36 protein-coding genes (1 of these 36 running past the window's edge) are annotated in these 57,671 nt (G+C 43.7%); 16 read left to right on the top strand and 20 right to left on the bottom strand.

The features are described from left to right. Nucleotides 1–245 carry the 3' end of a bifunctional 3-hydroxydecanoyl-ACP dehydratase/trans-2-decenoyl-ACP isomerase gene (gene fabA, locus AB6E85_RS07490; protein WP_017059675.1) on the top strand. Its footprint begins 271 nt before the window's first position, so the window shows 245 of its 516 coding nt (coding positions 272–516); its start codon lies beyond the left edge, outside the window; it ends in the stop codon at nt 243–245. A 254-nt stretch (nt 246–499) separates the two neighbouring features. Here fabA and rmf read toward each other — a convergent pair whose 3' ends face one another. The 14 genes from rmf to AB6E85_RS07420 all read right to left on the bottom strand — a co-directional run bounded on the left by rmf (nt 500) and on the right by AB6E85_RS07420 (nt 21,953). Beyond that, a complete protein-coding gene (rmf, locus tag AB6E85_RS07485; RefSeq protein WP_017059676.1) occupies nt 500–673 on the bottom strand; it encodes a ribosome modulation factor in 174 nt (57 codons plus the stop codon). Nucleotides 674–834: 161 nt separating this feature from the next. Continuing rightward, nucleotides 835–2,553, bottom strand: a complete 1,719-nt coding sequence (locus AB6E85_RS07480; RefSeq protein WP_372142080.1) for a DUF3466 family protein — start codon at nt 2,551–2,553, stop codon at nt 835–837. A gap of 9 nt (nt 2,554–2,562) precedes the next feature. Continuing rightward, entirely contained in the window at nt 2,563–4,479 is a 1,917-nt protein-coding gene (locus tag AB6E85_RS07475) for an ABC transporter ATP-binding protein (RefSeq protein ID WP_372142079.1), read from the bottom strand. Further along, entirely contained in the window at nt 4,457–4,717 is a 261-nt protein-coding gene (locus AB6E85_RS07470) for a glutaredoxin family protein (protein WP_019823251.1), read from the bottom strand. The genes AB6E85_RS07475 and AB6E85_RS07470 overlap by 23 nt, the downstream gene beginning before the upstream one ends. Nucleotides 4,718–4,742: 25 nt before the next feature. Continuing rightward, nucleotides 4,743–6,863, bottom strand: a complete 2,121-nt coding sequence (gene rlmKL / locus AB6E85_RS07465; protein WP_372142078.1) for a bifunctional 23S rRNA (guanine(2069)-N(7))-methyltransferase RlmK/23S rRNA (guanine(2445)-N(2))-methyltransferase RlmL — start codon at nt 6,861–6,863, stop codon at nt 4,743–4,745. Between the two features lie 508 nt (nt 6,864–7,371). Continuing rightward, on the bottom strand, nt 7,372–7,920 hold the full coding sequence (locus AB6E85_RS07460) for a cell division protein ZapC (protein ID WP_017059680.1): 549 nt from the start codon (nt 7,918–7,920) through the stop codon (nt 7,372–7,374). A gap of 205 nt (nt 7,921–8,125) precedes the next feature. After that, the gene (gene pyrD / locus AB6E85_RS07455) at nt 8,126–9,136 is read right to left on the bottom strand and encodes a quinone-dependent dihydroorotate dehydrogenase (RefSeq protein WP_017063847.1); all 1,011 of its coding nucleotides are present in this window, start codon (nt 9,134–9,136) and stop codon (nt 8,126–8,128) included. Nucleotides 9,137–9,468: 332 nt separating this feature from the next. Continuing rightward, nucleotides 9,469–14,310 carry an NAD-glutamate dehydrogenase gene (locus AB6E85_RS07450; protein ID WP_372142076.1) on the bottom strand — a complete coding sequence of 1,614 codons (4,842 nt, stop codon included), beginning with the start codon at nt 14,308–14,310 and terminating at the stop codon, nt 9,469–9,471. 228 nt (nt 14,311–14,538) lie between these two features. After that, nucleotides 14,539–14,757 carry a DUF2835 domain-containing protein gene (locus tag AB6E85_RS07445; protein WP_004733645.1) on the bottom strand — a complete coding sequence of 73 codons (219 nt, stop codon included), beginning with the start codon at nt 14,755–14,757 and terminating at the stop codon, nt 14,539–14,541. 189 nt (nt 14,758–14,946) lie between these two features. Further along, nucleotides 14,947–17,553: an aminopeptidase N gene (pepN, locus tag AB6E85_RS07440; protein ID WP_372142075.1), complete on the bottom strand. Its 2,607-nt coding sequence runs from the start codon at nt 17,551–17,553 to the stop codon at nt 14,947–14,949. A 217-nt stretch (nt 17,554–17,770) separates the two neighbouring features. Next, entirely contained in the window at nt 17,771–18,454 is a 684-nt protein-coding gene (locus AB6E85_RS07435; RefSeq protein ID WP_372142074.1) for a hypothetical protein, read from the bottom strand. 274 nt (nt 18,455–18,728) lie between these two features. Continuing rightward, on the bottom strand, nt 18,729–20,723 hold the full coding sequence (gene prc / locus AB6E85_RS07430; RefSeq protein ID WP_372142073.1) for a carboxy terminal-processing peptidase: 1,995 nt from the start codon (nt 20,721–20,723) through the stop codon (nt 18,729–18,731). A gap of 17 nt (nt 20,724–20,740) precedes the next feature. Beyond that, the gene (gene proQ / locus AB6E85_RS07425) at nt 20,741–21,364 is read right to left on the bottom strand and encodes an RNA chaperone ProQ (protein ID WP_372142071.1); all 624 of its coding nucleotides are present in this window, start codon (nt 21,362–21,364) and stop codon (nt 20,741–20,743) included. Nucleotides 21,365–21,461: 97 nt separating this feature from the next. After that, nucleotides 21,462–21,953: a GAF domain-containing protein gene (locus AB6E85_RS07420; protein WP_017630025.1), complete on the bottom strand. Its 492-nt coding sequence runs from the start codon at nt 21,951–21,953 to the stop codon at nt 21,462–21,464. Between the two features lie 89 nt (nt 21,954–22,042). Between AB6E85_RS07420 and AB6E85_RS07415 the strand changes: the two genes are divergently transcribed. From AB6E85_RS07415 to rsmF, 4 genes are all read left to right on the top strand, one after another. Continuing rightward, nucleotides 22,043–23,839, top strand: coding sequence for an ABC transporter ATP-binding protein (locus tag AB6E85_RS07415; protein WP_017059690.1), 1,797 nt, complete (start codon nt 22,043–22,045; stop codon nt 23,837–23,839). Nucleotides 23,840–23,893: 54 nt separating this feature from the next. Next, on the top strand, nt 23,894–25,177 hold the full coding sequence (locus tag AB6E85_RS07410) for a PqiA/YebS family transporter subunit (protein ID WP_372142069.1): 1,284 nt from the start codon (nt 23,894–23,896) through the stop codon (nt 25,175–25,177). Further along, on the top strand, nt 25,164–27,821 hold the full coding sequence (locus tag AB6E85_RS07405; protein ID WP_372142068.1) for an MlaD family protein: 2,658 nt from the start codon (nt 25,164–25,166) through the stop codon (nt 27,819–27,821). The genes AB6E85_RS07410 and AB6E85_RS07405 overlap by 14 nt, the downstream gene beginning before the upstream one ends. A gap of 149 nt (nt 27,822–27,970) precedes the next feature. After that, nucleotides 27,971–29,392, top strand: coding sequence for a 16S rRNA (cytosine(1407)-C(5))-methyltransferase RsmF (gene rsmF, locus AB6E85_RS07400; protein ID WP_061038972.1), 1,422 nt, complete (start codon nt 27,971–27,973; stop codon nt 29,390–29,392). A gap of 299 nt (nt 29,393–29,691) precedes the next feature. On the opposite strand, the gene AB6E85_RS07395 is transcribed toward rsmF, so the two are convergent. Next, nucleotides 29,692–30,600: a S1 RNA-binding domain-containing protein gene (locus AB6E85_RS07395; protein ID WP_174214340.1), complete on the bottom strand. Its 909-nt coding sequence runs from the start codon at nt 30,598–30,600 to the stop codon at nt 29,692–29,694. Between the two features lie 28 nt (nt 30,601–30,628). On the opposite strand from AB6E85_RS07395, the gene AB6E85_RS07390 reads away from it, so the two are divergent. Next, the gene (locus tag AB6E85_RS07390; protein WP_048660779.1) at nt 30,629–31,984 is read left to right on the top strand and encodes a hypothetical protein; all 1,356 of its coding nucleotides are present in this window, start codon (nt 30,629–30,631) and stop codon (nt 31,982–31,984) included. An 85-nt stretch (nt 31,985–32,069) separates the two neighbouring features. Here the strand turns inward: AB6E85_RS07390 and AB6E85_RS07385 are convergent, their stop codons facing one another. Next, nucleotides 32,070–32,555 (bottom strand): PaaI family thioesterase, encoded by a 486-nt coding sequence (locus AB6E85_RS07385; protein WP_048612140.1) that lies wholly within the window; start codon nt 32,553–32,555, stop codon nt 32,070–32,072. A 176-nt stretch (nt 32,556–32,731) separates the two neighbouring features. Further along, on the bottom strand, nt 32,732–33,619 hold the full coding sequence (locus AB6E85_RS07380; protein ID WP_372142067.1) for a putative PEP-binding protein: 888 nt from the start codon (nt 33,617–33,619) through the stop codon (nt 32,732–32,734). A 207-nt stretch (nt 33,620–33,826) separates the two neighbouring features. On the opposite strand from AB6E85_RS07380, the gene AB6E85_RS07375 reads away from it, so the two are divergent. Next, on the top strand, nt 33,827–34,885 hold the full coding sequence (locus tag AB6E85_RS07375; RefSeq protein ID WP_048615990.1) for a 3-deoxy-7-phosphoheptulonate synthase: 1,059 nt from the start codon (nt 33,827–33,829) through the stop codon (nt 34,883–34,885). Between the two features lie 12 nt (nt 34,886–34,897). Then, on the top strand, nt 34,898–35,380 hold the full coding sequence (locus tag AB6E85_RS07370; protein WP_004733632.1) for a YajQ family cyclic di-GMP-binding protein: 483 nt from the start codon (nt 34,898–34,900) through the stop codon (nt 35,378–35,380). Nucleotides 35,381–35,571: 191 nt separating this feature from the next. Here AB6E85_RS07370 and AB6E85_RS07365 read toward each other — a convergent pair whose 3' ends face one another. Continuing rightward, nucleotides 35,572–36,513: a bifunctional precorrin-2 dehydrogenase/sirohydrochlorin ferrochelatase gene (locus tag AB6E85_RS07365; RefSeq protein WP_052878463.1), complete on the bottom strand. Its 942-nt coding sequence runs from the start codon at nt 36,511–36,513 to the stop codon at nt 35,572–35,574. Between the two features lie 480 nt (nt 36,514–36,993). Here AB6E85_RS07365 and AB6E85_RS07360 point away from each other — a divergent pair, with 480 nt between their 5' ends. The 6 genes from AB6E85_RS07360 (at nt 36,994) to AB6E85_RS07335 (ending at nt 42,623) form a co-directional block, all read left to right on the top strand. Beyond that, nucleotides 36,994–38,022 (top strand): amino acid ABC transporter substrate-binding protein, encoded by a 1,029-nt coding sequence (locus AB6E85_RS07360; RefSeq protein ID WP_004733634.1) that lies wholly within the window; start codon nt 36,994–36,996, stop codon nt 38,020–38,022. 71 nt (nt 38,023–38,093) lie between these two features. Next, nucleotides 38,094–39,299: an amino acid ABC transporter permease gene (locus AB6E85_RS07355; RefSeq protein ID WP_061038970.1), complete on the top strand. Its 1,206-nt coding sequence runs from the start codon at nt 38,094–38,096 to the stop codon at nt 39,297–39,299. A gap of 1 nt (nt 39,300) precedes the next feature. Beyond that, a complete protein-coding gene (locus AB6E85_RS07350) occupies nt 39,301–40,398 on the top strand; it encodes an amino acid ABC transporter permease (RefSeq protein ID WP_017066317.1) in 1,098 nt (365 codons plus the stop codon). Nucleotides 40,399–40,420: 22 nt separating this feature from the next. Beyond that, on the top strand, nt 40,421–41,185 hold the full coding sequence (locus AB6E85_RS07345) for an amino acid ABC transporter ATP-binding protein (RefSeq protein WP_017059704.1): 765 nt from the start codon (nt 40,421–40,423) through the stop codon (nt 41,183–41,185). Nucleotides 41,186–41,467: 282 nt separating this feature from the next. Then, complete coding sequence (locus tag AB6E85_RS07340; RefSeq protein ID WP_017057206.1) at nt 41,468–42,133, top strand: Bax inhibitor-1/YccA family protein; 666 nt, start codon at nt 41,468–41,470, stop codon at nt 42,131–42,133. Nucleotides 42,134–42,293: 160 nt separating this feature from the next. Further along, on the top strand, nt 42,294–42,623 hold the full coding sequence (locus AB6E85_RS07335; RefSeq protein ID WP_017057205.1) for a TusE/DsrC/DsvC family sulfur relay protein: 330 nt from the start codon (nt 42,294–42,296) through the stop codon (nt 42,621–42,623). A 57-nt stretch (nt 42,624–42,680) separates the two neighbouring features. Here the strand turns inward: AB6E85_RS07335 and yccX are convergent, their stop codons facing one another. Further along, complete coding sequence (gene yccX, locus AB6E85_RS07330; protein WP_372142065.1) at nt 42,681–42,968, bottom strand: acylphosphatase; 288 nt, start codon at nt 42,966–42,968, stop codon at nt 42,681–42,683. A gap of 88 nt (nt 42,969–43,056) precedes the next feature. Between yccX and AB6E85_RS07325 the strand changes: the two genes are divergently transcribed. Both AB6E85_RS07325 and AB6E85_RS07320 read left to right on the top strand, forming a co-directional pair. Further along, nucleotides 43,057–44,460 carry a methyl-accepting chemotaxis protein gene (locus AB6E85_RS07325; protein WP_102319806.1) on the top strand — a complete coding sequence of 468 codons (1,404 nt, stop codon included), beginning with the start codon at nt 43,057–43,059 and terminating at the stop codon, nt 44,458–44,460. Nucleotides 44,461–44,589: 129 nt separating this feature from the next. Beyond that, nucleotides 44,590–45,783: a class I SAM-dependent methyltransferase gene (locus AB6E85_RS07320; protein ID WP_059019877.1), complete on the top strand. Its 1,194-nt coding sequence runs from the start codon at nt 44,590–44,592 to the stop codon at nt 45,781–45,783. A gap of 70 nt (nt 45,784–45,853) precedes the next feature. On the opposite strand, the gene AB6E85_RS07315 is transcribed toward AB6E85_RS07320, so the two are convergent. Continuing rightward, entirely contained in the window at nt 45,854–57,640 is an 11,787-nt protein-coding gene (locus tag AB6E85_RS07315) for a tandem-95 repeat protein (RefSeq protein ID WP_372142063.1), read from the bottom strand. Nucleotides 57,641–57,671: the final 31 nt, after the last annotated feature.

Here is a 57,671-nt window from a genome sequence, read left to right as displayed (position 1 = left end):
GCTTCTACCTTGGTTGGGTTGGCGGCGAAGGTAAAGGTCGTGCTCTAGGTGTTGGCGAAGTGAAATTCACAGGTCAAATTCTACCTACAGCGAAAAAAGTAACTTACGAGATCCACATGAAGCGCGTTGTTAACCGTCGACTAGTGATGGGCCTAGCGGATGGTCGCGTACTTGTTGATGGTAAAGAGATCTATGTTGCTAAAGATCTGAAAGTTGGCCTTTTCCAAGATACGTCAGCATTCTAATCTAATAGTTAGTTTTTTAATAAAGCAGCCCATGGCTGCTTTATTTTCATTCCAACAAAATTAGTTATAGTGCGCTAGGGTATCCAAGCCCGATTGTGAAATAGGTTAAACCCACCAGCAACGCGCTCTTATGATAGCGAAATTATAATACTTTTAGCTCTGGGGATCTTGGCATTCTTCTGAAACTAACAAGGCCCCAGCCGTTGAAATCAACAGACAATGGAGCCCTGACCTTTAATTCCTTGTGCCCTATTCTACTTATAGAGACCTGATTGCTTGTCATCTTTGGCGTCACGCCATCCACCTAACCAATAAGACCGAGAATCCATTTGGCTATATGGGCAAGCTTCTTGCGACCGTCCATTTAAACCAGCCTTGTAGCCTTGAGATTGTGCTCGTTCTAGTCGATCACGCTTTTGTCTCTTCATAGTGCAGTCCTCATACGGGTGTTCCATTTACTAACATACAATGATTACAACTTTGCGGAGTTTTTGTGACTCCAACTTTAAGAATCGATCAAATTTTCAATTTTCTCAAGGCGAAAAAAAGCCCGAGTTCAGAATTGTGAACTCGGGCTCAAGAGATAAAATTATTTAAATTTTCTGCGGAACCCCAATAGACCAAGCACAGTCAAAGCTAACCAACCTAGGCTACCACCTTGGCGCTCGACTTTCTCGGTGTCGGTGCTACGAGTCTGGATATCTTCTTCAGTAGCACCGCTAATAGGAACCAACTTAACTGCGACAACCTCTTCAACTGCGTTGGAAGCAGCTCCGCCACAGTAGGAGTTATGTGCAGTTGTGTCATAAGGTTGCGCTGTACCATTTACAGTACACTTGATGGCAGTTCCCGATATAACACCAGCATCATTAATGTCTGTCGCATCGATCACACGGAAATAATTATTAGCGTTAGAATAGTCCTGACCATCAGTATTAGCACCATTAGTTAAGTCATCTAACCACCATGATTTGCTGCGAAAAACACCACTGTAACGTTCCGTCAACGTACCTGAAACATCGTCAGATTTATAGGGATAAATAAAACCACGGTGTCGACGCTCGCTACCATCAACCTCACGAGTTGTTTCTGCGTCAATCTGGCCAACAAACTCATTGAAGTTATTCACCGCTTTAGCTTCACCGCTCGAACCACCGAAGAAGATACCACCAGACAAGTACGTTGCAGTCGGAGTTGATGCATCAGTTACAACGAAAATCTTATTACCTGCGCTACCACTCTCTGGGACATAACCGTTACGCTTAGAGTAGCCGACAGCAAACAAGTTTTGGTTAATATCACTTAAAACTGAGTTACTATATCTAGCATCATCACTTGACGAACCTGACTTAACTTCTGCGCCGGACACAACTCTCGTTTCCCAAGTTGCGGTCATAAGATCTAAACCGCTACTAACAAATACACTAGCGTTCATATCTTGTAAATCACCACTCCCATTAGCAGTGTTAAAACCAACGCCATAGATCTCATTATTATCAATGGTCAATGACCGCATACTTCCTTGAGCTAAATATTCCCCTTCCTTAGCAGATCCACTTCTGATCCAATCGATCTCTTTTGTGGTAGTTCCATCCCAGATAGCAGCTTTGGAACTAAAAACATCACCTTCGTCATTAGTTTGGTTTGTTGAAATACTGCCAACATTATAAGTAGTTGAATTGTAGGTTAAGCTGCCCCAAGCTCGCGTTTCTGAATCGTTATCATCAGGCGCACCAACTGTTGCTATTGCTGTATTTCGTATATCTTTACCATTTGATTTAATGCCTAAAGGTCGAGCATCTAGATCTAAAGCAGTAATAACTGTATTAGTAGTAGTAAATTCGACTAAGCCCTCAACAAAAGCTTGGGCATTAAGATAACTATAATCGCCCTTCTCTTGACGCCATGTGCTCCAGCGTTGATCGGCCCAGCTTTCACAAGTTGAATATCTAAGCTCACGATAACAATAGTTTTCAAAGTCGTCGTTTTCTTGTATATATCGAAAAGAAGCGTCCATAGCAAATGGGACTTCCTCTCGATAGCTTACCGCTTCAACAGTATCACGAGTTTCACCAGCAAGCTTAAATGTACTGTCCGCACAATTGGTCGCGGCCGAATCAAAACATCCTAGTGCAAGATCATTCGTTCCGTCTGAAGCAGTACCAGGTTGAATCGCAACACCAAAGATCTCAGATGCACCCGTAATCGAAGGAGTAACTTCAACTACCTTATAAAGCGCAGCGTTCGCGTTAGTTGCAGCAAAAACTAATGCTGCAACTGTTGTTAATTTAAATTTAGTACAAGTCATTATTACTTCTTAACTTTCCTGTTGTAGTGCCTCGAGCTCTTCCCAGCGCTCAAAAGCAACTTCAAGCTCCTGCTCTGCTGCAGATAGCTTATCTAATACTGGTTGTGTCTGCTCTACAGATTTTGAAAAGAAGCTTGGATCGTTGACTTCTTCCTGAAGAGTTTCAATTTGAGTTTCCAATTCTTCTAAACGCATTGGTAGCGCTTCTAGTTCTCGTTGTAGCTTATACGATAACTTCTTAGGTTTAGCCTTAACTGGCGCAGTTTTGGGAGTTTCCTCAACTACTTTCTCAGGCTTTGATGGCTTTTCAACCTGTCGGTACTCTAATGCTTGCTTTCTTTGCTGCTGAGCATCGTGGTAGCCACCAACAAATTCTTCAATTACACCGTTACCTTCGAAGATCCAACTTGTCATAACCGTGTTATCAACAAACTGACGATCGTGGCTCACTAAAAGAAGCGTACCCTGATAGTTGGCAAGCAAATCTTCTAAAAGTTCCAAAGTTTCGATATCTAGATCGTTGGTTGGCTCATCGAGAATCAATAAGTTGTTCGACTTAAGGAAGATACGAGCTAATAACAGACGGTTTTTCTCACCACCAGATAGTGCCTTAACAGGAGTACGAGCACGTTTAGGTGAGAATAAGAAATCTTGTAAGTAGCTTAGTGCATGACGCTCACGGCCGCCTACTGTCACTTCTTGCTTACCGTCCGCTAGGTTATCAATTACAGACTTCTCAGGGTCTAGGATTTCACGGTATTGGTCGAAGTAAGCCACTTCAAGTTTAGTACCACAATGCAGACGACCTGAATCAGGCTTAAGCTGGTCAAGAAGCAGCTTAAGTACCGTACTCTTACCACAACCGTTAGGACCAATCAGAGCGATACGATCGCCACGCATAATGTTAAAGCTAAAGTCCTTAACAATTTCTTTGCCTTCAAAGCCAAAGTTAAGACTCTCAGCTTCAAATACAATCTTGCCTGAACGCTGGCCATCGTCGATTTGGATAATCGCTTTGCCCTGCACTTCACGACGGTTCAAACGTTCTTCGCGTAGCTTCTTAAGCGCACGTACGCGGCCTTCGTTACGAGTTCTACGAGCTTTAATGCCCTGACGAATCCATACTTCTTCTTGAGCAAGCTTCTTATCAAATTCAGCGTTTTGCATCTCTTCGACACGTAACGCTTCTTCTTTATCTAACAGGTAGTTTTCGTAATCACCAGGGAACGAGCTCAACTTACCACGATCAAGATCAACAATGCGTGTTGCCATCGATTTGATGAAAGCACGGTCATGCGAGATAAAGATGATTGAACCACGGAAGTCTTTCAGGAAGCCTTCTAACCATTCGATTGTCGCAACATCCAAGTGGTTAGTCGGTTCGTCGAGTAGAAGCACATCTGGGTCACATACAAGCGCACGAGCAAGCGCCGCTTTACGCTGCCAACCACCAGACAAATCGGTCAGTTTTGTTTCAGCCGTGAGTTTAAGCGCAGCCATTACGTTACTTACGCGATCTTCGAAACGCCATGCATTCGCATGATCAAGTTGCTCTTGAACGCGAGTAAGGCGATTTAAGTTCTTTTCGCTAGGGTCAGTACCAATGAGATCCAGAAGATCATGATAAATCTTCAACTGTTCACCGATTTCCGCTAGGCCACCAGCAACGTAATCATAAACGGTGCCTTCTTCATTACGCGGTGGATCTTGCTCAAGGCGAGATACAACCACATCTTGTGTGATTTGCATCTTGCCATCGTCCATGATGATGTTTCCAGACAGGATTTTCATCAATGTAGACTTACCAGCGCCATTCCGCCCTACTAAACACACACGTTCGTTTTCTTGCAGCGCAAAGTCCGCACGATCTAATAACGGGTGATCGCCAAACGCTAATTGCCCGTTATGAATTGTAAGTAATGCCATTCTTCTTTAACCAATCATTAAGTTCTAACAAGCCAAATGGCCAGTTAAGCTCTGAGCTTTGAGAAAGGTCAGAGCTTTCAAATTTGAGCACCGGAATAGTGACCCCGTAACGGGAAAAGAGCTCATCATCAAATGCAATGTCGACGACGTTGACGTGATGGCTAATGTTTAACTGTTCCGTGAGTTGGAATGCCATCTCACATAGATGGCACCCTTCTGTACTGTAGAGAGTCAGCACTATATATCCTTATACAATCTCTTAACTACTTATGAGTAATCAACCAGCTGTTATGAATGTGCTTATTGCGAGAAAAGTCCAATGGAAGCGTCTTAGCTGAGATATTCTGAGCTTTAAGACCTAAAGCTTCCAGACCTTCTAGATCCATTTTGAAGTGACGCTTGTTGTTAGAGAACACAATCGTGCCTTCTTCACGGAGAAGACGCTTAAGGTTTTCCATCAACTGAATGTGATCACGTTGAACATCGAAAGATTGATCCATACGCTTAGAGTTTGAGAACGTAGGTGGATCAATAAAGATCAGGTCATAAGAACCCTGCTCTTTAACCAACCACTGTAAGCAGTCAGCTTGCACAAATTGATGTTGACGACCAACACGGCCATTAAGCTCCATGTTCTGCTTTGCCCACTCAAGGTAGGTATTAGACATATCAACCGTTGTTGTAGAGCGTGCGCCACCGACTGCAGCATGAACAGATGCACTGCCCGTGTAAGCAAACAGGTTTAGGAAGTCTTTGCCTGCTGCCATCTCACCGATACGACGACGAGTGATCTTATGATCTAGGAACAACCCCGTATCTAAGTAATCATGAAGATTAACAGTCAGCTTAACGCCGTATTCGTTCACTTCTAGGTTAGATGAGTCTTGAGCCATCTTCTGGTATTGAGAACGGCCTTTCTGCTTCTGACGAACCTTAAGAACCACGTTGTTTGCTTCAACGCCGGTAACTTGAATAGAAGCACGGATAATATCGGTCAGACGACGTTTCGCCTTCTCTTCCGGTACATCTTTAGGCGCTGCGTATTCTTGAATCACAAGGTGACCTGGGTATACGTCAATCGCTACATTGTATTCTGGTAAGTCCGCATCGTAGATACGGTAACAATCTAGTTGCTCTTTCTTAGCCCACTTGCCAATTTTACCGATGTTCTTTTTAAGACGGTTTGCAAAGTCAGGAGCAATCAGTTGTTCTTGCTCGCCCGTTGGACGTTCTGACATCGGACGATCTGAAATTGAGTAGTTCTTTTGGTGACACGGTAACGCACCGTTGTTCAATTTGAACTGTTTGTCTGCACGCATGCGTAAGCAGCTAAGTAGTTCATCTGAACTAGAGAAAATAGACGCGTTACAACCACCAAATTCTGCTTTAAGCTGCGCGCCGAATGCCGTGTAAAGGGCAATAAGACCTGGCTCTGTACCAAGACGCTCACCATAAGGTGGGTTAGAAACAATCACACCATCAGTAAACTCGGTAGGACGGTTAAGTTTTGCAGCATCACCGACTTCGAATTCAATCAACTCTTCAACACCAGCACGACGAGCATTGTCACGCGCTGTTTTGATCATGCGTTCATCATTGTCATAGCCATAGAACTTACATTCTACTTTCTTTACGCCACGACGACCTTGAACGTTCGCTTCAGCTTTCACTTCAGCCCAAAGCTCTGGTTCGAAATCTTCTAATGATTCGAAACACCACTTCTGGCGTTTAACACCTGGAGCCATGTTTGCAGCCATCATTGCCGCTTCAATCACTAACGTACCTGAACCACACATAGGATCTAGGAAAGGCTTAGTCGCATCCCAACCACTACGAAGAAGAATCGCTGCAGCAAGTGTTTCACGCAGAGGTGCACGACCTGATTCTGGACGGTAACCACGTTGGTGAAGACCGCTGCCCACCATATCAACACCAAGAATCGCTTTATCACGGTGTAGACGAACGTGAATGCGAATGTCTGGGTTCTCTTTGCTGATAGAAGGACGAGGTAGAGACTTCTTCTCAAAGCAATCAACAACAGCATCTTTTACTTTCATCGCACCGTATTGGCTATTGCGGATTTCGTTGTTCGTACCATTGAAGTCAACAACAAAACGTTTAGAGCTATGGAATTGATTTACCCAGTTAACCGCAGTGGTTGATAGGTACAAATCCATGTCGTCCATACAAGTGAATTCAGAAAGGACACGTACAAATCGAGAAGCCAAACGGCTCCACAAACAACAACGATAAATTTGCTCATTGGTGGCTTTGAATTTAACACCTGCTTGAACAGGTTTTGCGTTTGTAATCCCTAGTTGGGTTAGTTCTTCAACTAATAAATTCTCAAGGCCATTTGAGGTAACCGCTAGATATTGATTCATAGTGTTCTTTTATTGATAAAAATGAGCTCGATTATACCTGAATTTGTTACTAGAGCATCACACTAAACTCGTCTTTTCATTGAATCTTTCTTCTAACTGGCTAGCAAACGCACAGTGTTGAAGCGATCGCTTACCCACATCCCCTTAGAACATAAGACTTATCAAACCAACACGATTCATGAGCAAATCCCCGTCAAAGTGACAATGTGAATTTATATTCACCCTAAATTTGGTATATACCAAGAGAGGATTCAGAGTGAAAGTTAGCTACAAAAGGGCAAAAACAGGGAATAAAGATGAGTGAATTACACTTCTGGCGATAAAAACAGGCAGAAATTAAGGTGAAAAAATAGTCGTAAGTTCACTATTTAAATGGTTAAGCAGTGATGTATTTATCAGGATGAGGTTTTTTAGGCACAAAAAAATCGGCTAGTGAGCCGATTTTGAGGAAGATTTGACAGGTTGATGCGTTGCGATGTGTGTGAGAAATGATGGACTAGATTGAAGGCTAACCGACCATCGCAATGTGCGTTTGATGAAGAATAGCGTTCGCGTCTATCATTCTATCGTGCATGACCTTAATTGAGTCGCCAAAGCGTAACCCTTTTGAAGGTGTAAGCAGAAACTCTTCTAGGTCGACAAATGCACATAGGCTCGCACACTCTCCCACTTCTAATACAATGAAATACCCTAAGCTATGCTCGTTATTCATTTGTACGATATCCCCTTCTTGAGGATATTCGTGGCCAGCGCCCTGTGAGTCGAAGAACCAACTCTTAGGCTGTACAGGCTTGTGGAAGCGCTTTGCTGCCACGCAATAAAGCGCGAGTTCAGCTTGACGAGGCTCAGACAGTTCTAAGCCAGAAATTTGTTCTTTGAAGGTTTGGTATGAAGATGCGTCATCAACGGTGAATTCATTATCTCTAAACGCGCAGTCCACCAGCTTATTGCGGACCAGATTCGTTTTGAAAATCATATCCTCTCCGAGGTTTAGCATTAATGAACATTGCTGCTCATCGTAATACCAACTCCATGTATCGCTAGGTTTAAGCATCATTTCGTCTCACACTGTTGAACCATTCCATTAGGTAAAACGCAAAATTACCTTCAATTACAGTAATTTTACTGAGCAATAGGCAAAAAAAAAGAGGAAATGAATTCCTCTTTCTTATCGCTTTTCTCTACAACTCAGTGAGTTACAGTGTCTCTTTTAGTAAGACGATGCCAGATTGTCGCTTTTCAAAAATAAAAGCAATTTCCGCTTATAGATTTTTAACGATGTCGCCCACTAGGCCTGGGCCTTTGTAGATGAAACCAGAGTAAACCTGTACAAGCTTCGCGCCCGCCATCATTTTCTCTTTTGCAGCAACATACGAGTCAACACCACCTACTCCAATGATCGGCAGTTTGTCACCAAGCTCTTCGTGAAGTTTGCGAACTACTTCAGTACTGCGAGATTGAACTGGACGTCCACTTAGGCCACCCGCTTCATCGCAATGTTTCATGCCTTCAACGATTGAACGATCCAATGTTGTGTTTGTTGCGATCACACCATCGATCTTATTTTTGATCAATGATTCACAAATTTGGCGAATTTCGTCGTCGCTTAGATCCGGAGCAATCTTAAGAGCAAGAGGCACATATTTACCATGCTTCTCTTCCAGTTCAGATTGTTTCGTTTTAAGTTCAGACAATAGATCGTCTAGAGCTTCGCCGTATTGTAGCGAACGAAGTCCTGGAGTGTTTGGTGAAGAGATGTTCACAGCAATGTAACCAGCGTATTGATATACCTTCTCCATACAGATCAAGTAATCTTCAGCGCCCTTTTCAATTGGTGTGTCTTTATTCTTACCAATGTTAATGCCTAAGATGCCATCGTAGTTCGACTTCTTAACATTCTCAACAAGGTTGTCGACGCCTAGGTTGTTAAAGCCCATGCGGTTGATGATACCTTCAGCTTCAACAAGACGGAATAAACGAGGTTTGTCGTTACCCGCTTGCGGACGTGGAGTCACTGTTCCTACTTCTACGAAACCAAAACCCATTGCGCCAAATGCATCGATACATTCGCCGTTTTTATCTAGGCCGGCAGCTAAGCCAACTGGGTTTTTAAAAGTAAGACCCATGCACTCTACAGGTCGGTGAGGTAATTGTTGGCGATACAAAAGATCAATAGGTGTGCCTGTGAAGCGCTTGAAATTTTGAATTGCAAGATCATGTGCCTTTTCGGCATCAAGTTGGAAAAAGCCAGTTCTGGCTAGACGGTAAAGCATTGTGCCTCCGATAGAAAAAAGCCCCGTGTAAACGGGGCGATATTATTTACTTATTTACCCAACTATTCAATCTATTACTGTCTGTAAGGGTAAGATAATCGAGTTTGCTAACGAATGAGGTTCATTATTAAGCAAACGTTATCGTTTTCTTCAGGTTATTAACCCATTTCTAATCTCAACCTTAGTACAGCCACCAGCTCACTTAACAACAAACAACGTGTGCGTCGAAATTGGTTCTTCAAAAATCGTTAGGCCTATTGTTTCCACTTTACCGAAACGAAAAAGGCAGACCTTGTGGCCTGCCCTTATAGTTTTTCGTCTTAATCTAGTGACTAATCTTTCGACATACAGTTTAGATTCAACAGCATCAATTCACGCAATGCGACTGAGAACTTCGCAAACTCATGAACAGAACCTACTTTGAATTCGTTTAGGATGCTTTCCCAACGATGTAGAGAAACAGAGTTACTTTCCATCCAGTCATCAAGCGCTTTAATCACATCGATGTCTGAAGCACAACCACAGTTAAGAACTTGGCCAGTTAACTGACGTTGCTGCCAATCCAGATCTTCTCTGAATGCTGCACGCGCCAGCGCTTGCCAGTTGTTGTCTACAGCTTGGCCATTGATTTGCTTCAAGAACCAGTGCAGTGACAAACGGTCGCCTAGGTTGAAGTAAAGCTTAGACGCTTGTTGTACTGTTTTACCTGTTTCGCGAGCCACTGTGGATATATCCAGTGCTGAGTACAGGCTAGACAAACGAGCCACTGAATTAGCCAACTCAGCGTTTACACCTTGGTCAATCCATAGTTGAGCCATTGCTTGATGCTCTTCGACTTCTGAAGCCACTAAGTTTTCATCCAGCTTCTCAGTAATCGCAACGACATCACCTTGGTAAAGCTCAATCAATGCATTCACTGACTGTTTACCGGTACGATTTCTTAGCAACCAGCGTGCTAGACGGCGAAGCGTACGACGTACATGGTAAAGCAATTCGTATTGAGCTTCAGAACTTGAGATGTTGTCCAGTTCACGAATGCTCTTTAGTACCTTACCCAAACCGTAGATTTCACGTGATGCCGCGTAAGCATTCGCAATATCAACAATGTTTGCGCCCGTCTCTTCTTGCAAGCGAGTCACGAAGTTACAGCCCATCTCGTTAACCATTTGGTTAGCAAGCGCAGTCGCAATGATCTCTGCACGAAGTGGATGGTTATCCATGTGCTGAGAGTAGTTACGGCGTAACTCTGTTGGGAAGTATTGCATCAGTTGTTGAGCATGGAACTCATCATTCGCAATATCATCACTCACAAGATCTTCTTTTAGAACCATTTTACCGTAAGCGATCAACACTGATAGTTCAGGTCTTGTTAGTGCTTGGCCCTGCTTCTCACGTTCTAGCAGCGTTTCGTCATCTGGGATGTATTCCAAACCACGGTCTAAGTACCCTGCTTTTTCCATTGTGTGGATAAAGCGGATTTGCTCTTTCACTAAGCCAACACCTTGATGCTCAGTAACAGAGATAGACTCAGCTTGGCAGTAAGCGTCGTCGAGTACGATTTCGCCTACTTCGTCTTCCATAGATTCAAGAACTTGGTTACGTTGCTTAACGGTTAGATCACCATTAGACACCAAGCCATTCAAGAAGATCTTAATGTTAACTTCGTTATCCGAGCAATCTACACCACCAACGTTATCTACAAAGTCAGTATTAACTCTACCGCCCGTTAGAGCGTATTCAATACGACCCAATTGAGTCATACCCAAGTTACCGCCCTCACCAACAACCTTAGCTTTCAGATCACGGCCGTCGATACGTAGCACGTCATTTGCACGGTCACCCACATCGGTATGAGTCTCACTAGAAGACTTAACGTAAGTACCAATACCGCCGTTCCAAAGTAGATCAACCTTCATAGACAAGATCGCTTTGATCAAGTCATTTGGTGCCATTGATGCTTTCTTGGTGCCCAGCATTTTCTGAATTTCAGGTGTCAAAGAAATAGACTTAGCTCGGCGAGAGAAGATGCCACCACCCTGAGAAATCAGGTCTTTATTGTAATCTTCCCAGCTTGAACGAGGCAGATTAAACAGACGGTCACGCTCTACCCAGCTTGATGCCGACTCTGGATTCGGGTCAATGAAGATGTGCATGTGGTTAAACGCGGCTTGTAAGCGAATGTGCTTAGATAGCAGCATACCGTTACCAAATACGTCACCCGCCATATCACCCACGCCAATTGCAGTGAAGTCTGTGCTTTGACAGTTGATACCCATTTCGCGGAAATGACGTTTAACAGATTCCCAGCCACCTTTCGCCGTGATACCCATGGCTTTATGGTCGTAACCGTTAGAGCCACCCGATGCAAACGCATCACCTAACCAGAAGTTGTACTCTTCAGCTACTGAGTTCGCTAGATCTGAGAATGTCGCGGTGCCTTTATCGGCTGCAACAACCAAGTATGGGTCATCTTCATCGTGACGAACAACGCTATTAGGTGGGATAACCTCACCTTCAATGATGTTGTCTGAAACGTCTAGCAATGCACGGATGAAGCGCTTGTAACAACGTTGACCTTCAGCAAAGATCTCGTCTCGGCCAGACATCATGTGTTGACGCTTACAAACGAAACCACCTTTAGCACCAACTGGTACGATAACCGTGTTCTTAACTTGTTGCGCTTTAACTAGGCCTAGAATCTCAGTACGGAAGTCCTCTTGACGGTCTGACCAACGTAAACCACCACGTGCTACTTTACCGCCACGTAGATGCACACCTTCAATGTCTGGTGCGTAAACGAAGATCTCAAACGCAGGAACCGGCGCAGGGATATCTGGAATCTCGCTTGGTCTCATTTTCAGAGCCAACCAAGGTTTAGACTGCTTGTTCTCGTCTACTTGGTAGTAGTTAGTACGAAGCGTTGCAGTGATCATTTCCATGTAGCGACGAATGATACGATCATCATCCAAGCTTTCTACATGATCCAACTGTTCAGTGATCTTCTTAATAAGATCTTGTTGGCCTTTCGCGCTGCCCTTCAGTTTCGGGTCAAAACGCTTGCCGAATAGGCTCACTAACCCTTTAGCTAATTCTGGGTAATGAGACAATGTGTCTTCAATGTATTGTTGGCTGAATGGGAAACCAACTTGACGCATGTAACGAGCATAAGCACGTAAGATTGAGATTTCACGGCCAGAAAGACCAGCGCCAAGCACTAAGCGGTTGAAACCATCGCTATCTAGCTCACCCGCCCAAATTGCCGCAAAGGCTTGTTGGAAAAGATCGCGAGCTTCTCGAAGATCAATGGTCTTGTCGCTCTTGTGCAGCATCGAGAAATCAAGGATCCAATATGTCACACCGTTGGTTTTACGCACTTCATATGGAGATTCACCGATAACGCGTAGGCCAAAGTTTTCAAGCATTGGCATAACATCAGAAAGGTGAATTGGCTCATCGCTGTGGTAGAACAACTTCAAACGAACGGCTTTTGAATCTGCCGCTTCTTCTTGAGGACGGTAGAAAAGCATACCCAGTTTGTTGTCTTCACTTAATGCTTCTAAACGTTCGATGTCGGCAACAGCTGAACCTGGCATCATGTCTTCTTTGTACGAACGTGGGAATGCACGCATGTACTCTTTCGACAATGGAAGACCTTTGCTTTCACCGAAGTTTGCAATGATTGATTCAGACAGACGGTCATCCCACGTAGACGATACTTCCATTAAATTTTGCTCAATTGTTTTCACGTCCACATCCATGTTGTTGTTATCAACACGAACAATATAGTGCGTTCTTGCTAGCGGGCTTTCAGAGAAGTACGTTGTAAATTCAACCTCTTCTTCACAACCAAAGTACTGTTTCAAGATGCGCTGTGTTTGGCGACGAAGCTCTGTGTTGTAACGATCTTTTGTTACGTAAACCATGCAGCTAAAGAAACGACCAAACGGGTCTTTGCGAACGAACAGACGCAGAAGATCGCGATCTTGCATTTGCACTACGCCCGTACCGACTTCTAGTAGCTCTTCTTCTCGAGCTTGCAGCAGTTCATCTCGTGGGTAGTTTTCAAGAATGTTGTGCAGAGCTTTGTAAGAGTATGAACCTTCACGGTAACCACTCGCATCCAAGATACGCTCTACTTTCTCACGAACAAGCGGAATCGTTTCTACGGTTTGGTTATAAACGGCAGATGTGTAAAGACCAGTAAAGCGGTGCTCACCAATGACCTTACCGTTCTTATCGAACTTCTTGATACCAATGTAATCATTGTAAGCTGGGCGGTGAATGCGTGAAGCCGTGTTGCCCTTGGTTACGATAAGTACATAAGGCTTTTTCGCTTCAAGACGTGCCGAATCAGAAAACTCAGATAACTTAACGTTACGTACACGATCTGAATTCGCAAACAAACCAAGACCTTGCTCCTTAGTCGGTTGCAGCTCAGTGTCGCCGTTAACTGAAACTAGGTCATATTCCTTATAACCCATGAATGTGAAGTTGTGTTCACCTAACCAACGAAGAAATGCCAACGTCTCATCAAAGCGTTGGCCGTCTACTGGAATGGTCTCTTTTTGCTGTTCAACTTGATTGGTCACTTCTTTAAGTTTTTCAACCATATTCAACCAATCGTTCACGACTAAGCTAGTGTCGGTAAAAATATCCAGCAATTCCGTTTTAAGTGCCGTCATTTCAGCTTTGCTGCTAAGACGGTCAACTTCGATATGGAAAAGCGATTGGAATGCACCTTCGTTATTGCTAACACCGACAACACTGCCCTTATCTGAGCGAGAGATTTGTGTTGGGTTGTGAAGCATAAGGTGAGAAGAAAGGTCTAGGCGAGTCAATGCCATTTTTACAGAATCAACAAGGAATGGGCTGTCTGGAACGACTATCTCAACGATAGTGTGAGTAGACTGCCAACCTTGACGACTTACCGTCGGGTTGAAAACGCGTACAGAGATTTCGTCGGCTTTCTTTTCATTGATGTGATGCCATAAGCTAACTACAGCACCATATAAATCGGATTCGTTTCTCTGAGTCAGATCGTCGTGAGAAACGTTACTAAACAAGTGTTGAGCAAGTTGAGTTACGAGAGGTCGATGAGCAAGGTCAAGTTTGTCTTGAATCAGCTTGTAAACTTTTTCAAGTAAAACTGGAACCACAGTTTCACGTGCGGTCATAGTCACACTCCACAATTAGAATTATATTTTATTATTAGGGGGATCACTTAATCTGGTGTTTGAAACGTGCCGTAGAGCGCTTTTCTACTAACGAGTTAAGCAAAGGTAATGCATTCATTTATTGTAAAAGCATTATTGAAAAATAGTTAATTGTTTTAGAGGTGGTAAGAGGTGAAATGTTTGATTATGTGATTAAGATTCCTTTTAACTCACTAGGCACGCCAAGGTTTACAGAGCTTCTAACTTAATAAACTTATTTTTTTGGTCAGTTGTCAGCCTAAACTGCCCTCTAACCCCTATTTGTGTAAGAAATGGTCTGAACCGAGTTGCAGGTAACTGTAAGCGCAAACCTGTTGTTGTTATCACTTGAACTTTACTTGCCGCACCAGAATAGCTGGCCAAAAACTGCTGATATGAGATGTTAAGTTGGAAAATATAGCGATTCATACGATACCTGTGTAAATATACAGTGCCAGTGTTTTTTGGCACTTAACGATGTCTGACTGTGAAACTGAGCTTGAAACTGCTCTAGCTTATCGAAAATTCGATGTACCAGAAACAAAAAATCAGTGGCAGATATTCTCTACCACTGATGACCTTTCGTTATAGCAAACAGTTAGCTGAATGAGCGCGAACTTAAGCTTCTAGTGCTTTCGTCACTTTCTCAAACAAGTCTTTTGCTAGATTGTCCATGTTCTTTAACGTCTCTAGTTCTTTTTTGATCAGAGCTTGGCGTTCATCATCGTACTTACGGAATTTAAGAAGTGGATCAATCATACGTGAAGCCACTTGCGGGTTGCTGCTGTTCAGTTCACGTAAGATCTCGCCAGCAAATGCATAGCCTTGACCAGACTTGTCGTGGAATTGAACCGGGTTCATGTTTAAGAATGAACCGACCAAGTTACGGGTACGGTTCGGGTTCTTCAAACTGAACGCTTGGTGCGACATCGACGCTTTGATCACTTCAAGAGCGTTTGAACTTGGGTTTGTACCTTGTAATGCAAACCACTTATCCATAACAAGACCATCGTGTTTCCACTTGTCACTGTAATCCGCCATCAAGGTTTCACGACATGCGAGTTGAGCACTGTTTGCCGCGCCCATTGCTGCCATGGTGTCTGTCATGTTATTTGCTTGCTGGTACATCGCAACAACCAAGTCATTACCCTGCTCAGTATGAGCTAAGTAACTTAGGCAAACTTTACGTAGAGTACGCTTACCAATCGAATCGTGATCGATCGTGTATTCCGTTAGTGCGTTGCTGTGATAAACCGCCGCTAACTCGTCTTCAAGTTCTGCAGCTAGTGTGACTTTCATTGAGTTAAGAACCGATGCGACCGCATCAATATCAACACGCTCATACCAACCTGATACTTCATTGTGGCTTGGTAGAGAAAGCATTTCTGCAATAAACGCAGGCTCTAGTGAATCACTCAGCAGTACGCCACGGAATGCATCAACAACAGAATCAGAAAGCTCAAACTCTTGACCCTGTTGAACCTTCTCAACATTGCTGCGGATGTACTTCGCTAATAGCATTTGACCCGCATCCCAACGAGAGAACTCATTGCGTGCATTTACCATTAGGAAGATCAGCTCTTCATCTGAATAGTTGTACTCCAGTTTCACTGGCGCAGAAAATTCACGAAGTAATGATGGGATCGGTTGCTCTGAAACGTTTTCAAACACGAACGTTTGCTCTGCTTCTTTCACATCTAATACATTATGAACTGGCTTACCGTTACATTGTAACTCAACAACTTCACCCGCAGCCGTGTATAACTCGATATCAAGAGGAATATGCAGAGCCTGCTTTTCCGTTTGCTCATGAGTTGGCGCTGTTACTTGGCGAGTTGTTAACGTGTACTGCTTCTTCTCTGCGTCGTAGTGGCTTTTAACAGAAAGCGTCGGTGTGCCAGACTGGCTGTACCATAAACGGAACTGAGACATATCAACGCCCGACGCATCTTCCATTGCCGCGACGAAGTCTTCACATGTTGCAGCCGTACCATCGTGACGTTCAAAGTAAAGCTTCATTCCTTTTTGGAAACCGTCTTCACCCAACAATGTGTGGATCATTCGGATCACTTCACTGCCCTTTTCGTACACAGTCAATGTGTAGAAGTTATTCATTTCTATCACTTTTTCTGGACGAATTGGGTGAGACATTGGACTTGCGTCTTCAGCGAATTGCGGCCCGCGAATAATACGAACATTGTTGATGCGGTTTACTGCGCGAGAGCCAAGATCAGATGAGAACTCTTGGTCACGGAATACGGTTAAGCCTTCTTTCAAGCTTAGTTGAAACCAATCACGACAAGTCACTCGGTTACCGGTCCAGTTATGGAAATATTCGTGACCGATTACCGCTTCGATGCCCAGGTAATCGGTATCCGTAGCAGTTTGGTCGTTCGCGAGAACAAACTTAGAGTTGAATACGTTCAGACCTTTGTTTTCCATCGCACCCATGTTGAAGAAATCAACGGCTACAATCATGTAGATGTCTAAGTCGTACTCTAAGTTGAAACGCTCTTCGTCCCACTTCATTGAGTTAATCAAAGAAACCATCGCGTGGTTAGCTCTGTCTAGGTTACCTTTGTCGACAAAGATTTCTAGGTCAACTTTGCGACCCGATTGCGTAGTGTAAGCATCACGAAGTACATCAAAGTCACCCGCAACTAAAGCAAATAGGTATGCAGGCTTTGGATGTGGGTCTTGCCACTTCACCCAGTGACGACCATTTTCAGCTTCACCTTCATCAACACGGTTACCATTACTTAATAAGAATGGATTTTCTGCTTTGTCCGCGATAACCGTGGTGGTGAATTTCGCCAATACGTCTGGGCGATCCATGTAGTAAGTGATACGACGGAAACCTTCCGCTTCACATTGCGTACAGAAAGCACCACCTGATTTGTAAAGGCCTTCAAGTGCACTGTTCCCTTCAGGATCAACTTCAGTCACGATCGTTAATGTGAATTCTTGTGGTAAATCATTCAGTGTCAGTTGAGTTTCAGACTGTTCATATTGAATCCACTCTTTACCTTCTACCAAAACAGAAACCAGCTTCAAGCCTTCACCATCAAGTACTAAGGTCGAGCTATCTTTCTCTTGCTTAACACTAGACACCGCCGTAATGATGGATGCTGAATCGTACAAATCGAAGGTAAGATCGATTTCAGAAATAGTGTGAGATGGTGATTGATAATCTTTACGATACTTGGCTTGAGGTGTATGTGCCATGACGGGTTCCTTTTGATCGTTATACGTAATTATTTGTTAACTGTATATATCTAAAGGTTGAGCGCCAAGAACACAAGGGGAATATTAAAAAAAGGAGGCATTGTAGGAAAATGCCTCCATGTTTTGCTATTTTATCAATCAAATCAGAAAGGAACGGCTAAGAAATGAAGTGTGTGCCATATTTTCAACGAACCGATTTTATGGCTAAAACTCGTAGTTAACGTATGCGATTAAGCACCGCGAACATGTCTCCCTCTTCACCTTGAAGCGTCAAAACATCACTGTCCAATGTGTAACGAGTGCCGTGCTCACCGTTCTCATAAAGCAGCACTAATTGGTCGCCCTCGGTGTAATACACACCACGACGAATGACTTCACCCCCTTCTTCATCGGACACTCGGAACATGAAGATAAAATCAGGTTGAAGCACTAAATCCATTTTTTGAATGTTGCTGGCTCGCAAGTCGCTTCCAGACAGTTCGGCGCTTGACCATATTCCAGCCAGGGCGTTGGGCAAGGCTTTGGTGAACATAACACCGTTAAGATTCAGCATATTATGGTTACTGCTGTACGCGTAAACCTGAGGCTCAGAAGTATTCAAACCTAAAATAATGGTGTCTTCATTGGCATTATACAAACCTTCCCAATGATCCACACTGTAGTCTTTCTTTTGGATATCGATAGTGAATGAGTAATTTGAATCGAGAGTGAGTTTGATTGCTCTAAAGTTTTCAGTACCTTGCTCAGGATCTGGATTCATCAAATACCAATCACCAAGCAGCAGAGGAAGGTCAAAATGAGATAGATTACTATCACTTTTTGATTGTTGGCTGCTCGAAGCGACCTCGCTCCCAAAAGCAACAAAACTTAAACAAGATAAAATTAGTAGAATCCATTTCATACGCGCCCCCTCATTTTCTTTAAGCTTAGGCACGTAATGATTAGAAAGCGAAAAAATATGATCCAAGTCACTAAATTTTAATTGCGAAGTAACTTAAGTGTCATTATCCAACGCAAAATGGAGCTAAATCACCCTGAATATTGAGTGTTCTTTGCGACAATCTCAACGGTTACAATCAGATATTCTTGTCAAATCATAGACACAAAAAAAGCGAGCCTAGGCTCGCTTTTTAATTGCGTATCTTTAAACAATCACCTTATAACAGGCGTTTGCTCTATTTTTTGATCATATCCAGCATGATAGCAACAGACTCATCAAGATAAGCATCCGGGGCTTCATAGTCTTTAGGAATATCATCCAACGTTTTAAATGCCTCTAAGTTAGCGGCTTTTTGACGTTGATTAATACGATCTAGACGAAGCGCATCCGCATCATCGCTCTCTTGCTGACGTACCTTTTCATTCAAAGAAAGGTCGTTATCGTCTTTATCTGCCTTATATTTTTCAATATCTTGCGCGATAAAGCCAAATTCCATATCTGTCGCAATACGAGCTTGGTGTTGAGCTGTTAAAGCAACAATTTGCTCATCGTTACGCTGTAACACTGAGTAGTTTGCTTTATCAATGCTGTCCCAAGGTAGAGCGTTGTCTTCAACACTTTCACCAGTATCTGCTGGGTCAATTGGCGTTGGGTAAGCAATATCAGGCACTACACCTTTGTTTTGCGTACTACCACCATTGATTCGGTAGAATTTCTGGATTGTGTATTGAACGTAGCCTAACTCTTTATCGAACAAATCATAAATATGATTCAAAGAACGATGCTGTTGTACCGTACCTTTACCGAAAGAGTTTTCACCTAGGATGATTGCACGACCGTAATCCTGCATCGCTGCTGCAAAGATTTCAGATGCTGAAGCACTGTAGCGATTCACCAATACCGTTAATGGACCTTGGTAACTGATTTCACCATCAGTATCGCTGTTCACTTTGACACGACCGTAGCTATCACGAACCTGAACAACAGGCCCCTCTTTGATAAACAAACCAGAGAGTTCGGTTGCTTCCGTTAGTGCACCACCACCGTTGTTTCGCAGATCAACAATAATACCTTCAACACCTTGCTCTTTAAGCTCGGTGATCAGTTTATCGGTATCTTTAGAAAGGCCAACATAGAAACTTGGTACTTCGAGTACACCAATCTTCTTGCCATCTTTCTCGATAACTTCTGATTTAACAGCGCGGTCTTCTAAACGAATCTTATCGCGTACAATTGTGACAACGTGACTTTTTGCATCTTTACCGTCTGGCAAGATCTGTAGCTTAACTTTAGTCCCTTTCGGTCCTTTAATTAATTGCACTACATCGTCTAAACGCCAGCCGATAACATCAACAATCTCTTCGCCATCTTGACCAACGCCAACAATACGGTCGCCATCGCTCAATTGTTTGCTATTTGACGCAGGGCCACCAGCAACTAAAGATCGAATAACGGTGTAGTCGTCTGTCATCTGAAGTACAGCACCAATACCTTCTAAAGATAGATTCATCTCAGATTGGAATTGCTCTGCATTTCTTGGAGAAAGGTAACTGGTGTGAGGATCAACTTCACGCGCAAATGCGTTCATGTAGATTTGGAAAGCATCTTCGTTATGCGACTGCGTAATACGCTTCATCGCATTGTTGTAACGCTTTTCCAAAACTTCTTGAATCTCTGGCCACTCTTTACCAGTAAGTTTTAGATTCAACGCATCGTATTTAACGCGTTTTCTCCAAAGCTCATTCACTTCAGCGATATCTTTTGGCCACTCTGCTTCACTACGATTGAGCTCAATACTTTCATCAGTATCAAACTTAATCTCTGTATCTAGCAACGACAATGCATATTGAAAACGTTCAAAACGCTTCTGCATAGACAAATTATAAACATCGAATGCAATCTGGTTATTGCCTGCTTTCAGTTGATCATCAATTTGTGTAGATGACGCAGCGAAAGAGTCAATATCAGCTTGAGTGAAGATATTACGATTATAATCCAGCATCTCTAAGTAACGATTAAAGATAGCTTGAGAGAAATCATCGTTGAGATTGAAGTGTTTATAGTGAGAACGAGTAAATCGAGAAGTAACACGTTTACTAGCAGTTTCGTGTTGGACCTCAGGAGCGAGTAGAGGTAAATCGTCCTGATCTAATTTGGCTTCAAGAGCCTGAGCTGAAGCTGCTAGCCAAAAGCTAGCAGCAATCAGTGTCAATTTTGAACGGCATTTCATGCGTAGGAGTATCTCCTTTAAGCGCGCAAGTGCTCCGCTTTAACAACCATTTGTAGGCCGTTTGCTAACTGAACACGCACATCTTCCTTATTGATTTCAACAATGGTCGCAGCCATGTTTCCTTTACCCATGTTCACATTTACTTCTTTGCCAGCGATGAATTCGTCAGCGTTCAAAGCGCGTGTTTCTACAGGCTTTTCTACTTTTGGTGCTTTAGGCGCTTGACGACGAGGCTGTTGAGCTTTCTTCGCCTTAGGTTTTACTTTGCCTTCTTCACGAGCTTTTTGTGCTTGTTCTTTACGACGAGCCTGAACTTTCGCTTTGCTTTCAGCAAGTGTAGCTTTAGCGTGTTCAACGTGCTCTTCTTCTAGTGTGCCACACGCGTTGCCGTTTAGGTCAACACGTTCTGCGCCAGCTTTTACGCCGTGCAGGTAACGCCATGATGATGTGTACTGTCTTAACGCTGCACGAAGCTGAGTCTTACTTACTTTTTCGTCTTCATTTAGACGTTCAGCAAGATCTTGAAAAATACCAATTTTAAGTGGCTTCGCTTCACCTTCTAGAGTAAAGCATTTAGGGAAACATTCAGCAATATATGCGATAACTTCTTTGCTGTTTTTTAACTTTTCAGTGTTTTCCATGTGGGTTCCTGGTTTTTGCGGTTTTCCGCGAGCATTAAGAAAATATTTTTACGTATTATAGAGAGATGCTTGGGAAAAACCACAGTAAGAGAATAATTTATGCCTTGTTCGCGTGCGAATTAAGCAGCTTTTCCACTTCTGCCATGAAAAATGTTAATCCGTCCTCGTCAATTTGAGAAAAACGACCAACATTTGGGCTATCAATATCAAGAACGCCTGCGATTTTTCCGCCAATCGAGAACGGAATTACGATTTCTGAGTTACTTGCAGCGTCACAAGCGATGTGACCTTCGAACTCATGAACATCATGAATGCGCTGAACTGTATTCGTCGCAACCGCAGTTCCACACACTCCACGCCCTACCGGAATTCGCACACAAGCAGGTTGACCTTGGAAAGGACCCAGTACAAGTTCGTCTTTTTCCTTAGCTTGATCCTGCTTCATTAAATAGAAACCCGCCCAATTCAAATCATCCAATTCCATGAATAATAAAGAACTGATATTAGCAAGATTAGCAGTTAGATCGGTTTCTGATTCAATTAATGCAACGGCTTGTTTGGTTAAGCGTTGGTAATGTTCTATTTTCATATTAACTTCCAATTAAATTGAGACTTCCATTATCAAGAGAACGCAGTAGAATGCGGCCATCAAACTAAATAGGACTTATTCTCATTACAATGAACAATTCAGAAGACACTATTAGCCGTTCTTGGTTAATAACTCAAGTAAAAAAACACAAGTCCAAATTACTGTTTGCTAACATTATTGCCATCTTTGCAACTCTCATTAGTGTCCCTATCCCGTTGCTCATGCCATTAATGGTTGATGAAGTATTACTTGATAAGCCCGCTTCAGGCTTAGAGATGATGAACCACCTACTTCCATCTTCATTACAAACACCGACTGGCTATATCGCACTAACTTTGTTGTTAGTGATTATCATGCGCTCCGTTAGCCAAGCGCTGAACATTCTGCAAGGGCGTCAGTTTACGCTTGTGTCCAAAACAATTACCTATCAAATGCGCAGCAAGATGATAGATAAGCTTGGCCGCATCAGTATTCGACAATACGAAACCAAAGGCAGTGGCGGTATTAACGCCCACCTAATAACAGACATAGAGACAATAGATAAGTTCATTGGCTCGACTCTTTCTAAATTTATCATCAGCTTCCTGACCGTGTTCGGGACAGCGATCGTGCTGTTGTGGTTAGAGTGGCGTTTAGGATTGTTCATTTTGCTGGTCAATCCTGTTGTAATTTATTTCTCCCGTAAACTAGGCAGCAGAGTCAAACACCTAAAGAAGTACGAAAACCAATCTTTCGAGCGCTTTCAGAACCGTTTGGTGGAAACCTTAGACGGCATTTACCAACTGCGTGCGGCGAATAAAGAACGTATCTTTCTCGATGAACTTAAGGTTCAAGCAAACCAAGTAAGAATCGATGCAGACAAATACGCTTGGCAATCTGAAGCTGCTGGCCGTGTTTCGTTTCTACTCTTCTTATTAGGTTTCGAGCTTTTCCGTGCCGTCGCTATGCTAATGGTGTTATTCAGTGACTTAACCATTGGTCAGATTTTTGCGGTATTTGGTTACTTGTGGTTCATGTTAGGCCCAGTTCAAGAGCTGCTAGGGATTCAATTCTCTTGGTATAGCGCGAAAGCGGCACTGCAACGCATCAACGATCTTCTTCAGTTAGAAGAAGAGAAGCGTCCTATTAGTAAAGTGAACCCATTTACAGAAGATCAAGAAGTGACTGTCGACATCGAAGACGTTACATTCTCTTACACATTGGAAAACACTGTTTTAAATAGGCTATCGCTGCACATCCCTGCAGGTAAGAAAGTCGCTTTGGTGGGCGCGAGTGGGGGTGGTAAATCTACGTTAATCCAGTTGCTGATTGGGGTTTACCAAGCAGATTCGGGGTGCATTCGCTACAACGGTGAAACAACCGATGACATTAGCTTTGATGTAATACGCAATCAAATTGCCGTTGTTTTACAACAACCTATACTCTTTAACGATACATTAAGGCATAATCTGACCCTTGGTGCTGAATACGACGAAATGTCGTTGTGGCGTGCGCTTGAAGTCGCTCAAATGCAAGATGTCATCAAGCAACTGAGTAATGGCTTAGATACACAAATTGGTAGGAACGGCGTTCGACTATCTGGTGGTCAACGACAACGCTTAGCAATAGCTCGAATGGTGCTGAGCAATCCTAAGTTTGTTATTCTTGATGAAGCGACATCTGCACTCGATACAGCAACAGAGTCAGCGCTGCATAAAGCGTTGAGCGAGTTTTTGAAAGATCGCACAACTTTGATAGTGGCTCATCGATTATCAGCGGTGAAACAAGCCGATCTAATCTATGTTTTAGAAGATGGACAAGTCACACAGACGGGAACACATGGTGAATTGGTTGAACAACAAGGACTCTATCAAACACTCTACGGCAGTGTGCAATCGCACGCCTGATGTTTGTGTCTCTGAGTCTTTAAGTCGGGTTGCTAACCTAACTTACGTTTCAACTTGGGAGGTCGCGTGACCTCCCCATCCGTAACCACCCCTTTATCAACAAAACACCAATGCGACAGCAGCTCAGTGCGTCTTTGCCAGGGCTGCGAACTTCCCGTAGATAAAATGGACATCCCTTTAGGGAAATCCGCTTACTGCCCAAGATGCGGAACTCAGCTTTATAGAGGAGGTACCCCTAGCCTCTCTGGAAACCTAGCAATCGCAATTACCTGCTTATTGCTGTTTATCCCGTCGCACTTTTTTGAATTCATCAGTATTCGCCTGATTGGCGTCATGATACCCGCGACGTTACCATCGGGTGTTTTTACCTTAATGGGCGAAGGCTTTCCTCTACTTGGTTTGCTGATCCTGTTCTGCAGTTCGATCGCTCCGTTGCTCGTGTGCACCTCGGTACTCATCACTCATGCATCACTGCGTTTTAAGATCTTCACACCCTTTCGTTATGCATTAGCCATTATTCAGACTCTCAAACATTGGATGATGTTGGATGTGTTTCTGGTAAGTTTGGCGGTCTCATGTTTCAAACTGCAAGATTACTCAGACATTTTCGTCGGCCCTGGTTTGATTGGCCTGATTCTTCTGCAGCTTTTCAGCGTATTACTGGTAAGCCGTATCAGTGTGCGTCGCTACTGGGAAGCTTGGGCAAAAGAATCTGAATACTCTTTTGCTGAAAGTAAGAACGTACACTGTCACAACTGTCACCTATCTCAGCCTGACGGTCATACTTGTGTGCGTTGTCACCATGACTTATATCACCGTAAGCCCTACTCTATTCAGAAGACTTGGGCTCTGCTATTTGCCGCATCCGTGGCTATCGTGCCAGCCAATGTCATTCCTATTTCTATTCTTATTACCAACGGTCAAAGGCTGGAAGACACCATCATTTCCGGTGTCGCTTCGCTAATTAATAGCGATATGTATGGCATCGCTGCGATCATTTTCATTGCCAGTATCGTCGTGCCCGTCGCGAAAATACTGGGCCTCGCGTACATCTTAATCTGTATCAAGATGAAGCGCGCCGTTTACCACAGGCAACGTATGACCATCTATTTCATCGTGAAATGGGTGGGAAAATGGTCGGTAATGGATCTGTTCGTTATTTCGATCATGATGACCTTGGTCGACCGTGGACAAATTTTAAACTTTACACCAGGTTATGGTGCAGTCGCTTTTGGCGTCGTAGTTGTTCTCACGATGCTAGCAGGGGAAAGCTTAGATCCTAGGCTAATTTGGGATAACTACACCTCTAAAGATGAGTCAGTGAATGAACAACGATAACCAATCACAAACGTCATATTCACCAGAAGTAAGGAAAAACAAAGGCATCTCACCTTTGTGGATTCTGCCGATATTAACCGTCGCCTTAGCCGGTTGGTTGGTCATGAAATCGATACACGATGCTGGGCAGCGTGTGCAGATATACTTCTCAGATGCCGCAGGTTTAGTCGCAGGTCGAACAACGATTCGTTACCAAGGCTTAGAGGTGGGTATGGTGCGCGACATCACTTTATCCAAAGATCTATCGAGTATCTATGTCGATGCTGACATCTACCCAGAAGCGAAGAAGCTACTCTCAAAAGGCACTCGTTTCTGGCTTGTAAAACCGACAGCAAGTTTGTCGGGTATCTCAGGATTAGACGCACTTGTTTCAGGTAACTATATTGCTATCCACCCGAGCGAAACCAAAGAAGAGCCAGAAACCGTTTTCCAAGCGTTAGAATCCTCCCCTTCTGACTTACTGGCTTCTGAAGGTTTGAATATTTCACTAACGACCAAAGATCTGGGTGGCGTGTCTGTTGGTTCTCAAATCGTTTACCGTAAAATCCCAATTGGTGAAGTTTACAACTACCAGTTAAACGACAACGCGAAATCCGTTACGATTCAAGCGTCAATTAAAGATGAATACAGCCATATCATTACCGACCAAAGCCGTTTTTGGAATGTCAGTGGTTTAGGTGCCAGTATTGGCTTTTCTGGTGTTGATGTTCGACTAGAGAGCCTAAGTGCATTGCTTGGCGGTTCAATTGCGGTCGACTCTCCGGGAGAAGGTCAACCCGTTGAGATGAACACCAAGTTCAAACTCTACCCAGATCTGAAAACAGCGGGTCGAGGTATCTCTATCAAGATTGCCGTACCAGATGACAACAAGATCAGTGCTACGGGTGCTCCGATCATGTATCGCGGCATCGAAATCGGTCAAATCACTGATTTATCGCTAAGTGAAGGGCGTGAAAACGTCGTCGCATCCGCTGCTATTCAACCGGCATTCAGTGACTTTTTAAATAGTGGCAGTAAATTCGTTTTAGAAGAGGCTGAACTGTCTCTTACTGGCATGAAAAACATTGCCAACTTAGTGACAGGTAACTTTTTAACCTTGGTACCGGGCGAAGGTGAAAAAGCACGTCGATTTACTGCGATCCGCAAAAATGAATTCAGTCAGGAACAAGAGAAATCCGTTGCGATTCGCTTAACGTCGAACAATTCGTTCGGTTTAGATGTCGGTACACAACTTCTCTACAAAGGCATTGCCGTTGGCTCTATCATCCATGTGGGATTAGTTGATGGTGTTGGTACAGGCTCTGATAAACACGAAGTCTTCATGGATGCACTTATCGATAATGAATACGCGCACCTTATCAAAAGCCACAACCGTTTCTTTGTGACAGGCAGTGCGACCGCAGAGCTAACCGAATCAGGCTTGAGTGTTACGGTCCCACCAGCGAAACAGCTCCTTACTGGCTCGATTAGCTTTGTGAGTGAAGGTAAATCTGAAGCTAGAACGGACTACCAACTTTTCCAAAGCAAGTCGTTAGCAGAAATTGCTAAGTTTAATCAGTCTGGTTCAAAGACACTTTCTTTGTTTGCCAGTGAGTTACCTTCAATCTCTAAAGGTAGCCCACTCCTCTACCGTAACCTACAAGTGGGTAGTATTTCTGATTTTCAGCTTGCAGACGGTGGCGTAAGAATAAAAGTCACAATCGAAAATCGTTACACGCACTTACTCAATAAGCACACTGTTTTCTGGAACCGTTCAGGCGTTGAGGTTGATGCATCGCTATCGGGTATCAGCATTAAAGCGGCACCAGTTAAAACCCTTATCCAAGGCGGTATTGCTTTTGACTCTCTGCCAGGAATCGACAACAAACTCGGCGATGTGTGGAAGCTATATAAAGATTCGAAATCTGCTCGAAAATTTGGTCGTGCGATTACTATCACCTCTTCTGGCGATCAAGAAGTCAGCAAGGGCATGGCGATCAAATATCAAGGTGTCACTGTTGGTGAGGTTACTTTGGTGATTCCGAACTTCAACAAGGGCGGCATTGAAATTACTGCACGTATTTTACCTGAATACGTCGACAAAATTGCCGTGGCGAACAGTCACTTCTGGTTGGCAGAACCTGAGATTGGCCTTAACGGCATCAAAAACGTCTCTGCGCTGCTCTCTAAGCACATTAACGTAGATCCGGGTAAAGGTGAAAGAAACACGAAATTTGAGCTTAGTAAGGGACCTGTGCAGCCTGAAGGCAAGATATTCCAGCTTCAAAGCGAAACGCGAGGCTCGGTATCTGAAGGCACACCTATCCTATTCCGTGAGCTAGAAATCGGCAGTGTTATTGATGTTCAGTTAGGCGAGTTTGCTGACCGCATCATCTCTACGATTCAAATAGAACCAGACTACGCGTATCTAATCCGCGCAAACACCGTGTTCTGGAACGTGTCGGGCGTCGATGTCTCTATCGGCCTGTCAGGCGCAAACATCAAAGCCGGAACGGTAGACAGCTTGTTAAGAGGTGGTATTACATTCTCAACGCCACCGACAAATGAACTTCAACCAGTAGCAAGCGAAGATCAGTCTTTCTACCTCTATCCTCAAGCCGAAGATGAGTGGAAATCATGGAGAACCGCAATTCCTCGTCCATAGAGTGAACTCTCTGACGTTTCTGGAAGATTAATTCTTCATCAAAATGCAGCCATTAGGCTGCATTTTTGTTGTTTGCTGCAAATATGGTTTAGGACGGCCTCATTTTGCTTTAAACTCCCCGCATTAATGCAATAAATCGAGATACTCTTTTGCACGCTAACGTATATATTCCTGAAGAATTCCTAACGCACATCGAAGCAATCATGCCTAGTCATCTAGATATGGCTTCTTTCGTTGCGTCATGCCAAAAACCACTTCGTAAAAGTATTCGAGTCAACACATTGAAAATCAGTGTTGAAGATTTCCTAGTACGAGCAAAAGAGAAAGGCTGGGAACTGGAACCTGTACCTTGGTGTGAAACGGGCTTTTGGATTACAGCGGACGAAAGTGAAGCTCCACTAGGTAATACGGCAGAACACATGTCTGGTCTTTTCTACATCCAAGAAGCCAGTTCGATGATGCCACCTTCGGCACTTTTCCAAGGCGAAGCTGATTATCAAGCGGTGTTAGACACTGCGGCTGCACCCGGCTCTAAAACAACGCAAATCGCGGCGCTAATGAATAATCGCGGTGTATTGGTTGCCAATGAGTACGCAGCAAGCCGTGTGAAAGTCCTTCACGCTAACATAGAACGTTGTGGTGTTCGTAATGCCGCTCTAAGTAACTTTGACGGTCGAGTTTTTGGTGGTTGGTTACCAGAACAGTTTGATGCTGTGTTGCTAGACGCACCCTGCTCTGGCGAAGGCACCATTCGTAAAGACGCTGATGCGATGAAGAACTGGACGTATCAATCTGTGGTCGATATTGCCGACACGCAAAAAGATCTGATTGAAAGTGCGTTCCATGCTCTTAAACCTAATGGTGTGTTGGTTTACTCAACGTGTACGCTTAGCACCGAAGAGAACCAACAAGTGTGTCATCACTTAAAAGAAACCTTTGGTGATGCGGTTGAATTTGAATCTCTTGAATCACTATTCGACAATGCAAAAGCAACCACGACAGAGGAAGGCTTCCTACACATCTTCCCTCAAGTTTATGACTCAGAGGGTTTCTTTGTTGCACGTATCCGTAAACTAGCGTCTGTTACTCCACCTGAAGTTAAAAAGCGTATGGGTAAATTCCCATTTGAAAAAGCATCAAAGAAAACTCAGAAAGAAGTCGCTGAGCAACTAATGAATACTCTCGATATCGAATTGCCAAGCGATACTCAAGTTTGGATTCGCGACAAAGACGTTTGGCTATTCCCAGAAGCGCTAGAACCTATGATCGGTGAATTCCGTTTCTCTCGCATGGGAATCAAGATCGCCGAAACCCATAAAAAAGGTTACCGCTGGCAGCACCAAGTGGCCACAACACTTGCAACAGGGAATGAAGCTAATGTTGTCGAGCTAAGCATTGAAGATGCTCGTGAATGGTTCATGGGACGCGATGTTCGCCCTGAAGGCCTGTCTGGCAAAGGTGAAGTACTAGTGAAGTACAATGGTGCAATCATCGGCCTTGGTAAGTGGGTTGGCAACCGAGTGAAGAACGGTTTACCACGCGAGCTAGTGCGCGATAAGAACCTATTCTAAAAGCGTTCGCACTGTATACAGCTAGATAAACAAAAAGCCCAAACAACGTTAATTGTTTGGGCTTTTTCTATTCTATCGGCCATATAAGTCAGTGTGCGAGCGCTTGTAAATCAACAACTAATTATATAAATATCAATTCAAGTCACTATTTCCAAAAAGAAAAGTCGCACTTTAGGGAATCTAAACTAGACTTCAATCTAATAGTCAAAAGATTAAAACGATTAGCGTAGGCTCTTCGGAGCCCTTTCCCCTAAGCCCAAACAGGAAGGTTTGGGCTTTTTTTTGACCGAGAGGACCGCTTATTTAACTAAGCTGATACCTTCTTTGTCGATAGTGATCTTGCCAGATTTGTACAAACCACCAATTGTCTTCTTGAACGTACCTTTGCTGGTTCTGAATGCAGAGAAAATAACTTCAGGAGAAGACTTATCATTCAAAGGCAGGTAACCGCCTTTCTTCTCAAGCAGGTCAAGAACCTTAGTGCTTAGGTCATCCATCTTAGCGACACCAACTTTCTGAAGAGACAGATCAATTTTACCGTCTTCTTCACGAACGTTTTTAATGTAGCCTTTTAGCGTTTTACCAATGAATAGCTTACCGATGATGTCAGATGGGAAAATCATACCCCAGTGTTCACCGTTCACGATCGCTTTGTAACCCAATTGGCTGCGCTCAGCGATAATGAGATCAACTTGCTCATTTTGCTTATAAGTCGCAGGCGTGTTGTCTAACCACTTGTTGAACTTTGTTGTACCTACAATGCGGCTAGATGCTTTATCAATATATACATATACTAAGATTGATTGACCTTCGTTTAAACGGCCACGTTGCTCGCTGAAAGGAACAAGAAGGTCTTTACCTTTCACGCCCCAGCTCATGAATGCACCAGTGCTGTTAACACCTTCAACCGTCATCAAACCAAACTGGCCTACTTGAGCGATTGGTTTTTCAGTGGTTGCAGCGATCTGGTTGTCAGAATCAATGTATAAGAAAACATCTAGCTTTTGACCAATTTCAACACCTTCAGGAGTAAATCGTTTAGGCAGCAACACGGTTCCATAGTCGCTCGCGTCAAGGAATACACCGAAGTCTGCTTGTTTTACTACTTCTAAGTTGTTTATTTGACCAATATTAATCATCAAGATTGTCTCTACTTTAAATTTGGCGGAGATTATACGTGATCTCTGATATGCTTTCGCTAGTTTCATTCATATTTTTACATTCTAGGAGACATCGTTGATCACCGTTGATAAACAAGATGCGATAACACTTAAAATTAACCATGCCATGGCTAAGACAAAAAAGCTCGACATGGACGTTTATCTATTCATTCCCGGTGAACTTGGACTGACTCCTGAAGTGCTTTCTGAAAGTGCCTTTTTCTACAGCTCAATCACTCAAAAACGCGCCTACTACAGTGACAAAACACTTTTACCTTTGGTGCACAGTCGCTTAGCTAAGCGTGGACGATTGTCGATTACGCAGTATCGTGTCAGTTTGAGTTTGTTCGCCTACCAATATGTTATCGCGTTAGATAAAGCGGTAAGTAGCCTGAACAAGAATGATAGTGACGACGTAACGGCTGACGAAGTAGATGAAGTCATTGAGCTCGCGTTAGATATCCTCAAGAAACTTCGTCGTAGTATTCCTTACGAAGAGAACCTTAAGCGCTACTACGCCAACATTGATAACTACCTTTCGTGGTACACAGAGCAAAAGTTCTTATCGTTGGTATCTCATATGCCACGTGGCAGCGAGTACTCCACAATTAAGGAGCGACTCTTAACGCTTTGTGATAAGGAAACCGCTCACCGCAAGCTCAACCGTTACAACTCAGCTAAGGTACGTGAAGACGTCACCCGCCTGAGTAACAAGATGCGACTGCTGCGACGTTTGATTGAACACCCTATCGTGCTAAAAGAAAAGACGACATCGATGGGTAAGAACGTTAAGCGTGCCGTGAAAGGCATTGCGACCGGTTTGGTGATGGTTGTCGTGACTACTACTGTGATCTTGGCTCGTGACTTTCTTGGTGAGATTACCGCTTCCTTCATCGTGGCGATGTCATTCATCTATGCATTACGCGAAATCTTCAAAGATGACTTGAGAGACATCCTTTGGCGCTGGCTGCGCAAAGGCAAGCCTAAATGGAAGCGTCGTTACTATGACCCAACGACCAATAAGTCTGTCGGCCATAAACTGGAATGGTTGGACTACGCGAACTTTTCGAAGCTTGCAGATCGTATTCAATCAATTCGTAAGAAGCGTGTAGTGCAACGTGAAGAGCAGATCTTGCATTATCGCTCTCATACTGAGATGTCGACATCGACGTTCATGAGTGGTTATGAAGAGACCCGTGAAACTTTATCCATCAGCTTAAGAGCGCTGACACGATTAATGGATAAGGGTTCAAATAAGGTATATCGCTTGAATGAAGGACAAGTCAGCCGTGAATCGGTAGAAAAGCGTCACTTGCTTAACCTGATCATTAAAGAGAACAATCATGATAACGAACCGACCTATTACCGTTGGAAAATCGTAATGAACCGTTCAAAGATCGTCGACATCGAGCAAATCACTCAAGAGTCTTAACTTTGCTACGGTGTGCAGCACGGTATGTGGATATTCAATTCACATACCGCTCTTTCACTTATTCAAGCTTCCATCTACTTCCGAGCTATTTCCTAGACGGGACTTTCTTAATCGAAAGCGTTAGCGTGAACTCGGCCATTGGCTCGTCACCATGCAAAGATGGGCAAGTCGCGATAATGGTTACAGGTTGGTTTACACGTTCCCCGGTAGACATAGTTTCTTCCAGCATAGTGTTGATCAACTCACCATCATTACAAGTGAAGTGTACATCGCCTTCTGGACGCTTTAAGAAGTTGCCCGTCACCTCTTTAAATGCCAACGAAATCTTTTCACCTTGCTGCTGAGATTTGCTCATCGCAAGAAAGCCACCCGCCACATCAGCACCCACAGCCAAAACACCAAAATACATGCTATTAAGGTGGTTCTTCGTGCGTCTTTTAAGAGGGATTTTGACCTCAACATGTTGGTTATCCAGTGCGAGCAATTTTGGTCTGCATAACCAGATCAGAGGCACTTTGAAAAAACCAAACATGCTCAAGTAGAAATTTGCTTTTTGTAGGGGGGTCAACATTCGGATTACCTAGTCAAATCAGTCATCAGACCAGTTAATCGATTAGCGATAGAGATGTCAAAAAAATGTTACAAAAAAGAGATATCATCGCATAATGATATCTCTTTCATTCTCAAAGCTTTAGCGCTTCAAATAAACGGATAGAGCCAGTTGATTTACTAAGACAACAAACCGATTTATGCAGTCACGACCGTTTCTACGCCTTCAAGATCAGCTATGTAACCTTGTAGACGTGGGTAATCCACTAAGCCTTGAGTTACTAGCAACACTGGCTTCTTCGCGTTCAGGGTTGCTTTAACAATCATATCCAACAAGGTAATAACCGCTTCGTTTTGTGGATCAAAAGCGTGTTGCTGAGCTTCATTGTGCTTATCTACGCCTAAAGTGAAAGACGCTAAACTATCTACATTCACAACAACACCATCGAAGTAATGCAGTAAACGTTCGCTCAGTAGCACTGCAGACGGCACATCGCACGAGAACAGTACTTTCAAACCATTAAGGCCACGTGGTAGCCCTTGCTCGGCAAGCAGGTCAATAATCTTAGCGGCATCGCTTAACGCTCTTACATAAGGCACAACCACTTCAACGTTAATGCCCTGCTCTCGCAACGTTTTAATGACCTGACACTCTAACGCAAAAGCCTTGCTGTACTCTTGTGTCGCGTAACGAGCAACGCCACGAACGCCTAGTGCTGGGTTAATCTCTTCAGCTTCGCAGTTCCCGCCAAGCAGCGAACGGAAGCCATAGCTGTCTGCACTGCTTAATGCGATACGAACAGAAGTGTGATTTGGCTGAACGGCAGCTTGAATGGCAATCACTAAGGTCGAAACAAAATGCTCATCGACGGTTTTATCGCCAAGGAGCGCTTCTAAAGACGTTTTTTCAATATCAGTCAAAGTATCTAAGTGACTCTCGATACTTGGGTGATAAAAGACACGATCCATCACCAACTCTGATAATGAAACGTATAAGTGGTTGGAATTATTATTATCGTTGTAAGAAGGCAGCACATCACCTAAGACAAGTTCTGGGTGCAAAGTGCTTTGGTTTTCTTGAGTCATTGCTGCTCCAGCATTTTTATGTTGTGTTCAAACGAAAATACCGATAGCTGCCTGTTAATACAAGTGAAAATCCCTTATTTGACGCTGGCCTGCTGATAAAAATAAGAATATTAGCAATAACTGAGATAACTTTGACTCAATAGAGTTTATTCCTCTGTTCAATTCCGTTATCTTAACCACTTCGCAATAGAATAAAAAAGCTATCACATGCCATTAAAAACTGATGAGTTGAGAACCCAAGCTCTGGGTCCTATGCCAACTCCTGCCGAACTAGGCAATGCACACCCTATTACTGACGACGTTGCTGAGCGCATTAAAAATTCTCGCCGCCAAATCGAAGATATCCTAACTGGTCGTGATAACCGCCTATTAGTTATCGTAGGCCCTTGCTCTGTTCACGATACAGATGCGGCACTTGATTACGCTGAGCGCCTGAGCAAAATTCAAGACCAGTACAAAGATGAACTGTTCGTTGTAATGAGAACCTACTTCGAGAAGCCTCGTACTGTTGTAGGTTGGAAGGGTTTGATTACCGATCCAAACCTTGATGGTTCATACGCACTTGAAACGGGCTTAAACAAAGCTCGTAAGCTTCTGTTAGACATCAACAAGCTTGGCCTAGCAACAGCAACTGAATTCCTTGATATGATCACAGGTCAGTACATTGCGGACCTTATCACTTGGGGCGCGATTGGCGCTCGTACGACTGAATCTCAGATTCACCGTGAAATGGCCTCTGCACTGTCTTGCCCAGTTGGCTTCAAAAACGCGACCAACGGCAACATCAAGATTGCTATCGATGCAATTCGTGCAGCACATGCTTCACACTACTTCTACTCTCCAGATAAGAACGGCCGCATGACGGTTTACCGTACTTCTGGCAACCCATACGGTCACGTTATTCTACGTGGTGGTGATAAAGGCCCTAACTTCGACGCTGAATCTGTAGATGCTGCGTGTAAGCAACTGGCTGAATTCGACCTGCCTCAACGTTTGGTTGTAGACTTTAGCCACGCTAACTGTCAGAAACAGCACCGTAAGCAGTTAGAAGTTGCACAAGACATTTGTGAGCAAATTAAATCTAACAAGAACCAAATTGCAGGCATTATGGCAGAGAGCTTCATTATTGAAGGCAACCAGCCAATGACAGATATCAACAACCTAGAATATGGCAAGTCGATTACTGACCCATGCCTAAGCTGGGAAGATACTGCAACAATGCTAGACATGCTTGCAACAGCAATTAAAGATAGAAACTTAGCTTAAGGAAACAACACAATGCCATCATTTGACATTATCTCTGAAGTAGAAGCAGTAGAACTGCGTAACGCAGTAGACAACGCAAACCGTGAACTATCGACTCGTTTCGATTTCCGCGGCGTTGAAGCAAGCTTTGATTACAAAGATGAATCAGTAAAATTGACTGCTCAAGACGATTTTCAACTGAAGCAAATGCGCGATATCCTTCGCAGCAACCTAACGAAGCGTAATGTTGATCCTAACGCGATGGAAGCGAAAGCGGCAGACCAAACAGGTCGCACTTGGCACCAAACGGTTATCTTTAAGCAAGGCATTGAAACTGATGTCGCTAAGAAGATCGTTAAGCTAATCAAAGACAACAAAGTTAAAGTTCAAGCTTCTATCCAAGGCGACAAAGTTCGCGTAACAGGTAAGAAGCGTGATGACCTACAAGCTGTTATGGCTCTAGTTCGCAGCGGTGAACTTGGTCAACCTTTCCAGTTTGACAACTTCCGCGACTAATTATTGAGTTTGAGCGACCGCCTATTTGGGTTGCTCATTCATCTGCACAATGTCGTGTTTGAAATAGCAAAAAGCCACTTCTTTAAGGGGAAGTGGCTTTTTATTTATCTGATCCAGTTTTAGTTTTATTCCGAGCCTCTAACCGATTTAAAACAACCAGAAAGCTCTTATTTCAACTAGAAGCAACTACCTCAACTAAGTACTTGGGCTGCTGACAATTTTAGATCTTTGCCGACCAGCAGATTGAACTCTACGCTTGCTGGTGGAATAAACACACACACTCGTAATTTCTCTGCTCTTGCTTGCTCAAGCTTTGTTGATAGTTCTCCGCTGTTGGCGTAGCTCTCTCTTTCTGCATCTCGGCGGCACAGATCGATAAATTCAAATGGACAATCGCTCGGTGAAAGTACGAGCTCTGCCTCCTGCATCAAACGTAAAGCCTTCATAGACAGGAGCTCGACATCTTGCTCGAATTCAATCCAAGTGACCTGCCCTTCGCTATCAATGCCTTCGGTTAGCGCTTGCTGGTAGTAAGACTCTAACTGCTCTCTGTCAGTCACCTGCTCAATAACGCTCGATGACAAGAATCGCTCCCAAAATTTACGACGCTCGTCGACGGTTGGAAATGACTCTTTGATTGAATTGCGTTTTGATGCACCGAAGTCTGCTATCAAACCTATGTTTTGTGGCAATACCGTTTCGAGTTTTTCTCTGATATTTCTTACTAAAACAGGTGATGCACCACCACTAGAGATGGCAATTTGGATTCTGCCGCGATTTATCATCGAAGGTGTTATGAAGTCGCAGTATGGTAGATCGTCAACCACATTGACTAAAATACCCAGTTTTTTCGCATCATTATACACTTGGTGATTCAAGCTTGGGTTGTCTGTTGTGGCCCAAACCTGTAAGTAATTTTTCGATATGATCTGTGACGAATAAAAGTTTTGAACCCAGTGGAGTTTGTTCTCGTCCACAAGCTGCTTTAAGTAAGGTGCGACCTTGGGAGACACCAAAGTCACATCCGCTCCAGCTCGTAGTAAGCTATCGACTTTACGGCAAGCAACCTCACCCCCACCAACCACTAAGATTGGCTTATTTTCTACATCCAAAAACATTGGGAAATAACGCATGTTCTTCCTTGAGACTACTTCAATAACTATTCAGCCATGCTACCAAATTTGGAGCATATTCATAACTATCGAAGTGTAATAAAAATATTTATTGACCAAATTTCAATCTTTTTTAAGGTTAATGCTCCACCACTGTGACATTCATTCAGAATATTTATCTAGTCGATTATCAATATAAAACTCTAAATCTCGTTGCACCAACAGTGTGAACCGTTGCACTATTTACATTCAGTTAACATTTGGTCATTCTAATTGTGTTCGGATTTGTGATTTCATTCAAAATTCTTTTTAAATTATACATTTGTGAAACTACGGATCCTTTCCTAACCTTATAAACAGTTGTTTAAATCGCACACAGTTTCATTTGCAAAATGCAACTCGTTTAATTTGAACAACAAGGTCATAGAAAACGCAACACATAAGAGAAACTCAAACGAGCACGAGTATCAGGTGTCACCTGGTTAACAAGGAAGGATACAAATGACAAATAAACTAACACTTCTTGCTTCAGTAGTAGCTGCATCAACTGCGATGATGGCAACATCGGCATCAGCGGCAGAAAGCACTCTGGACAAAGTCACATCTCAAGGTTTTCTAACTTGTGGTGTAAGTACCGGTCTTCCAGGGTTCTCTAACCCTAACTCAAAAGGTGAATGGGAAGGAATTGATGTTGAGTATTGTCAAGCTCTTGCAGCGGCCGTACTCGGTGACAAGACTAAAGTTAAGTATGTACCTCTAACAGCAAAAGAGCGTTTTACTGCGCTTCAATCTGGCGAAATCGACGTACTATCTCGTAACACAACATGGACATTACATCGTGACACTGCTCTAGGTCTGAACTTCGTAGGCGTTAACTACTACGATGGTCAAGGCTTCATGGTTAAGAAAGAACTTGGCCTAACAAGTGCTCAAGAGCTTGATGGCGCTTCTGTATGTGTTCAATCAGGTACAACAACCGAACTTAACCTAGCCGATTACTTCCGTAACAGTGGTATGTCTTACAAGCCAGTGGTATTCGATACGGCAGCACAAACATCTAAAGGTTTCGACGCAGGTCGTTGTGATGTGCTAACGACTGACCAATCTGGTCTATACGCACTTCGCCTAAACCTAGCTGACCCTAAATCTGCACAAGTACTTCCTGAAATCATCTCTAAAGAGCCTCTAGGTCCTGTTGTTCGTCAAGATGATGATAAATGGTTTAACGTTGCTAAGTGGACACTTTCAGCAATGATTAACGCGGAAGAATACGGCATCTCTTCTAAAAATGCAGACGAAATGCTTAAGTCAAAAGATCCAAACATCAAGCGTATTCTTGGCGTAGATGGTCCTAAAGGCAAAGGCCTTGGCATTCGTGACGACTGGGGTTACCAGGTAATTAAGCAAGTTGGTAACTACGGTGAGAGTTTTGAGCGTACTGTTGGTACAGGTTCTCCACTTCAAATCTCTCGTGGTGTAAATGCATTATGGAATGCGGGCGGCTTTATGTACGCTCCACCAATCCGTTAATAAATTTTCAAGCATCAATTAGGGCGGAGTTTTCCGCCCTATTTATTAAATGGATTTGAGGTTATAGTAGTATGAAACCTAATGAAACTATTTCTCCAGCTCAGGCAAAGCCACAGCCCAAAAGTGCCAACTTATTTTACAACCCCACTTTTCGCTCCATCATTTTCCAAATTATCGCCGTCGGGGCGCTTTGTGCTTTCTTTTACACGATTGTAAATAATGCACTCACAAACTTAGATTCCCGTGGTATCACCACTGGTTTTGATTTTCTCTCGCAAGAAGCTGGTTTTGGTATCGGCTTAACACTGATTGAATACGACGAGACCTTCTCATACGGTCGTACATTCTTTATCGGTCTTCTCAATACCGCTTTGGTTTCAGTACTCGGCATCATGCTAGCGACAGTGCTGGGCTTTAGTATGGGTATAGCTAGACTCTCTTCAAACTGGCTAGTTAGCCGATTTGCAGCTGTCTACATTGAGATATTCCGAAATATCCCTCTTCTATTACAGATCTTTTTCTGGTACTTCGCCGTTCTACAAGCCTTGCCTTCTGCTCGTCAAAGTATGAGCCTAGGTGAAGCAATTTTCTTGAACGTTCGTGGATTGTACTTCCCTGCACCCGTGTTTGAGCAAGGCAGTAGCATTGTCATCGCATCATTGATTGTCGGTATTATCGCTACGTTTATTATCAACATCTGGGCTAAGAACAGACAGAAACTGACCGGCCAACAAACACCGATGTTGCGAATTGCCGCTGCGTTGATTTTAGGCTTACCGTTGGTAACTTACTTTGTTATGGGCATGCCTATCTCTGCAGATTACCCTGTGTTGAAAGGGTTTAACTTCAAGGGTGGTGTTACCATAATCCCTGAGCTTGCTGCATTGATGCTCGCTTTAAGTATCTACACAGCAGCGTTCATTGCTGAGATTGTTCGTTCAGGTATTAACGCGGTAAACCATGGGCAAACTGAGGCTGCGATGTCTCTAGGCATCCCACGTTCTAGAACTTTAAAGCTTGTTATTATTCCACAAGCATTAAGAATTATTATCCCACCACTAACCAGTCAGTATCTAAACCTGACTAAAAACTCATCACTTGCGATGGCCATTGGTTACCCTGATCTTGTCTCTGTATTTGCAGGAACAACACTTAACCAAACTGGACAAGCTATCGAAGTAATCGCGATGACAATGGGCGTCTACCTAACCTTGAGCCTATTAACGTCTGCTCTAATGAACATATACAACCGCAAAGTAGCGTTGGTGGAGAGATAAGATGAGTACACATCAATTTCAACCTGATCTTCCGCCTCCAGCGAATACCGTTGGGCCAGTAGGTTGGTTAAGAAAAAATCTATTTAATGGACCTGTTAACAGCGTCGTCACTGTGATTCTTGCTTACTTTGCTTTCACCCTATTATGGGCAATAGCGGATTGGGCATTCATCAGTGCCGACTGGATAGGAACCACACGTGATGCCTGTACTAGCGAAGGCGCTTGTTGGGTTTTTATCAGCGTTCGTTGGGACCAATTCATGTATGGCTTCTACCCAGAAGCTGAACTGTGGCGACCTCGCCTCTTCTACGCAACGTTGGCCATTTTTGTAGCCTTACTGGCTTATGAAAAAACACCTAAACGCACGTGGATTTGGTTGTTCTTCGTCAACATCTACCCATTTATCATTGCCGGCTTGCTATACGGTGGCGTCTTTGGGTTAGAAGTTGTTGATACCCATAAATGGGGCGGCCTATTGGTTACACTGGTCATCGCACTTGTTGGTATTGTAGTGTCACTCCCTATTGGTGTTGCACTTGCTCTTGGGCGTCGCTCAGAGATGCCGATCATTCGCAGTATGTGTACCGTATACATCGAAATTTGGCGTGGCGTTCCGCTCATTACAGTTCTATTCATGGCTTCAGTAATGCTGCCACTCTTTTTATCAGAAGGGACAGAAACCGATAAGCTGATTCGAGCACTTGTTGGGGTAGTACTATTCAGTGCAGCCTACATGGCCGAAGTAATTCGTGGTGGTTTACAAGCAATACCAAAAGGCCAATACGAAGCGGCTGATGCTCTGGGGTTAAGCTACTGGAAAAAGACTGGGCTTATCATTCTACCTCAAGCTCTTAAGATCACGATTCCTTCAATTGTGAACACCTTCATTGGTTTGTTCAAAGATACCAGTCTTGTTTTGATTATTGGTATGTTTGATGTACTAGGGATTGGCCAAGCCGCGAATACCGACCCTGAATGGCTTGGGTATTCAACAGAAAGTTATGTATTTGTCGCGTTAGTGTTCTGGGTGTTTTGTTTTGGCATGTCGAGATATTCGATATGGCTAGAAAACAGACTTCACACCGGTCACAAACGATAATTAACAAGATCAAGGACGTATTATGACGCAGCAGACAGAAAACAACTCTCAAGGTCTTATGATCGAGTTGAAAGACATGAACAAATGGTACGGTGAATTCCACGTACTTAAGAACATTAATCTAGAAGTTAAAAAAGGCGAGAAAATCGTTATCTGTGGCCCTTCAGGCTCTGGTAAATCAACGATGATCCGCTGCATCAACCGATTAGAAGAGCACCAAAAAGGTCATATCTTCGTTTCAGGTAATGAATTAACGGAAGATCTAAAGAACATCGAAGCTGTTCGCCGAGATGTCGGCATGTGTTTCCAGCACTTCAATCTGTTTCCACATCTGACGGTATTAGAGAACTGCACTCTGGCCCCTATCTGGGTCAAAAAGATGCCAAAAGAAGAAGCTGAGGCGATTGCAATGAAGTACCTAGAGCGAGTTAAAATCCCTGAGCAAGCAGACAAGTTCCCAGGTCAGCTTTCAGGTGGTCAACAACAGCGTGTAGCTATTGCTCGCTCTTTGTGTATGAATCCTCAAGTGATGCTGTTTGATGAACCAACGTCGGCGCTCGATCCAGAAATGGTTCGTGAGGTGTTAGACGTAATGGTTGAACTTGCAGAGGAAGGCATGACGATGCTTTGTGTAACACACGAGATGGGCTTTGCTAAAGAGGTCGCGGATCGCGTTATCTTCATGGATGCCGGTGAAATCATAGAAGAGAACAACCCTGTCGATTTCTTTGAAAACCCACAATCAGACAGAACGCAGAACTTCTTAAGCCAAATCTTACACCACTAATGTGTTATGATGCATAAACTACAGAGGCGGCTTAGGTCGCCTCTTTGTTTTCAGTGTTACACTTAGTTTTTCAAGATTATAAACAGCGACTCAGTGCGATAAAAATTGAACATCGAACCTTAACTGAAATTTAAGAAATACTTTGTTACACCTTCAGAAACACTTAACCGACTATTTTGATTATTATTTTACGTATACAAGAGGAATGAGAGACTTGATTTTTCGAACTTTCACCCCCATAAATGTACTAATAACTATTGAAGTCACCTTACGAGGAAGATTATGAACAGCCCTATGTTTTCACGCACAGCATCTCAAGAAAGTGCTCTGCAAACCAATAAAGTGTTGCGTAACACCTACGCATTACTGTCTATGACACTACTTTGGTCTGCTGTTGTAGCAGGCGTATCCATGGCGATGAACCTTCCTCGCCCGGGTCTTATTATCATGCTAGTTGGCTTCTACGGCCTACTTTTCCTAACAGAAAAGAACCGTGACAACAGCATGGGTCTAGTCTTCACATTCCTATTTACAGGTTTCTTAGGCTACACCATCGGTCCAATCTTAAACATGTACGTTGGCGCAGGCATGGGTGATGTCATCCTAACTGCACTTGGCGGTACAGCACTGGCGTTTATGGGCGCATCAGCTTACGCACTAACAACTAAGCGTGACCTGTCGTTCCTTAACGGCATGCTATTAGCTGGTTTCGTAGTACTACTTGTAGGTATGGTTGCAAACATCTTCCTACAAATGCCTCTACTATCATTGGCAATGAGCGGTATGTTCATCCTGTTCTCGACTGGTGTTATCTTGCTTACAACGCAAAACATCATTCGTGGCGGTGAAACAAACTACATCTCTGCAACGATCAGCTTGTACGTATCGATCTACAACATCTTCATCAGCCTACTAAGCATCCTAGGCATCATGGGCAGCGACGACTAATCGTTCCCATCATTGAAGAATATCTAGCCCAAGAGCCTATCTCTTGGGCTTTTTTGTATCTTTAAGTGCGATATTTCTTTAGATAGCTACAATTTCTGTTGAGAAAGATAAACTTGGTCATGTACCCTATCCGCATAGTTAATTGGATTCTGGATTAAACATGTTTGAATATAACGGCAAGCAAATCGAAACCGACGCTCAAGGCTACCTATTGGATTACACGCAATGGGAAGAAGGTATGATTGAAATTCTTGCTCAAGACGAGGCGATTGAACTTACAGATGCACACTTAGAAGTCGTACATTTTGTAAGGAGCTTTTACGAAGAGTTCAACACCTCACCAGCGGTTCGCATGCTCGTTAAAGCAATGGAAAAAGCCCACGGCCCAGAAAAAGGCAACAGTAAGTACCTTTTCAAGTTATTCAAAAAAGGCCCTGCAAAACAAGCGACCAAGCTCGCCGGTTTACCTAAACCAGCAAAGTGCTTGTAAACCTAACCCGCTTTAGGTCATTAAGTTACGTTCGATATAAATACTGTAGCGCCATAACTACAGTATTTTAAAAGCCCCTATGCGTACGTCCTGGCGCTCGCTATCTTTCACTTGATGCATCACTACATGATCTACTGTCGCACTCGAAGGGCCAATATTGAGCCAAGCGTGGAACTTCTCTATTTCCTTACCCTTTCCGACAGCTAACACTTCAACTCGGCCATCATTTAGGTTCTTTGCATAACCTGAGAGACCCATAGCTTGCGCCTGCCTACTGGTGTGGTAACGGAACCCAACACATTGAACTACGCCTGACACGACAAAAATATATTGTGAACTTTCCATAACGTTGCCTCATAAATTATATGAATGATATAGTCGAGCTTCTATTCATTCACCGCTTATTGGTGGACTTACTTCGAGTATAACGATTATGAAAGAAATCCCATTTCGTTGGATTGACAAATATCTCATTCACCTAAAAATCCAAGAAAAGTTCTATCTACTCTTCTTATTACCTCTTCTCGCCCTGGTTATATTAACTCTCGTTTTAGATAGTGCCGCGGACTCTTTACTTGCTCATCTTTATCAAGAAGAAATGCTCTTGATGAAAGGACTTATCGAAGCAGGTCAACTCACTAAAGATCAAGTTGCTCAGCTTGTCAGCAGTTCTGAAACCATCTCTTTGGGCTACGGTGCTGGTTCTGTATCAGTAATGAATGGTGCATTTAGCCTAGTTGCTAACCATGACCAAAACCTTTGGTCTGCTCTCTCGACGACTCAGGTTTCTATCATCGCTGTAACCCTAACGCTTATCGCGCTAGGTGTTTACTACATTATGACCTTCATTGGCGGCGCGATGTTCTCTATGAACAAAGCTCTGAACACGCTTGCGAATGGCGACTTAACTTGCCGCATGAACTACTTCTTAGTTCGTGACGAGTTCAGTGAAATCGCGATTACAATCGATAAAGTCGCTGAACGTGAACAAAACATGGTTCTATCAATCCAAGAGTCTGTCGCTCTCATGCAGCAAATCAGCTCGGACTTGAACCAGTCAACACAACAAAGTTCAGACATCTCAGGTAACCAACAGGAACACCTGAATAGCTTGGCAAGTGCAACGGAACAAATGGCGGCTACCATTCGCGAAGTCGCTACCCTTGCTCATGCGTCTAGCTCACAAACGATGGACGCTCGCGGCGTTGCTCAGAGCGGTCAAGTGAAGGTTTCAAATACATTGGAGTCTATCTCTAGCCTATCTCAAGAGATCCAATCCGCTTCACAAGCAGTAGAAGAGCTGGATGCCAACGCAGCGCAGATCGATGAAGTCGTCACTACCATCAACGGTATTTCTGAACAGACTAACCTGTTAGCGTTGAACGCCGCTATCGAAGCCGCACGTGCTGGCGAGCAAGGTCGTGGATTTGCGGTTGTTGCCGATGAAGTTCGTGCCCTTGCCGGTCGTACTCAGCAAGCAACGGTTGAAATCCAAAGCATGATTGAATCATTACAACGTAACAGTCAATCACTGACCAAGCTGATGGAAGTCACGGTGAACAATGCTAACGAAGGCCAAACACTGATGTCAGAAGTGAACGTCGAGATCGGTTCATTAGCGGAAAAAAACCAGTCTATTTCAGATAGCAGCACTCAAATTGCTACCGCGGCTGAAGAACAAGGCGTAGTTGCCGACAACATTGCACAAAGTGTTGAAGAGATTCGTCATCAATCAGACAGCATCTGCGAGATGATCAGTAAGAGTAATTCCAATGTTGACCAACTTCGTAAACAAAGCGACACGATGGAAGGTTTGCTGACCGGTCTTAAAGCTTAATACTGCTCTCCAACTACAATGTGTTGATTAATCATTACTAGGGCTGCTTCTGCAGCCCTTTCTTATTTGCTTTTCACCTGTACTTCCCCGACAATACCCCTCCTTCAAATTCAACAAACAGAGTAAATTATGACTCCTTCAATTCATCTAGCTAAAGGCCGAGATAAATCACTACGCCGCAAACACCCTTGGGTATTTTCACGCGGTATCGATAAGGTCGAAGGCGAACCAAAACAAGGTGAAACTGTAGACGTATATGCTCAAAATGGTCAGTGGCTTGCAAAAGCGGCTTACTCACCAGAATCTCAAATTCGAGCTCGTGTTTGGACATTTGAAAAAGAAGAGATCAACAAGGCGTTCTTTGTAAAACGAATTCAAGACGCACAGTCTTTACGTGAAGACATCATTGAGCGCGATGGCCTAACGGGCTACCGCCTAACGGCCGCAGAGTCTGATGGCTTGCCAGGTATCACAATCGACAAATACCAAGACTTCCTTGTTTGCCAACTGCTAAGTGCTGGCGCTGAATTTAACAAAAGCGTATTGGTAGAAGCGTTAATCGAGTGCTTCCCTGACTGCAACATCTACGAGCGTTCAGACGTAGCAGTTCGTAAAAAAGAAGGCCTAGAACAAGTTGTCGGCGTTCTTCACGGTGAAGAGCCACCGAAATCTATCGTGATTGAAGAAAACGGCGTCAAAATCAGCGTGAACATTATGGAAGGCCACAAAACGGGCTTCTACATGGACCAGCGCGATAGCCGCAAAGAATCAATGAAGTACGTTAAAGGCAAAGATGTCCTTAACTGCTTCTCATACACAGGTGGTTTTGGCCTTTACGCACTTAAAGGCGACGCGAAGCGTGTTATCAACGCTGACGTATCTCAACTAGCTCTTGATACAGCTAAATTCAACGCTGAACTTAACGGGTTTGATATCTCGAAAAAGCGCGCTGTATTCCTAAACGCTGACGTTTTCAAACTGCTTCGTGAATACCGTGACCAAGGCACTAAGTTTGACGTAGTGATCATGGATCCGCCAAAGTTTGTTTCAAGCAAGAATAACCTAACTTCGGGTGCTAACGGCTACAAAGACGTTAACATGCTTGCGATGCAAATCCTGAAACCAGGTGGTACTCTACTCACCTACTCTTGCTCTGGCTTAATGGGTACTGATTTGTTCCAAAAAATCATTGCTGATGCAGCATTAGATGCAGGCCGCACTGTTAAGTTCGTAGAACGCTTCGAGCAAGCAGCCGACCACCTAACAGACACAGCCTACCCAGAAGGTTTCTACCTGAAAGGTTTTGCTTGTAAGGTTCTTTAAACCTAGGGTTTTAGACTCTATTTTATATAACAAAACAGACACATTAAAAAAGGGCCTTTCGGCCCTTTTTTTAGTCTGGTAAGTTGACGAATAACTGATTCACCAAATTACTCAGGTCACTACTTATTACACGACCATCACCTTGAGCGTTCACTGAATCAAACTGGTTCCCCGTGTTATCAAGAATGATAGTTTGTGTTTGACCGCTATTAGTTGCGTCTTCAGAGATAGTGATAACCAAATCTTTATCACCACCGCCGTTATCGACCTTCTCAATAGTGATATGTTCAAGAAGATCAGACATTGAGTTTTCCATTGGCAATAATTGAGAGATATCAAGATGGTCTTCACCTAGATCAAAGTCTGTAATTGTATCAACATCGTCTTGGAACGGTTGGTCAACCCATTGGAACAGGTCGGCACCATCATCTCCAACAAGGATATCGTTACCATGACCACCAATTATCGTGTCATTGCCAGAGCCGCCACGGACAGCGTCGTTACCAGTGCCACCATGTAGAACGTCATTGCCGGTTCCACCGAAGATAATGTCTTGACCTTCTTCACCATAGATCCTGTCGTTACCTCCACCACCATTTGCTACATCAAGGCCTGGAGGTGTGTCCTCAAAACCCTTCATTCCATTGTTTTCGTCACCATAGGTGAACTCTGAAACTTCTAACTTAGAAAACTGTTCTATTCTAGAATCGAAGTCATTTGGTAGCACATTAAGGTCTTGAGTTGGCGAAATACTATCTCCCATAAAGATAGTATCTGACCCCGAACCAAGGTTGACAAAATCAGCCCCAATCCCTACATCAATTTGTGCTCCACCGACGTCGTCATACTCTGATTGATGATAAGTAATTAGTGAATTTATTACTGCAGCTGAGCTTGGCCAGTTTAATGTATTGCCACCTTGGACTGTAACACTATCAATACCGCTCGTTGGGGAGTGGATTGTATTTTTAGCCTCAATGGTAACGGTACCAGGTTCTAAACTTAGCTGATTATCAGAATCTTTTGCAGAGTACGTAAACTCATCTTGTAGATCAGTAACGCCGACGACATCAACGTCAACTTCAGCAACGTTGAAACCCGCTCCTTTGCCTTTGTTCGAAGTATTAACGCCAACTAAACGAATCTCATCAAATACGGTATTGTCAGAGTTAATGACCGAGTAACCGTCATGTTTACTCGAAGTGACAATCTGAATCGGTTCAATTACATCTACCTGCTTACCATCCCGGAAAAGGTAAGCGACAATTTGAGCATGTCCATTATTGAACAAGCCATCAAGACTAGCAAAAGACACTTTAGCTGAAGAAATGTCCCCTTCGTTTGAGGCGATAGAAACATACTCACCAATCTGAGTTTCTTTACCAGTGCCGCTGTCATGAGTAGTACTAACAAATAGACCTTTCTGGTTATTGTTGTGATCGTACTTAATCGTTGCTCCGTCACCCGCAAATTGACCATTTTCAAATGTGCCGCCGGAGAGGGTTACACCATCAAGCTCTAGCTTATCTACACCATCATCTTTATTTTCGAGATTAAGACCATGCTCTTCAGCAAAGTTGCCAACCGTAAAGTCGCTGTTGAACGTCGTAGTGTTGGTACCGTCAGCAACATAGACAACTTTACCACTATCAAGAACTTCACTTCCAACCTCAAGCGGGCCTTCAACAATCTTTCCGTCATCATCAATTAGATAAAGCTTGCCATACTCTGGCAACTCTTCAATTCGTACAGACGTATTCTTATTGTCTCTATCATCTTCTTTATCAATCGCGTTAGGCGCAAAGTTAACATTCGCAACATTTGTATCCGAAGAAATAGTAAAGTCATTAGCAATTGGACGTTCATTAGTGTCGACAGGGCGTTCAAGGACTGTAATATTAATTGTTGCTTCAGACGCATTAGCCAGTTTACCACCAAGATCACCGTGCTCTCCGTGAACATCATCATCCTTGTTGGTGTCCGCCTCTGTCGCAGTTGCGATGACCTTAATGTCAAAGGTACTAGAGTCTAATACCTTGATCTGAAGTTCTGCTAGATCCCAACCAGTTACATCAATTTTATCGTTTTTATTCACTTCAGTGACAATATGCATATTCGCATCCTGCCCTGTACCGTCAATCAACACTGAACCAACAGGAAGACCATCCAACTCTACAGTTAAGGTCTCAGAACCATCTGTCGCATCTACCAGCGAAGCGCTAATCTCACTGAGCTTGATAAATGAATCTTCGTATCCATAGTTGTCGACCGCAGTAAATTGAATATTATCAATTATTGCGCCTGTAGAGTCGGCTTCGTCTGCTTCAAGAACAAGGCGATATTTACCTGAAAGCTCAACGGGCAACGTGAACGTTCCCTCTTGCCAACCACTACCTTGTCGCTCAGCAATAAAGTCATAAAGTGTTACCTTACTGCTCTCAATTGGATTGCCAGCATCATCTAGCTTAAAGAGCGATACCTCCATGTCGGAGTCCGAAGGATCAACATCGTCTCTCGCGGCAATATCGAATTTAAAATTGTAGAAGCGGCCAGCGACAAGATCCATGTCGGTATAGAGGACTTTGTCGTCAACTTCACCTTCAATTTCCATAACTTGGTTCATTGACGAGCCTGACAGGTATGTGCCTTCAGTACCCACTTCAACATGTTGACCGGGATTAGAAGTACTCCACTCGCCAATGGTCGATACACCCTCGACGTTATTTATTTCAATATCACTATCCCAAGAGCCTGATGTTATCTGTACATCTTCAAAATCAATCGCAGCAACTTTCTCAAAGTCGCCGATGATTAGTGTAGGCCTGTCCGCATCAGGATGAACATCAACGTAAATACTGCCAGATTCTACAGTCTCTTCATCAGAATCTTTAGCTGTTACTGAAATATCAAAGTTAACATCACTATGCTCTGGTGCTTTCACTTTAACCGAATCAATATCATCGATATCAACCACGACAGTGCCACTGTTATCAACTGCAGATTCAACACCACCGACTAATACAGTTGCACCTTGTGGAATACCTGACAGCTCTATCGTGCTTACCGATGTTGCTGCGTCAACAACACTAATGTTTAGGTCAATAAACTGGTCTTCTAAACCTGCCACATTAATGAGGGATAATTCATCAGTGCCAGTCACAGAGATTGATGTTGTAGCCGTTTCAGACTGATTAACGCCGTCAGACACAGTGACTTCAACTAAGCGCGTTTCTTCATCAGGCGTGTCGCTACTGTTTACAAATCGAATAGATTTCAGGAACGTTTCAAACTCATCGGCAGAAACACTACCTGATGGATGGGTAATTATTAGTGCGATTGCAGTGCCAATCACTGTTTTAGATACACTGAATCCACTATTTTCAGCCCAGGTTAAGTTATCGCCATCTTTAGCATTGGTTAGAGTAACGCTCATCGATTTGATTGTATCTTTATCGTCAAAGATATCTGCGTCTATATCGGCGATAGCCGCTTCTCCTTCCTCAACGTATGCTGAGTTAAAGTCAATACCATCTGTATCAATCTTACTGACCTTAACAACAAAATCGTTGAAGTCATTATCATCGTTGCCTTGGCCTTTTTGGTCATCAAAGCTCAATACTAGATTTCCGTCACTATCAAGCGTGGTTGAGATCTGATGGTCTTCGTCAGTCGATGTATAAACAGGAATACCAGCTTTAACAACACCATCGACAACTAATTGACCTTGGTCATTCACTTTAAGGTCATAGCGTTTATCGCTATCAATCTTATTGAAGCCATTTGGAATTAAGAAAAACTCAAGGTTATCGATCGAAGACAACGGTGAATCTAACAAGGTACTCGGTGATAGACTTGGATCATTGCTATTAGAAACCAAAACGTGAAGCTGCTTCTCGCCTGATTCGTCGTTGATATAGTAACCAAAGACATTGCTGTAGCCAGCACCTTCACTTACAAACTCAATGTCGTATAGAGCACCATTTAGATCCACCATTGGCGCTTCATTGTCGACAATTGTAGCAACACCAGTAACTGCGTCTTGCTGGTGAAGAGCATTGCCAGAAATAGAGAACTTCTCATTATTATCTGCATGCGTATCTTGGTTAGTTACGACTTCAACTGTAAACGATTCATGCCCGTCAGGAACACTAACTACAAACTTGCCATTGATAACTTCAACGGTTTGAATCTGCTTATCAACACCTTGACCAAAAGTAACTACTACGCTAGATCCATTAAAGTCGCCCTCAATTGGTTGTCCATCTACACTCACGGCAGAGCCGTCATTTAGAGACATTTCAATTGTGGTTGTGGATTCGCTGCGATTTGAAAGCTCAACAACAAACGTTCCTGACTGGCCTTCTTCAATTTCAATGTCAGTGATGCTGTCAACAACAGGACGATCATCATTGCCAACTTGTGGTCCATCTGGGCCGTCTGGATCGGTACCATCATCCATAATAGTGGTTTCATCTGAAGCAGAACCATTCGACACATAACCGGACTCGTCAGTAACAACTAGGTTAAAGTCTTCACCACCTTCAAATACCGAGTCATCTTTTGTCGCTACTTCAACAAAGATCTCAGTTTCACCATTAGGGAAAGTAACGGTAGGTTTGCCATCCTTAATTACTACATCAAGTTCAACACGTTTAGGCTCCCCGGATTGTTCTGGCTCCAAGTAGTACGCAGTGTATAGTTCACCAATATCTTTGAAATCAGCCGTTTCCGCTGAAGTAGCCTCTCTATCAAGAGTAATTGCTAGCGATACGTCGATATTCTCTGAGGACGGATTATTTAAACTTACTGCGAAGACTGCATTCGAGCCTTCAGCTACGTCGGCAAAACTCTCAACCATTAGCTCAATTGTATCAACGTTTTCGATGATGCCAGTAGCAGATACACCATCGACTATTAAGCTGTAGTTTTCGTCGAGCTCATGAACACCATCAATAAGAGTAGGGATAAGAACTGCAAAATCCTTCACTCCAATTGGGACAATCAGCTTTCCACTTTGCTGATCATATGTGACGCCATTAGTAAAACGAACCAGACTCAGGTCGAGATCTTTTTCGTCACCTGAATCATTCGCAGCATCCGTGTTCTTACCAAAAGTAACGTCCAACGCAGATTCAACAAGTGCACTTGAATCCAAAGTGACTTTAAAGCCAAGTTCATCACCTTCAACTACTGAGTCTGCTAGCAGGTCTACAGACGCAACACTAGAAGGAGTCGGTAGAGGGTTTACGATAACATTAACTTCAGCACTCGCGATTTGGCCATTATCATCAGTTACCTGATATTTAAACGTTGTTTCACCGACAAAATCATCGCCAGTTAAATCAAAGTATACGATGCCATCTTTGATATACGCATTACCTTCCGTTTCACCGTATACATACGTAATACGTAGATTGTCGCCATCTGAATCGATATCGTTATTTAGCAGCTCAGAACCGATAATTCCAGCAAGCTTCGATGTTGGAATCTCAAGAATGCCGCCTTGATTCACTGCATATGCGCCTTCACTAGAGGCTTTAAAACCAGTTAGGAAGTAATCTGACGCATCATTATCATGCGTTGCTTGGTTGGAATACTCAGTTGCTTCAAATACCACGGTATCAAATGCGATTGGAGTACCATCAGGAGCAAGCGGTGTTATTTCGTAAGTACCTTTATTGTTACCGTCTTCAGCAATAAACGTATCACCTGCAACCGCTACGCCATTGAGGTACGCTACCCAACTGCCTTGTTCATGGTTATCAGTGAAATCACCGTCATTACCTTCGTTTTTAAACAAGTTAGATACTGAAAATGTAAACTGAGTCGCAGGGCTATCTAAATTGATTTCAAACTTCTCAGATTGCTGCTCTGCACGATCATATTCAATCTGAGCGCCCAATCCACCTACTTTGCCGGCAACACCAATCTTAATGCCGCTGTGTGCAAAGTCTTTATCTTGGCCATTGAAGCTAGCATTTAGCTCAGCGCCTTCGGCTGACCATGGAGAGTCGTTGTCTTCACTGAACTCACCCAGTTTAACTTCGAAGCCTTGCGGATCGTTATTCGCACTCAGGTCACCAGACTTATCGATAGTAACTGTCTTAACTTCACTTTCGTTACCATCACTGTCTACTGCTTTATATTCGAATGAATCTGACGCCTTAGCTTCAAGAGAAGTCAGCTCCCAGTTACCTGGTCCTTGTGTGCTTGCTTCCACCGAAACAATCTCAGCACCTTCAGGAGCGACAATCGTGACATTCTGATTATTGTGGGTGTCATCATAAAGGAAGGTTTTTTCTTCTGTGACACCATTACCATAATCAAAGGTGACTGTAATTTCGGCTCTTGATTGAACACTATCATCAGCATTTGGGGCAAACCAGCCACCCAAACCACTTAGACCAACCGTTACTGAGTCCGCTGGACGAGAAGAGAAATCAATGTTGATTGCCTCGTCTTGGTGAATACCGCGATTAGTCGATGCAATACCGAAGCCAATATGGCCTTGCTGGCTGTTGTTCTGTACTAAAGGCTTAGCGTCAACGTTATTTCGACCTTCCGAGGTAATGGTGACGACATCACCATTATCAAACTTCAGTTCGCGAGTATACGCATCAACTTCATCACCCCAGTTATGGAACTCTGCAGTGCTATGAGGGCCTTTATCTAATGTGGATGTATCATCAACACCTAAGAAGAAGCCTGTTGATTCTTGGTCATCTTCATAAACGATGTTGTTAGGATCTGCATACGTCTGCCCAACTACCACTTCAACCTTGTTATTACCATCGACATAGTAAAGAGTTCCTGAATCAGGCAGCTCTGTGATGATCACGCCGAGATTTGTACCTGCGTCATTATCGTTATCATCTTCGTCATCAGAAATATGGTCTGTACCATCACCTTCGATAGTCTCAATTCCAGTATCGAAAATAACTTGCGATGAGCCATCTGCATTGAGAGAAATAGAGAAGTCTTCAGTTTTTGGCGGGTTATCATGGCTATCGTCAATAGCTACATTTTTATCAGCGCTAGACGTGTCTAGCTTCTCAAATACATCGGTACCATCTTGGGTTACGGATACAACACTAACGTTAAACTCTTGGCCGACTTCGTATTCGTTATCTGGTTCAGTTTGAATCTCAAAGGTCGCTGTATTTGTATTTGCGTCTACGTTTACAGTTATAACTTCAACAATATCTTCATTGCTCGCGTTTGTGTAAGAGTACTGAAGAGTAACTACACTATCTTCAGGCACTTGCTCACTTAGCGTAATCGTAAATGGACTTGTCTTATCACCCTCAATAACTGAATCGGGACCAGTCAGCCCAACTGTAACGGTATCTTTGTCGTTTGTGTCTGTCTCATCGACAATCTTAGCTGTATCTGAGTCCTGTTTGTCATTTTCAACATACTCACTAGTTGAGCTAGCATTTAGAGTTACAGTTTCTTCACCCTCAAGCAATTTATCATCAAGAACCTTGATGAAGACTTCTAAGCTATCAGAGCCGCTAGCAATAATAAGATCGGCAAGCTCCTGCTCTGAAAGCGCTTTATAATCTTGTCCATCTTTAACGTAGATCTTGTCTTCGTAATCGACACCTTTAGTTGCGGTATCATCTGCATGTCCCAGAGTCAGGTCTAGAGTCACGTTTTCTGAAACTAGTTCATTTAAGTTGATTTCAAAAGATAGGAATGCTTCTTCTGCTTCTGTAACTGGTTGACCTGCCGTAACTGTTAGCTCAGCAACAGGTAATACATCAACATTCACTACAACCGTATCTGTACCACCGTTACCGTCCGACACGGTAATAACAAATGAATCATCTCCATCAAACTCGTTGTTCGGAGTGTACTTCCACTCGCCCGTTTCAGGGTCGATCTCAACACTACCGTTTGTAGGTTGGCTCACCGTGTAAGTCAGGTCAGTGTCGTCAATATCGGTTGCAGTAACCTTACCAGATACAGAGTTATCCTCTTTAGTCGATACACTTATTTGATCAGTGTCATCAATCGGCACTCCATCTTTGACAAATATTGGAGCATCATTTTCTGGAGTGACATTAATCGTAACCACGGCGGTATCAGTACCACCTTTACCGTCAGAAACTGTGTAAGTAAACGTAGCGATACCATTGAAGTCATCCGCTGGAGTGTAACGAACGGTTTGAGAGCCATCTTGTAGCTCTACTAACTCAACCTGACCGTATGTTGGATCAATCACTAAACTATCTAAAATAATTAACGTATCACCATCAACGTCAGAATCATTCGAAAGTAACTCGCTACTAGGGATGTCGAGAGTTACATCTTCTTGTGTCTGAAGGTTTTTAATCACTTCTTGAAATTTGATATTGTCTAGATAAGTCCCACTCTTGTCGCCTTCAGTACCAACTTCTCTAAATGAAAGGGTATTTGAACCATCGCCACTACCACCTAATAATTCCAATAACTGAGTTTGCATTATGTTGCTTTCAGGGGTGATCGTAGCAATGACTTCGCCGTTCCAAATGACCTCAAGCTCAGCACTCGGCAATCGTTCGTACATTGCCGTATCAAAAGACAGTTGGTATAAGGTACCGCTTTCTACACCTTGAATTTGTTGGGTAAGGGTTACATTGTCACCGTTACCTTCCATATCAATCATACGATCGCCGTCTGTTTCATCAACAGCATAGCCTTCTTGAACTGAATCTAAAGCACCAGTTCTTGCATCGTAGGACCAACCATCTAGTTGGTCGATTCGAGAACCCCAACCGGCATTTGATACCGATTCATAGTCTTCAAAGCTACCATTGACGATCAGGTTATCACCTAATGCTCTTGAATCATCGTTCGCGATAGGGTCATCATTTACTGGTGTGACATTAACAGTCACTGTCGTAGTGCTTTTTTCACCATGAGTATCAACAATGGTGTATTCGAAAGTCGCTTCACCATTGAAATCTTGGTTAGGTTCAAACACGACATTGCCATCTATCAGCTGAACAGAGCCGTTTGTAGCATCGGTTGCGTTGACAGAAAAAATGGTTATGTCATCCCCATCGATATCGAAATCATTGGCTAGCAGCTCACTACCACTAATAGTAAGAGCCTGATCTTCTTCCGTTATGAGTTTGGGTGCATCTATTCCGGTAACTGTAATGTTATCGATGAACGCACCAAGCGAATCAGATCTACCCGCACCAGCAAAAGCGATTAAAGTAGCATCACTACTAACATCAAACTCAGCATTTACTTGATACCAACCTTTGTTATCCGGACCATCTAGTGTTACAGAAATGCCTTCTGGAGCAGTCACTGTTCCATCCGCATGCAGCGTAATAGCTGTATTCCCAACAGTAAAAGTCATATCAGACGACGAGTTGCCGTCTTGGCGAGGGTTATAATCGAACTCTACCCTCAAAGAGTCTTGATCCGACGTATCAATTGATGTCGTCATCACCGTATTTTTATGTGGGTCTAGCTCTGCGTAAAAATCACCGTCGGTAGCATCAACAATTAAGCCGTCTCGCTCAATCTCTATACCATTAGTAAAGTCCCATACCTCTGATGGGTCTTTAGAAACAACCGTCCAACCCGCTGGGTTTGCCATATTTTCAAATGACTCGGTAAGCAATATGGTTTCTTGAACGTTTTTGTAAGAATCACTGATGGCTACAGGCGCATCGTTGACTGGCGTCACTGTCAGATCCAACGTCGATGTTTCTAATGGCGTGCCGTCCACTTCCAGACCGTCAGTCATGGTGTACGTCACCGTTGGGAACGCGCCGTCGTAATTCCCCTCTGGAGTAAAGGTGTAAGTCCCATCGCTGTCGATGCGGATGGTGCCTTTGCCGTCAACCGTGATGCTTTCACCCGCGTTCGCAGTCTGACCGGCCACGCTGAACGTCGTCACCGTCACCTCGCCATCTGGGCTTGAGGTGCCCGTGAGTACATTGCCTGTGTTGTCAACGCTATCTTCTGTAACGCTGACGCTTTCATTCGCATCAACGAACGTGTCGTTGACTGGCGTCACCGTCAGATCCAACGTCGATGTTTCTAATGGCGTGCCGTCCACTTCCAGACCGTCGGTCATGGTGTAAGTCACCGTTGGGAACACGCCGTCGTAATTCCCCTCTGGAGTAAAGGTGTAAGTCCCATCGCTGTCGATGCGGATGGTGCCTTTACCGTCAACCGTGATGTTTTCACCCGCGTTCGCAGTCTGACCAGCCACGCTGAACGTCATCACCGTCACCTCGCCATCTGGGCTTGAGGTGCCCGTGAGTACATTGCCTGTGTTGTCAACGCTGTCTTCTGTAACGCTGACGCTTTCATCCGCATCAACGAACGTGTCGTTGACTGGCGTTACCGTCAAATCCAACGTCGATGTTTCTAATGGCGTGCCATCCACTTCCAGACCGTCGGTCATGGTGTACGTCACCGTTGGGAACTCGCCGTTGTAATTCCCCTCTGGCGTGAAGGTGTAAGTCCCATCGCTGTCGATACGGATGGTGCCTTTGCCATCAACCGTGATGTTTTCACCTGCGTTCACAGTCTGACCAGCCACGCTGAACGTCGTCACCGTCACCTCTCCATCTGGGCTTGAGGTGCCCGTGAGTACATTGCCTGTGTTGTCAACGCTGTCTTCTGTAACGCTGACGCTTTCATCCGCATCAACGAACGTGTCGTTGACTGGCGTCACCGTCAAGTTAAACGTGCTGTCTACTGGTGTGCTGCCATCTTCGTTGCCGTCTTCAATGTTAACGTCGAACGACGCCGACGTGGTTTCGCTGCCGTCATGCTTGAACGTCACTTCACCCGCCGCCAACTGCGCCACTGTGAAATTGTTCGACGGAACACCGCCGACTAAGATTGTGCCGTTGCTCGCGTTGCCGACCGTGAAGGTAACACCTGTGTCAGTATCATCAACGTCCGTGTAGCCTAAGTCCTCAGCCGTAATGGTATAGCTGCCTTCTTCATCCACTTCACCCAACAGATCGCCTGTCAGCACTGGTGCATCGTTCACAGGAGAGATATTAAGCGTAACTTCTGCTTCATCTTCCCCACCGTTCCCATCGGTCACTTTATATTTAAAAGTTGCCTCACCGTTATAGTCGGTATCCGGTGTGAATGTAATTGTATTGTTTGTGTAGTCGACAAACAGTTCACCATTAGCCGCGGAGGTAATTGAACCGACAACAATTGAGAGCTCATCACCATCAATGTCAGTATCATTGGCCAACAACTCATCAAAAGAAATCGTGATAGACGTGTCTTCAGCAGTAACAAGTTTAGATTGATTAATACCTGTCGCTGTAATGTTATCTAACAACGCACCATAGCTATCTGAAGCTCCAGCACCTGCAAATGTAAGGTCCGTAACGTCCCCTTGGACTTCGAACTCAGCCGTGATCTTATACCAACCATTTGCGTCAGGTTGCCCTATTTGGACATTAAGTCCGTCGGCACCCGATAGAGTTCCATCGGCGTGAACAGTAACTAACGTGTCACCGATTTTAAACGTCATGTCAGAAGATGAATTACCGTCTCGTCGAGGGTTGTAATCAAATTCAACACGCACGCTATCTTGGTCTGACGTATTAATACTTGTTGTGATCGCGGTGTTTTTGTGAGCATCAAGCTCAGCGAGGTAGTCACCGTCTGTCGCTTCGGCTATGAGACCGTCACGCTGAATCTCTAGACCATTTGTTGCTTCCCAATCACCCAGTTCGTCGCCTGTTACTATTGTCCAACGACCTGTGTTTGTCATGTTTTCAAAGGACTCAGAGAAGAGCAGCGTCTCAATATGAGTTTCATATGTGTCATCAATCGCTACTGGCCCCTCGTTCACGTTGCTCTCTTTCAGGGTCACCGTCGCTTCCGCTGTCGAGCCGTAACCGTCG

It is taken from the genome of Vibrio sp. 10N.247.311.51, assembly GCF_041467855.1.
In the GTDB taxonomy this organism is placed as follows: domain Bacteria; phylum Pseudomonadota; class Gammaproteobacteria; order Enterobacterales; family Vibrionaceae; genus Vibrio; species Vibrio coralliirubri.
Note: the sequence above shows the minus strand (reverse complement) of the source record. Positions and strands in the feature narration are given on the sequence as shown.

Excerpts from the sequence above, each read along its gene's own strand:
- rmf (WP_017059676.1), bottom strand. The coding sequence starts at position 673 with ATGAAGAGACAAAAGCGTGATCGACTAGAACGAGCACAATCTCAAGGC.
- AB6E85_RS07480 (WP_372142080.1), bottom strand. The coding sequence starts at position 2,553 with ATGACTTGTACTAAATTTAAATTAACAACAGTTGCAGCATTAGTTTTT.
- AB6E85_RS07475 (WP_372142079.1), bottom strand. The coding sequence starts at position 4,479 with ATGGCATTACTTACAATTCATAACGGGCAATTAGCGTTTGGCGATCAC.
- rlmKL (WP_372142078.1), bottom strand. The coding sequence starts at position 6,863 with ATGAATCAATATCTAGCGGTTACCTCAAATGGCCTTGAGAATTTATTA.
- AB6E85_RS07460 (WP_017059680.1), bottom strand. The coding sequence starts at position 7,920 with ATGATGCTTAAACCTAGCGATACATGGAGTTGGTATTACGATGAGCAG.
- pyrD (WP_017063847.1), bottom strand. The coding sequence starts at position 9,136 with ATGCTTTACCGTCTAGCCAGAACTGGCTTTTTCCAACTTGATGCCGAA.
- AB6E85_RS07450 (WP_372142076.1), bottom strand. The coding sequence starts at position 14,310 with ATGACCGCACGTGAAACTGTGGTTCCAGTTTTACTTGAAAAAGTTTAC.
- AB6E85_RS07445 (WP_004733645.1), bottom strand. The coding sequence starts at position 14,757 with ATGAATCGCTATATTTTCCAACTTAACATCTCATATCAGCAGTTTTTG.
- pepN (WP_372142075.1), bottom strand. The coding sequence starts at position 17,553 with ATGGCACATACACCTCAAGCCAAGTATCGTAAAGATTATCAATCACCA.
- AB6E85_RS07435 (WP_372142074.1), bottom strand. The coding sequence starts at position 18,454 with ATGAAATGGATTCTACTAATTTTATCTTGTTTAAGTTTTGTTGCTTTT.
- prc (WP_372142073.1), bottom strand. The coding sequence starts at position 20,723 with ATGAAATGCCGTTCAAAATTGACACTGATTGCTGCTAGCTTTTGGCTA.
- proQ (WP_372142071.1), bottom strand. The coding sequence starts at position 21,364 with ATGGAAAACACTGAAAAGTTAAAAAACAGCAAAGAAGTTATCGCATAT.
- AB6E85_RS07420 (WP_017630025.1), bottom strand. The coding sequence starts at position 21,953 with ATGAAAATAGAACATTACCAACGCTTAACCAAACAAGCCGTTGCATTA.
- AB6E85_RS07415 (WP_017059690.1), top strand. The coding sequence starts at position 22,043 with ATGAACAATTCAGAAGACACTATTAGCCGTTCTTGGTTAATAACTCAA.
- AB6E85_RS07405 (WP_372142068.1), top strand. The coding sequence starts at position 25,164 with ATGAACAACGATAACCAATCACAAACGTCATATTCACCAGAAGTAAGG.
- AB6E85_RS07395 (WP_174214340.1), bottom strand. The coding sequence starts at position 30,600 with ATGAAACTAGCGAAAGCATATCAGAGATCACGTATAATCTCCGCCAAA.
- AB6E85_RS07385 (WP_048612140.1), bottom strand. The coding sequence starts at position 32,555 with ATGTTGACCCCCCTACAAAAAGCAAATTTCTACTTGAGCATGTTTGGT.
- AB6E85_RS07380 (WP_372142067.1), bottom strand. The coding sequence starts at position 33,619 with ATGACTCAAGAAAACCAAAGCACTTTGCACCCAGAACTTGTCTTAGGT.
- AB6E85_RS07375 (WP_048615990.1), top strand. The coding sequence starts at position 33,827 with ATGCCATTAAAAACTGATGAGTTGAGAACCCAAGCTCTGGGTCCTATG.
- AB6E85_RS07370 (WP_004733632.1), top strand. The coding sequence starts at position 34,898 with ATGCCATCATTTGACATTATCTCTGAAGTAGAAGCAGTAGAACTGCGT.
- AB6E85_RS07365 (WP_052878463.1), bottom strand. The coding sequence starts at position 36,513 with ATGCGTTATTTCCCAATGTTTTTGGATGTAGAAAATAAGCCAATCTTA.
- AB6E85_RS07360 (WP_004733634.1), top strand. The coding sequence starts at position 36,994 with ATGACAAATAAACTAACACTTCTTGCTTCAGTAGTAGCTGCATCAACT.
- AB6E85_RS07355 (WP_061038970.1), top strand. The coding sequence starts at position 38,094 with ATGAAACCTAATGAAACTATTTCTCCAGCTCAGGCAAAGCCACAGCCC.
- AB6E85_RS07350 (WP_017066317.1), top strand. The coding sequence starts at position 39,301 with ATGAGTACACATCAATTTCAACCTGATCTTCCGCCTCCAGCGAATACC.
- AB6E85_RS07345 (WP_017059704.1), top strand. The coding sequence starts at position 40,421 with ATGACGCAGCAGACAGAAAACAACTCTCAAGGTCTTATGATCGAGTTG.
- AB6E85_RS07340 (WP_017057206.1), top strand. The coding sequence starts at position 41,468 with ATGAACAGCCCTATGTTTTCACGCACAGCATCTCAAGAAAGTGCTCTG.
- AB6E85_RS07335 (WP_017057205.1), top strand. The coding sequence starts at position 42,294 with ATGTTTGAATATAACGGCAAGCAAATCGAAACCGACGCTCAAGGCTAC.
- yccX (WP_372142065.1), bottom strand. The coding sequence starts at position 42,968 with ATGGAAAGTTCACAATATATTTTTGTCGTGTCAGGCGTAGTTCAATGT.
- AB6E85_RS07325 (WP_102319806.1), top strand. The coding sequence starts at position 43,057 with ATGAAAGAAATCCCATTTCGTTGGATTGACAAATATCTCATTCACCTA.
- AB6E85_RS07320 (WP_059019877.1), top strand. The coding sequence starts at position 44,590 with ATGACTCCTTCAATTCATCTAGCTAAAGGCCGAGATAAATCACTACGC.